We start from the raw sequence: 57,671 nt of genomic DNA, 5'->3' as shown, positions 1-57,671 counted from the left end.
GATCAAGGCATATTGCGAGAAATTTCAGTATGAATGTACTGATAATGAAATTGAACGTTTACGTAAGATAGCCACAACACAAAATGCCAATGTTGTTGTTGGTATTGGTGGTGGTAAAACCATGGATGTGGCGAAAGCCGTTGCGCATTATAGCAATGCATCAGTGGTGATCTTCCCAACAATAGCCTCAAGTGATGCACCTTGTACCGCGGTGTCTGTTATTTATAAAGATAGTGGTGAATTTGATCGTTATTTGTTATTGCCGCAAAACCCTGATGTGGTATTAGCAGATACTCGTATTATTGCTCAAGCGCCGGAAAAATATTTTGCCGCGGGTATTGGTGATGCGATAGCAACCTTTTTTGAAACGCGTGCTTGTTGTTACGCTGCTGGACTTAATCTAGTACAAAAACGTGTGTCACGTACCGGACTCGGTATGGCTCTTATGTGTTATGAGTTGATTGTCGATAACGTTGAAATGGCGATGGAAGCTGTACGCCGTCAGGAAGTTACACCGGCCTTAGAAGAAATGGTAGAAGCCATTGTGTATTTAAGCGGTGTGGCGGCAGAATCAGGCGGCATTGCGTGTGCACATGCGATTTGTAATGGCATGTCATCACTTGAGAAGTTTAATTATATTCAACATGGTGAAAAAGTAGCATTTGGTCTATTAGTACAATTAGTACTAGAGGAAGCCGATATTGAAGAAATAGAGAATGTAATTTACGTGATAAAAATGGCAGGGTTACCACTGACATTGGCTGATTTTGGTATTAATGAATGGGTTGAAGATGATTGGCGTCAGATTGTTGATCTTGCCTGTTCACCAAGCGGCTCAATGAGTAATATGCCTGTTGCTGTGAGTGCGGAGCAAGTGTACCAAGCGGTGATTGCAGCCAATGAATTAGCACAACGTTATCACGACTAAGTTGATTTTATGTGAGAGAAATACCGGCCTAGAGCCGGTATTTTTTATCTCTGTTTTGAGTAAGCTTTATGAGTACAACCGATACGTAATTTGGTAGGATCTGCGCTCATTGCTCCTCATAGCGTGCTCAAGACATGCTGTGATTGATAGAAAAGATAGCAGGTGTGGAATGAAACAACGTGATATTCAGGTTCTACAAGAAATGGGACTCACTTATTGGCAGGTTAGAAAGCCTGAAATATTTCCCAATCAAGAGATCCCTGTTATCGATCTACCTGAACATTGCAAGTTACTACTGATAACCAATGATGAGCTTAATGAGCATGATGCTTGGCTCTTCGGACGGATCCTGAGCAGTATGAAACTAACGCCAGAACAAGCATTATGTTTACCTCTTGAAGCCGTTGAACAAGTCGGTGAGCATTATTTAACATGGTGTTGGTTTGCTGGTTGCCAAGGGGCTCACCCGACAGGCTGTCAGGTATTAAATTCCGTATCTTTACACTTAATGCATAATGATCCTTCATCGAAGAAAGCATTATGGCAACAGATCTGTAGTTATGACGTATAAAATTATTCCATTAGACACCCAGCATGTTGATGATGTTTGGCGTATTGAACAAGCGGCTCATGCTTTTCCATGGGCAGAGTCGATGATCCGTAAAGAGCCAAATCGTATTGCAGCAAACTATGTGTTAGTCGTTGATGATCAGGTAGTAGGTTACTGCTTTGGTCAATTAGTCGCGGGTGAAGGAACACTGTTAAATATTGCTATTGATCCTGCTCATCAACGAAAGGGATATGGCAAAGTGTTACTCAATGGTTTTATTGATGCGTTAGAAGCCAAGCAAGCGGAAGAGATTTGGTTAGAAGTCCGTGAGAGCAATACTGGTGCGTATAAACTTTATGAAGCAACTGGCTTTAATGAAACTAACCGCCGTATTGATTACTACCCAACGGAAAATGGGCGTGAAGATGCCTTGATCATGGCGTATATGTTTATGCCTTTTGGTTAGGCCAATAATCAGTGAGTAAGTGATATAAAAAAGCCGAGCGTGATGCTCGGCTTTGTTCTATCTAGCTGAGGTGATTAGTGCTCACGAGTTGCACGGAAATCAACTTCAGGGAAACGCTCTTTTGCAAGGTTTAAGTTAACCATTGTTGGGGCGATATAAGAGAGATTATCGCCACCATCTAGAGCAAGGTTAGATTGGTTCTTACGCTTAAACTCTTCGAGTTTTTTCACGTCATTACACTCAACCCAACGCGCAGTTGCTACATTAACGCCTTCATAGATTGCTTCAACGTTATATTCCGCTTTAAGACGGGCAACAACCACATCAAACTGAAGTACACCAACCGCACCAACGATCAAATCGTTGTTTTGCAGTGGGCGGAATACCTGTACCGCACCTTCTTCTGAAAGCTGTACCAGACCTTTTAATAGCTGCTTTTGCTTAAGTGGATCTTTAAGACGAATACGACGGAATAATTCTGGTGCGAAGTTAGGAATACCTGCGAACTTCAGGCTTTCACCTTGAGTAAAGGTATCACCAATTTGAATCGTACCGTGGTTATGTAGGCCGATAATATCACCAGCATAAGCCGTTTCTGCGCGAGAACGATCACCTGCCATAAATGTTACCGCATCAGAAATACTTACATTTTTGCCAGTACGAACATGGTTCATCTTCATACCTTGGGTGTAAGTACCCGATACAATACGCATAAAGGCAATACGGTCACGGTGTTTAGGATCCATGTTTGCTTGGATCTTAAATACGAAGCCAGAAAACTTCTCTTCTGTTGCTTCAACTTCACGCTCATTCGCTTGGCGAGAAAGTGGTGCAGGTGCCCATGCCGTTAAGCCATCAAGCATGTGATCAACACCAAAGTTACCCAGTGCGGTACCGAAAAATACTGGTGTTAGTTCACCAGCTAAAAATAGCTCTTCATCAAATTCATTTGATGCGCCCATTACAAGTTCTAGCTCTTCACGAAGTTGTTCCGCAAGCTCTGTACCAACAGCTTCATCAAGATCAGAATTTTCTAATCCTTTAATGATGCGTTGCTCTTGAATTGTGTGGCCTTGACCTGTGCTGTATAAGATCGTTTCATCACGGTGGATATGGTAAACACCTTTGAATTCTTTACCACAACCGATAGGCCATGAAATAGGGGCACAAGCCATACCTAATTCATTTTCTACTTCATCAAGAAGCTCCATTGGATCACGAATATCACGGTCCAATTTGTTCATGAAAGTAACAATCGGTGTATCACGTAGACGCGTCACTTCCATTAGCTTACGAGTACGATCCTCGACACCTTTTGCCGCATCGATAACCATTAAACATGAGTCAACAGCGGTTAGGGTACGGTAAGTATCTTCAGAGAAGTCTTCGTGTCCTGGAGTATCAAGAAGGTTTACTAGGCACTCGTTATATGGGAACTGCATTACAGATGTAGTTACCGAGATACCACGTTCTTTTTCCATCTCCATCCAGTCTGATTTGGCGTGTTGGTTTGAACCACGGCCTTTTACTGTACCGGCTTTTTGGATAGCGTTTCCGAATAACAGTACTTTTTCAGTAATGGTGGTCTTACCCGCATCGGGGTGAGAGATGATAGCGAAAGTACGACGTTTTGATACTTCGCCCTGAAACTGAGTTTGCGACATTAGCGTGTTCTTTTTTAATAAAAGTACTCCGTTGCTGCCGTATTACATCAAGCAAAGCAACAGAACAGAATGAATGGAGTGAGTTACTGCTTATTGTCGCTGATTTTAGCGCGAGACTCAATCTAGGTGTATAAGAATCATTAAGGGTAGTTAGAAATAATATTAAGATTATATTGAATCATCACTATTTACGTATTAGTTACTACAGGAATATTTATGATAGATACCCACTGCCATTTTGATTTCCCCCCCTTTAATGATGACCCAAAGCGAGCATTGGCATTGGCGCAAGAGGGAGGGGTGAACCAGATAGTGATCCCAACGGTAGGGCAATCGAATTGGGCTAAAGTACAGCTGTTATGTCAGCGCTATCCCGCACTTTATTACGGTTTAGGTATTCATCCTTTCTTTAGTGCTGAGCATACGAGTGATGTTTGTCAGCGTTTACATTTTGAGTTGAAGGAAGCACTTCAACAACCATATTCAAAATGTGTTGCCGTAGGTGAATGTGGACTAGATTTTGCCATTGAAACCCTTGATAGAGAATTACAACAAACATGGTTACAAGCACAATTACAGTTAGCGAATATCTATCGACTGCCAATTATTTTGCATTGCCGCAAAGCCTTTCCTGAATTAGTGCGAGCCATAAGAGCAGATACGCCATCTCAAGGTGGGGTCTATCATGGGTTTAGTGGCAGTTATCAGCAAGCGGTTCAATTAATAGATCTAGGCTTAAAAATTGGTGTTGGCGGCACTATCACCTATGAGCGTGCGAAAAAAACGCGAGAGACTATCGCGAAATTACCTCTCTCTGAGATTGTGTTAGAAACCGATGCGCCAGATATGCCCGTCTGTGGTTTCCAAAGTCAGCCGAACAGACCGGAAAAAATCGCTTATGTAATGAATACTGTTGCGTCTCTTAAAGGGATAAGTATCGAGTCTGTCACTGAAGCGACAACCTTAACGGCACATGAACTTTTCAAAATCCCATCGTGATCTTGGTGCAAAAGGTAAACGATTGCGTAAAACGTTTGCGTTTCATGGGTGAATTTTTTGTGATGGTGTTCACGTATCGATTAACTCTTTCATGATTGTGGCATCAAAATTGTGAACTTAGCATTACTTTGTCCGCGCATCGATGGGTATAATGCGCCCGACTCTTAATAGAGCCGAATTGTCGAGACGCCAAACTTAACTTAATAGGATATACATAAACCATGAGCATGTTTATGAGCCTGGTTGGGATGGTTGTACTGCTACTTATAGCGGTACTACTATCAGACAACCGTAAAGCAATTAATCTACGTACTGTTGGAGGCGCGTTCGCTATCCAATTTTTATTAGGTGCATTCGTTCTTTATGTACCAGTTGGTCGTGATGTGCTATATGGCATGTCTCAGGCAGTTGCTAATGTTATTGCTTATGGTAATGACGGTATCAATTTCCTATTTGGCGGTCTAACATCGGACAAAATGTTTGAAGTGTTCGGTGGTGGCGGCTTCGTATTCGCACTACGCGTTCTTCCTGTTATTGTTTTCTTTTCCGCGTTGATCAGTGTTCTTTACTACCTAGGTGTGATGCAAATTGTTATCAACATCCTTGGTGGTGGTCTACGTAAAGTATTGGGTACTTCTCACGCTGAATCTATGTCAGCGACAGCAAACATTTTTGTTGGTCAAACAGAAGCGCCACTAGTTGTTCGTCCATTCATTCCTAAAATGACTCAGTCTGAGCTATTTGCAGTAATGTGTGGTGGTTTGGCGTCAGTTGCTGGTGGTGTACTTGCAGGTTACGCATCAATGGGTGTTCCTCTAGAGTACCTAATTGCAGCATCATTCATGGCAGCCCCTGGTGGTTTATTGTTTGCTAAAATCATCAAGCCAGAAACAGAGCAGCCTGTAGAGCAGATTGCCGGTGTCGACGAAGAAGGCGTTGAAAAACCAGCTAACGTTATTGACGCAGCAGCGGCAGGTGCATCATCAGGTATGCAGCTTGCGCTAAACGTAGGTGCGATGCTACTAGCATTCATCGGTCTAATCGCACTAATCAACGGTATGCTAGGTGGCATTGGTGGTTGGTTTGGTATGCCTCAGCTGACACTAGAACTTATCCTAGGTTACATTTTCGCACCACTTGCGTACCTAATTGGTGTGCCATGGGGTGAAGCACAAGTGGCGGGTTCATTCATTGGTCAGAAGATTGTTGTTAACGAATTCGTGGCTTACTTAAACTTTGCACCGTACTTAAAAGACGTGGCAGATGGCGGTATGGTTGTAGCACAAACAGGTGTTGCAATGACTGAGAAGACGAAAGCTATCATCTCATTCGCACTATGTGGTTTCGCAAACCTATCATCGGTTGCAATCCTACTTGGTGGTCTAGGTGGCCTTGCTCCAAGTCGCCGTGCAGAGATTGCTCGCTTTGGTATGAAGGCAGTAGCAGCAGGTACATTATCTAACCTAATGTCTGCAACGATTGCTGGTCTGTTTATCTCTTTAGCAATGTAATTGCAGAGATAACTGAATAAAGAAGAACGCCTCAATGAAAATTGGGGCGTTTTTTTATGCCTGATACTTTTGGTTATCAACAGAAAAAGTAAACATTATGGCTATTGTTCTAAATTAACTTCATAAAATCGATTGCGTTCCCTTTTCTTATATTCCACTCTGCTATTCTTATGCTAAAGATTATAAGTGTGTTGAGACAGGTAGTATCAGGCTCAGCAGTAAATAGTGACGTCAGAAGTGCTCATTAACTGTTTCTGATTCTCTATTTTAGTAAACACATTATCCACTGGTGGAAACATAAGTTTGATAGGCTTAAGACGGCGGTCTTGCTATTATTGAGCCTAACAAATACAGCGATTTGTAAGAGCGGGCGAGTTGTTCGGCTCTTGCGCGGGAATAGGGATAAGTCATTTGGTAAGTATTCACTTACTAAAACTTCAAGGAATCAAGTCCGCTCATTTGTTGCAGTAGTTCTTACTGCATTCGGTAGCCTAATGAATAATCATTAGCGCTTTACCTTCGTTTATACTGATATTTAGAGCCTTATAGCTAAGCGCTTTAAATGTAATATTACGACTGGAGATAGTCATGAGCGATTTAAAAACTGCTGCACTACGTGCACTTAAATTAATGGATTTAACAACACTGAATGACGACGACACTGACGCAAAAGTGATCGAGCTTTGTAAGAATGCAAAAACAGTGGTTGGTAATACTGCAGCAGTGTGTATTTACCCTCGCTTTATCCCAGTAGCGAAAAAGCAACTACGTGAGCAAGGTACGCCAGATGTACGTATTGCAACGGTAACGAACTTCCCACATGGTAATGATGATATCGAGATTGCTGTTGCAGAAACCAAAGCGGCAGTGGCTTACGGTGCTGACGAAGTAGACGTAGTATTCCCATACCGCGCACTTATGGCGGGTAATGCAGAGGTTGGCTTTGAACTTGTGAAGCAATGTAAAGCGGCATGTGGTGATAACGTACTGCTTAAAGTCATTATCGAAACGGGTGAGCTAAAAACTGAAGCGCTAATTAAGCAAGCATCTGAAATCTCAATTAAAGCTGGTGCTGATTTTATTAAAACCTCAACCGGTAAAGTGCCTGTTAATGCAACACCAGAATACGCACAAATCATGCTTAACGTGATCAAAGATATGGGCGTTGCTAAAACTGTTGGCTTTAAGCCTGCTGGTGGTGTTCGTACTGCTGAAGATGCACAGCAATACTTAGCAATGGCTGATGATATTCTTGGTGCAGAGTGGGCTGATAGCCGTCACTACCGTTTTGGTGCATCGAGCTTACTTGCTAATTTGTTACACACACTAGGTGAAGGTGAAGAAGCGGCGCAAGGCGGCTACTAATCCTTTGTAAACAAGGTGGTGATGTGCCACCTTGTTTTAACTCTTTGTCGGCATTATAAATGCCGTACTAATTCTTGAATTGGCTTTTTCCAGCACTGCATTTTCGCGGTTGTTGCCTTTTTTGCACCTAAAATTTAGAAATAAAGCAAAATAAAACACAATTTAAGCATTGGTAACCCTACTTCGCTGAATTAAAAGTAAGAGGAACAGCATGTACTTACCTCAAGAAATCATTCGTAAAAAGCGTGACAATATTGAATTAAGCGCCGATGAAATTAACTTTTTCATTCAAGGTGTAGCGAAAGACACCGTCTCTGAAGGCCAAATCGCCGCATTTGCAATGGCGATTTATTTTAATGATATGACGATGGATGAGCGCGTTGCCTTAACTTGTGCGATGCGTGATTCAGGCATGGTGATTGATTGGGGATACATGCACTTTGATGGTCCTATTGTTGATAAGCACTCAACTGGCGGTGTCGGTGATGTTACTTCACTGATGCTAGGTGCAATGGTGGCAGCATGTGGTGGTTATGTACCGATGATCTCTGGTCGTGGCTTAGGTCATACGGGGGGGACATTAGATAAGTTAGAAGCTATCCCTGGTTATAACATCACACCAACCAATGACGTTTTCGGTAAAGTAACCAAAGAAGCCGGTGTGGCAATTATTGGTCAGACCGGTGATTTAGCACCAGCGGATAAACGTGTGTACGCAACTCGTGATGTAACCGCGACGGTTGATAATATCTCACTTATTACCGCTTCTATTTTATCGAAGAAATTGGCGGCGGGCTTAGATTACCTCGTCATGGATGTGAAAGTAGGCTCTGGTGCTTTCATGCCAACTTACCAAGCCTCTGAAGAGCTTGCGAAATCAATTGTAGCAGTGGCAAATGGTGCGGGTACATGTACATCTGCATTGCTAACCGACATGAACCAAGTATTAGCATCAAGCGCGGGTAACGCAGTTGAAGTGCGTGAAGCGGTCCAGTTTCTAACTGGTGAATACCGTAACTCTCGTTTGTTTGAAGTCACCATGGCACTGTGTGCTGAAATGTTAGTGATCAGTAAATTAGCAGCTGATACCCAACAAGCGCGTGTAAAACTACAGGCCGTATTAGACAACGGTCAAGCCGCTGAGCGGTTTGGTAAAATGGTAGCAGGCTTAGGTGGCCCTACTGATTTTATCGAGAATTATGACAACTATTTAGAGAAAACTGAGATTGTAAAACCAGTATTTGCTGAAACAACAGGTTTTGCTCATGCTATGGATACGCGTGGCTTAGGTATGGCGGTTGTTGGTATGGGCGGTGGTCGTCGTGTTGCTAGCGATAATATTGACTATGCGGTTGGTTTTAGCGACATGATCCGTTTAGGTGATGAAGTTTACGCTGATACCCCTCTTGCAATGGTACATGCTCGTACTGAAGCGCAATGGGAAGAAGCAGCGAAAGCGATTCGCAGTAATATTACGGTGAATGAGAACAAACCTGAAGCGACACCTGAAGTTTACCGACGTATCACCAAACAAGATGTGTAATGGAGTAACGATGAAACGTTCAATTATTTTAGTGCTAGATTCTTTTGGTATTGGTGCCTCTGCAGACGCTGATAAATTTGGTGATGTAGGTGCAAATACCTTAGGCCATATAGCACAGGCGTGTGCGCGTGGCGAAGCCAATAATGGCGATCGTAACGGTCCATTACACTTACCTAATTTAACTAAACTTGGTTTAGCGAAAGCGTGTGAAGAATCATGCGGTAGCTTCCCTGAAGGCATGGATCCAAATTCCGAGATCACTGGTGCTTATGGCCATGCGCAAGAACTTTCTTCTGGTAAGGACACACCGTCTGGTCACTGGGAAATTGCCGGTGTACCCGTATTGTTTGAATGGGGTTACTTTAGCGATAAAGAAAACAGTTTTCCTAAAGAACTGACCGATCGTATTCTTGCTCGTGCAGGTTTAGATAGTTTCTTAGGTAACTGCCATGCATCAGGTACACAAGTGCTTGATGATTTGGGTGAAGAGCACATGAAGACAGGGATGCCTATCTTCTATACGTCTGCTGACTCAGTATTCCAAATTGCGTGTCATGAAGAAACATTCGGTTTAGAGCGTTTATTAGAGCTTTGCCAAATTGCGCGTGAAGAGCTAGAAGATTACAACATTGGTCGTGTTATCGCGCGTCCATTTATCGGTGCGGGTAAAGGTCAATTTGAGCGTACAGGGAATCGCCGTGACTTGTCGCTTGAGCCGCCAGCAGCAACGATCTTGCAAAAGCTTGTTGATGAAAAACAAGGTGAAGTGGTATCGATTGGTAAAATTTCTGATATCTATGCCGGCTGTGGTATTTCAAGCAAAGTAAAAGCGACAGGTATTCCTGCTTTATTTGATGCAACACTTGAACAAATGAAACAAGCGGGTGACAACACTATTATATTTACCAACTTTGTTGATTTTGATTCAGCCTACGGTCACCGTCGTAATGTTGCGGGTTATGCGGCTGCGCTTGAGTATTTCGATCGCCGTCTTCCTGAGATTTTAGCGTTACTTCAAGGTGACGATGTACTGATCATTACCGCCGATCATGGTTGTGATCCAACATGGCCGGGCACAGATCATACTCGTGAACACATTCCTGTACTTGTTTCAGGACCTAAGATTAAGCCGGGCTCATTAGGTTTACGTGAAAGCTTTGCTGATATTGGTCAGAGCCTAGCTGAGTACTTCGGTACAACAGATATGGAATACGGTAAGTCGTTTCTATAACTAAAATTTAAAATAAGGGTAAATCTTATTTGCCCTTATTTATTCTTTAAAAGACATGATTGTTTAGCATTTTCCACTTTATAATGTCGGACAATCACAGCATGTTTAGCTAAACGTTAGTGATTAATTTTCAACACTGACAGCTAACTAAAATTAGGAAAAGGATACAACTATGGCTACTCCACATATTAATGCTGAAATGGGTGATTTTGCAGATGTCGTTTTAATGCCGGGCGATCCGCTACGTGCTAAATACATCGCTGAAACTTTCCTAGATGATGCAAAAGAAGTATGTAACGTACGTAGTATGTTAGGCTTCACGGGCACATACAAAGGTCGCACGATCTCAGTTATGGGCCATGGTATGGGTATTCCATCATGTTCTATCTACGCAACAGAATTAATTAAAGATTTTGGTGTGAAGAAAATCATTCGTGTGGGTAGTTGTGGTGCTGTACGTGATGACGTTAAGTTACGTGATGTTGTTATCGGTATGGGCGCATCAACAGATTCTAAAGTAAACCGTATTCGTTTTGGCGGTCATGACTTTGCAGCGATTGCTGATTTCGGCATGGTACAAAATGCGGTAGATGCAGCAAAAGCGAAAGGTATCCCAGTTAAAGTGGGTAATATCTTCTCTGCTGATCTGTTCTACAATCCTGATTTTGAATTCTTCAAAACAATGGATAAGTACGGCATCGTTGGTGTTGAGATGGAAGCGGCTGGTATCTATGGTGTTGCAGCTGAGTTTGGTGCTAAAGCATTAACTATCTGTACTGTTTCTGATCACATCCTACGTGGCGAAGCAACAACATCGGAAGAGCGTCAATTGACATTCAACGAGATGATTGAAATCGCGTTAGATTCTGTGATCCTAGGTGATGCAGAAGCATAATCTTTACTGATTACGTACAAAAAAACGGAAACAGCTCGGCTGTTTCCGTTTTTTTTATCTTGTTAATTTGTCTGCGATTAACAAACCGTATTTAGTCTTTCGCGTTTGCCGTAAGAAAAAACGGAAAGTGCCAAATATCCTTTCTGCGACCGAAGGTAAAAGCAAGCAACAATCCAATCATTAATGAAGCCAATGTTAAGCCTCGAATAATACGGGTCATATAATGAATTTGGTCTTTGGCATGAGCTAACAACTTATTGTGCTCAAGCGTAATACGAACAAAACCAATCACATGCTTATTAGCAAAAATAGGCTCAACAATTTGCTGGCGACCAATGCTGGCCATCGCAAGCGGTGTTGATAGCCCCGTTAGTTGTGTCAATGGCATTGAGTTATCGGTTTTCGCCAAGGTCACACCTTCAATATTGTAGATAGTAGCGTCTAGAATTAAAGGCTCATTGGATAAGTTATTCACCAATTTTTGCAGTTTATCTTGGTTATTATCCGTAATATCACTGGCTGCATTTTCTGCCGCTTGTCGTACTAACATGCGTGATAATGTTTGAGTTTGCTCACTTAGCATTTGGTAATTACGCTGGGTTAAGAGCGCGCCGTATTCCAGCATTCCAATTAATGCCAAACTACATAATAGGAGAACAGAAAGCCGTCCTAGATGTTGCCAGCGTTTCTTTTTCCACTTTATCATCGAGTTAACCTTTGCTGTGTTCTGGTGGTATTTTACACGATAATGGAGTGGTTAAGAATATCCCCGTTTATTTGATTTATTCTTAATAAAAACAATTGGTTAAATATGTCCACTGATTTTTAGTCATAAATAATTACTCTTTTTATTGTATTTATTTAAGATAAGTAAGTGAAAATTAACTATGTTTTATTACAGTTTAGTAACATTTTTGGGTTGCTCTTCACTATCAGTATCGGTAGTTTGTAAAGAAGTAGCGACAAGTTGCACCATTATTATGATATTGCCATTTAAATCATCGTAATATAGCAATAAGTTACTTTTAGGATAAATAATATGGATATTGAGTACGTGCTGAAAATAAAAAAACACCCCACGCTGTATAAACGTTTCCCACAACTATTAACAGTAACCAATGGTGATAAACGCCAAGCGCAATGGTTATTTTATGGGAAAAATATTAGCCATTATGATGTTGAATTATTAAATAGTGCGGTACACGGTGATCTTCAATTGCTGGCTGGCTGGAAAGTGGGATCTTATGATGTTTTCACGATCGCGAATGATCTTACTGAGCAAGCAGAGCAAACACTGGCTGAATTACAATTAGATTACTTCCAACTTTCCGATCTTCCTGAGTTAGCGGAGCCTGGCTTAGTTGTTTTCGATATGGACTCTACCGCGATTCAAATTGAATGTATTGATGAAATCGCTAAGTTAGCCGGCGTCGGAGAGCAAGTCGCTGAAGTAACAGAGCGCGCGATGCAAGGTGAACTCGATTTTGAGCAGAGTTTACGTCAACGTGTTGGTACACTCGAAGGTGCCGATGAAGCGATATTGGCTCAAGTAAAAGAAAACTTACCCTTTATGCCTGAGATGCGTGAAGTAGTGGCAACATTGCATGCCTATGGGTGGAAAGTCGCGATTGCATCTGGTGGCTTTACTTATTTCTCTGATTATTTACAGCAAGAGTTAGACTTAGTTGGGGCGTTCTCAAATCAATTAGAAATCGTTGATGGTAAATTAACGGGGAATGTTCTTGGTGATGTGGTGGATGCGCAAGCAAAAGCGAATATCTTGCAAAGTCTTGCTGAGCAATATGATATCGAACCACACAATACGGTCGCTGTAGGTGATGGAGCAAATGATCTGGTGATGATGAAAGCGGCAGGTTTAGGGATTGCTTATCACGCGAAACCGAAAGTTGAACAACAAGCACCAGCCGTGATCCGCCACGCTGATCTCGGTGGTATTTTATGTATCTTATCAGCATCGCTCGTACCGCAACGACTAAGCTGGTAAGCCATTTAGAAATAGATAAAAAGCCGTTGATTGTCTCTATTTATTATAGAAACGATCAACGGCTTTTTTAATGGCTAAAGAAAAGCGTTATTAGCTGATCTCTAATCGAACTAACACTTCATCTGTTATATCAAAGATTTCGCCGCAACCGATCAAAGAAATAAATTCGGCTTCTAAAGCTCGTGCTCGATGGAGAGTTAAACGCGCTAATTCACTCAGTTTTTCACCAATTAATGCTGTTAAAGGATTAAAAATAGGTAAGGCGGTGACACGAATAGCGATAAAGCTACCGCTTTTTCGTGCAAATGAGATAAAGCGAATACGCTCTTCGACGCTTTCAAACTCATAGCTAGCTTTAACTGCTATCTTTTTTACCTTGCCATCAATTTGCTCAAAAGCGATATAGAGTTCATGAACATAAGGTTCACGTATATTCTCGATAGGGCGCATAGGATAAGCTAACATTTCATTTACTCGACGCTTAAACAGTAAGCCAAGTTCAAAATGTTTTTGCTCGCCCAGCTGATAAAAAATATCAGCGAGTGGCGACAGTGGAAAGTTTGATCCAACAGCTTTGACTTTTATTTTGTGATCTATCTTTTCGGCAAAATAAGGAATGCTATTTAAGCGGGTTAATAGCATTTGGTGCATAGCAAGTAACATAGCAGGCGAGGGAAGTTGCTCCTCACAAAGTGCGAATCTTTCTTCATTATTTTGAATAAGTTTACGTAAAAACTTTTCACCGACGCGTGATTCTTGACTATCTCGTATCGTAAGTTGGATATTTTTTCCGTTAGGGCTAGTCCGAATCACTTGATAGGGCATACGGGTTAAGATGTCGAGTTTAGCCAAGCGCTGTAGTTGCTCAAATTTAATCGTAACGTGATCATCTTTTTTACAGCGAAATGGCGTATCAAGATTAATATTGAGTCCACGGCTCGAAAAGTCGATAGAGTGGCCATGGCTAATTAATTGCCCTTGTTGATATAACGAGATCGTTGTTTTATAGCTAAAACGAGATTCACTGCGTTGAGGTTTTGGATCAAAATGGATCGCTTCAGCCAAACAAACCGGATTTTTAGGATGTCTAAATGGGTTGATCGCTTGGCTGGATAACGTTGATTTCTGCGTTAAATGATAATCTGATTGGGTATTTTTATGGGTGATATCTTGCAGAACCCCAACATGGGTGAGATCTTGGAATTTCTCAATCATTTCAGGGGCAACATCATTGAGCTTCTCAAGCTCTTGTTGACGTAAAGGGGAAACCGTCAACCGCATCACTCGCCAACTATCACGGTGCGAGCCTAATTGCCAAAAAATACGGCGTTGTTCTTGGTCCATTTCAGGTAAAGCGGCAGAATAAAAATAACGGTGGCCTTGATGATCGTGATGGAAGCAATAAATTAAGGTGCTAGATTGCTTTAGCCCTTTATGTCCAAGTGAAGCAATACGCTGCTCTGATAATAATTGATTGATCACGGGCTGATTACGTTCATCGTGCCAGTATTGCCATAAATAACGGTTGTGATCGGTCAGTAAAGCGTATTTAAGCTCAGTATCAGAGAAAAAGAGAGGCAGCCCGACGGTATGTTTAAGAAAGCAATGTTCATAGCCTTGGGTACGCGCCTGAATAATTTTATCTTCATGATTATTTCGATGGCGGAGTATGCCTTTATTTTGACTAGCGATGATCAGTTTTTTTAACGCTTCATTTTCACTTAGCGCAATGAGACGTAGCCATTTAAAGCTAGCGTCTTCAGGGTTATCATCAATGCCTAATACCCGATAGCGATGAGGTTGCTCCAAAAGAGGCTCATTGTGTATTTCTGCCAATTGTGGGAAGTAAGCATCAATAGTCTGTCCTAACCGATAGCTAAAGGCCGAAGGGACTTTAAATTTCGCTCCTGATGACGAAAGATCCGTTGTCATTCCCCAGATCTGTTGATTAAAAGGAATGCTGATAGTTACGGGGGTGCTAATTTGCAGTCGGTTTTCTTCTCGATGGAGATAATGACCAAAACGGATCAAATTAGCGGTAAATAACTCTGTGGTTACTTTTTTCTCCGTCGATGTTGCACGCTCACCTTGTTGATGTAATTCTCTAAAATTATTATGCGTATTCACCAAGGCCTCATAGAGACCAACGCAATATTGATTATTGAAGACCTTACTACGGCGGTGAAGAATATTAATAGCAACATCATCAAGCCAATGGGTTTGACCATTAAAAGTATAAGAGCGGCATTGACCTTTTACACGACCACGTAAATCAATGATTTTTTTGCACGGGGCCATTAACCGATTAATTTCCATTTTGATACGGAGTTTGATCGGCCCTGATTCATTACTGGTTAAACTATCAAAAACTTGGTGGAAATCTTCACTTCCATAAGCAGGTAGTAGTTGCTCTATGAGTGCTTTGTAATCGTCCAACTGCATTTTATTTTCTGTTAAAAGATTCACTGATAGTATTATCTGCTAATGGTGATAAAAGTTTAATGTAAAGTAACAAAAATTCACATTTAAGTTGAGGTTTACATTGAATAATATTGGTTTATTCGATGGATTAGACATTTAGGGTAAAGAATGGCAAAAGCAGCAAAACGAGCATATGTTTGTAGTGATTGTGGGATGGACTTTGCTCGTTGGCAAGGTCAGTGCTCTGGATGTAAATCGTGGAATACGATCACTGAATTTACGATCCCTAACACCAAGTCTGGCTTAACCAGTAGCTCGGCACGTTCAAGTATTGGCGGCTATGCGGGTGTTGTGGGGGGCGGTTCTAAAAAACTCAATGAAGTTGAAACCGTTGAAGCTGAAAAAATGCTAACGGGCATTGGCGAGCTTGATCGTGTGTTATGCGGTGGTTTAACGACGGGATCTGTGAATATTATTTCTGGTGATCCAGGGGCGGGTAAAACAACGCTATTGTCAGATCTGGTTTCTCGGATGTCACAGCTGATGCCATCACTTTACTGTACAGCAGAAGAATCTCTGTCGCAGTTTAAGAACCGTGTAAACCGACTTAAGTTAAATTGCAATGAAGATAATTTATATCTGATGGCGGAAACCAGTGTTGAAGCGATCATCGCAGAGCTTGAAGTGAAGCAAATCAAGTTTGCGGTGATTGACTCCATTCAGGCGGTATCAACAGAGCTTGCCAATGGTAGCCCGGGTTCGCCATCGCAAGTAAAGGCGGCAGCGCAAGCATTAACGCAGTACTGTAAACAAAATAATGTGACGATGTTTTTGATCGCACATGTGAATAAAAACAATGAAATTGCCGGTCCTCAGACCCTTGTTCACATTGTCGATTCTCTGCTGCACATTGATACCAATGATGGGCAGGTACGTACATTGCGTGCCAATAAAAACCGTTTTGGTGATGTTGATACGGTTGGTATTTTCCGTATGACAGAGCGCGGTATGCTCAGTGTTGATAATCCAAGTGAGATCTTTTTATCTGGCTCAACAACAGAATCTTCAGGCTCTGCCATTACCTGTATTCGAAAAGGTAACCGTAACCTATTGTTAGAGATCCAGTGTTTAACCACTGAAACTGAAGGTGAGTTTCCACAGCGTGTTTGTGTGGGGTTGAATATGAACCGGATAAAGATGCTAACGGGGATCTTACGTAAACATGCGAAGACCAAGATTTATCACGATACTTTTTTCAATATTGTTGGCGGCTTGAAAATTGACGAGTCGGAAACCTGTATTGATTTAGCGCTGGTGGCGGCGTTGTTAAGTAGTCTGAATGAATTTGTGGTGCCGCGTACTACGTGCATTATGGGAGAGCTCAGTCTTAACGGTGATGTGCGCCCAATTGATAGCGGTGTACCTCGGGTAAAAGAAGCAGCGCAGCATGGTTTTACCGAAATTTTTATCCCTTACCGTAATTACCATAAATCGATGGAAGGCTTAGGGGCGAAGATCACGCCTGTCAAAACCATTCATGAGCTGTTAGATCTGATCAATTAATGAAATGCGAGAGGTGTTTCTTTTGAATAAAGAACCGTGCCTCTCGTTTTTCGTTATCGCTCACCGTTAAGGTGTGTTGGTTTGTTTGGGATTTGATTTCGGCTGATTAACGGTTTGAAATGTTGCTTCATGATTTTTAGAAGCAAGCTGTATCTGCATCTCAACCATACTACCCACCGTGTCGAGTAAGGATGCCCATTGTACATTGGGTTCTTTTTTAAAGATCGTGTCGAAGTTTTTAATATCCCAATTGACGAAGGGACGTGGATTTAACGGTTTTCCTAAAAAGTGGATCTCATAATGGAGATGAGGGCCTGTGGAAAGACCTGAATTTCCTGTCCAGCCAATCAATTCCCCTTTATTCACAAATTGTCCTGCTTTGACATTAAATTTGCTCATATGGGAGTAAGTCGATACAAATCCCATGGCGTGATTTAAGATCAGTTGATTACCATAACCATGTTTGCTGCTCTTCGCTTTTTCTATTACCGCATCGGCTGGGGCATAAATAGGCGTCCCGCTTTTTGCCGCAAAGTCTAAACCATCATGCCTTTTTCGTTGTTTAGTTATAGGGTGCACACGGGTACCAAACCCTGATGTTAATTGTACATTTGGAGTGGGTTCACCATTAGGAATAAGCTGAAACAGGGTAGCTTTTACTGCCGAATTGATCGCAGCGGTATTAACGCGTTTTTGAAGATCAAGATCTTTATTTTTTTCACCTAATCCCAGCACACTCTCCATATCATCAATACGTTGATTAAGTATTGTTAAGGCTTGTTTTTTTTGCTCTATTGTCGCGTTCAACGTTTTATTTAATGCGGTTTCTTCAGATAATGATGCACTGAGCTCTAAGGCTTGTTTTTGTAGTTTAGAGACTTGCTGGTGGGAGCTTTGGGCTGAGGTATAAAGCTCAAATATGGCATGTGTACTGTAGGTAAGCGCGCCACAAAGCAGAAATAGGGCCCCATAACGAAAACTATTAATCAGTAATGCTTTTTTATTACTTTTATGTAGTTGGGTAGCAAGCGATTTTATATTAAACATCATGAAAGAAGACACATTGAGCAATTTCTGAAGCTAGAGTCTATGTGCTTAGATTAATTATTGCTAGTTACCAGTCTCTCATTTGTGTAATAGCCTTGCAGTTTAATGGTCTTATCTCCCTTGTTTTATTAATAAACAAAAAGAGCGACCGAAGCCGCTCTTTTTCATTTATCACGAGTGAATTGCTTATTTAGCAATACGCTTGTACTTGATACGGTGTGGTTCTGTCGCATCTGAGCCTAGCGTTTTCTTCAGCCAATCAGCGTATTCAGTGAAGTTACCTTCAAAGAAGTTCACCTGACCTTCGTCACGGTAGTCTAGGATGTGTGTTGCGATACGGTCTAGGAACCAACGGTCGTGCGAGATCACCATTGCACAGCCTGGGAACTCTAGTAGCGCTTCTTCTAGTGCACGTAGCGTTTCAACGTCAAGGTCGTTGGTTGGCTCATCGAGGAGTAATACGTTACCCCCTGCTTTAAGTAGTTTCGCAAGGTGAACACGGTTACGCTCACCACCAGATAGATCACCAATGCGTTTTTGTTGGTCACTACCTTTGAAGTTAAAGCGAGACACGTATGCACGCGCAGGGATTTCAAAGCTGTTGATCTTGATGATATCAGCGCCTTCAGAAATCTCTTGGTAAACCGTGTTGTTGTCGTTCATGCTATCGCGGAACTGCTCAACCGATGCCAGTTTCACAGTATCACCTAGCTCAATAGTACCTGAATCAGGTTGCTCTGTACCACTTAGCATCTTAAATAGGGTCGATTTACCCGCACCGTTGGCACCGATGATACCAACGATAGCACCCTTAGGCATGCTGAATGATAAGTCATCGATAAGTACGCGATCACCGAACGATTTGGTTAGGTTGTTCACTTCGATAACTTTGTCACCTAGACGCTCACCTGGTGGAATGAATAGCTCGTTAGTTTCATTACGCTTTTGGTGATCGTTGCTTTGTAGCTCTTCAAAGCGTGCCATACGTGCTTTCGATTTCGCTTGGCGACCTTTAGGGTTCTGACGTACCCACTCAAGTTCTTTCTCGATAGTCTTCTGTAACGCGCGCTCTTGAGATGCTTCTTGTTTTAGACGTGCATCTTTTTGCTCTAGCCATGAAGAGTAGTTACCTTGCCATGGAATACCTTCACCACGGTCAAGCTCTAAGATCCAGCCAGCAGCATTATCTAGGAAGTAACGGTCGTGCGTGATAGCCACAACAGTACCGCTGTAATCGACGAGGAAGTGCTCAAGCCATGCCACAGATTCAGCATCTAAGTGGTTGGTTGGTTCGTCAAGTAGGAGCATGTCAGGCTTATCAAGCAGTAGACGGCAGATAGCAACACGGCGACGCTCACCACCGGATAGGTTCTTAATCACAGCATCCCATTCTGGAAGACGAAGTGCATCTGCTGCACGCTCAAGTTGCATACCTAGGTTGTGACCATCTTTGGTCTCGATTAGTGCTTCAAGCTCGCCTTGCTCTTTAGCAAGTACATCAAAATCTGCATCAGGTTCTGCGTAAGCTGCGTATACTTGGTCAAGACGGATCAGTGCTTCTTTTACATCAGACACTGATTCTTCAACGATCTCACGTACCGTTTTACTTTCGTCTAGGATTGGTTCCTGTGGTAGGTAACCAATTTTTAGGCCTGCTTGTGGACGTGCTTCACCTTCGATATCAGTATCGATACCCGCCATGATACGTAGTAATGTTGATTTACCTGCACCGTTTAGACCGAGGACACCGATCTTAGCGCCAGGGAAAAAGCTCAGTGAAATATCTTTTAGAATTTGACGCTTAGGTGGGACGATTTTTCCCACTCGCGACATGGTATAGACGTAATCAGCCATATCCGTGTGTGATCTCTACTTAAAAAATGAAAGGGAATATTTTACCTGTTCTGGACTGAAGTTTAACAGAATTGTTTATATTTGGTGGCGAGAGCAATAAAAAAACTGACTCAAAAAAGCAGGTTGATTTCGCATAAATGTAACAAAAGGCTATTCCATTATCTGAATAGGCTTATGAATTATTTGCTAATATGATTGTCTCAGATGTAGTTGCTGGTACCGTTTAGCCCAAGCAACTGGGATTCTACTTTCATCTATTTGATATGGAGCTTCTAGTGCCACGCATTCCAACTTCCCCCAATATTTTTTCGATTGCACTGTTATCACTGGGCATGATTAGCACGTTTACCGTGCAGGCAGCCTCGTTAGAGCAACAGCGTACTTGGTATGATCAGGCGCAAACAGCGTTTGATAACAATAATATGGCGGTATTTAATGCCAACAAAAGTAAATTAGGTGGGTATCCGCTATACCCTTACTTGGAATACCGTCTCTTTAATAAAGACTTAGATAATAAAACACCTAGCCAAGTAAAAACCTTTGTTAACCAATATAAGGCATTGCCTTTTAGCCAAACCATTCAGCGTAACTACCTGTCTGATCTTGCAGGGGCTGAGAAATGGCGTGACTTCCTATCGATGCAGCCAACAGAGCCAAGTAGTACTTCTCTAAAATGTTCTTACTTTTATGCTAAGAGCCAAACCGGTCATGCAAGCCAAGCATGGGCGGGAGTAGAGAAACTGTGGGAGACGGGGGGAACATTACCTGCGGTTTGTGACCCATTATTAGAAGCATGGACGGCTGCGGGTAAACGTACTAATACCTTGATTCTTGATCGTATGTTGCTAGCGTTTAAGAAAGGGAATAAGAGTTTAGCTACCTATCTTGATAAGCAACTAACAGGCAGTTCACAAGCCACGGGCGACAAAATTCTTGCGCTATTAGATAAGCCTCAAGGCGTGGCTGATTTTGCTAAACAGAGCAAAGTGACCAAGTTCAACCAAGCGTTAACTGAAGCGGCCTATTATCGCTTAGCGCGTGCTGATGTTAAGCAAGCTGTTGCTTCATATAATCAAGTGGTTGCGGGCCAGCATTTTGATAAAGCCACCAAGCAAGCATTGGCTGATGCGGTGGCATCACGACTCATGTCAACCAGTGATCCTGCGTTAGCGAAATGGCGTGATAGCAAACTGAAAACGAGCCAAAACGTGAGTATTTTAGAACGTCGTATTCGTAATTCGATCCGGGAAGCGGATTGGAGCGGCGTACAAACGTGGATCAATCGCTTGCCAAAAGAGGCGAAAGACAGCTCTCGTTGGACATTCTGGCAAGCGCAGCTACTTGCGAAAAAAGGGCAAAAGAAGCAAGCCGATAAAATTTATCAATCACTGTTAGGTGAGCGTGATTTTTATAGTGCTGCTGCTGCAACAATCTTACATAAGCCGATTGTATACCCTAATCAAAAAGGGCCAACATCGACTAAGTTAATTCAACCTTATACTAAGACCTTAAAACGTATTGGTGAGTTAATAGATACTGATAGGCTAATAACAGCAAACCGTGAATGGGGCTACTTATTATCGAGAGTACAAGGGGTACAAACTAAACGTGAGTTAGCGGTATATGCGGAAAAACATAAGTGGCATCACTTAGCGGTTCAGGCGACGATTTCAGGTAAATTATGGGATCATATGGCACTTCGTTTCCCACTCGCGCATAAATGGTGGTTTGACTTCTTTAGTAAAAAACGTGGTATACCGACATCTACCATGATGGCATTAGCTCGACAAGAAAGTGCCTTAAATATTCATGCGCAATCACACGTTGGTGCGCGTGGTTTAATGCAATTAATGCCAGCAACAGCAGCGCATACAGCGAAGAAATTAGGCCGAGATTATGCTGGTAAAGAAAGCTTATTTGATCCTGGCGTTAATATTCGCTTAGGCAGTGGCTACCTAAAAATGATGCTAGATAACAATGACGATAATCGTATTTATTCTTTTGCTTCGTATAACGCAGGGCCTGGTCGCGTAAAACAGTGGAGAAAACAGACCGACGGTAAGTTAGATGTGTATAGCTTTATTGAGCAAATTCCATTTAATGAAACCCGAGGTTATGTGCAAAATGTGCTTATGTTCGATGTGTACTACAATGAACTAATGGGTAAAAAGGCACCGTTATTAACGCAGAAAGAGTTAAAAGCCCGTTATTAATAACAGTGACTTACTATCGTGATTAACCATAAAAGCCGAGTGTTGTGACACTCGGCTTTTTCTTATTTGTAATATCGAGAATTACTGGCTGATATCTTGGTGTCGATAGATTATCAAGGTACACTGCAGCAAGATGACATACCTGATGAGGTAACTATGACAACAACTTCTGATAGCCCTGACTTCACCGAGTGGCAGAATGTACTTGATTTGATCCGCCATGCTTCTGCAGAGGAGCGAGATGCGTTGTTATTCCAAGTATTATTAACTCATGATGAGCGAGAAGCATTAATTTCACGTGTGAATATCGTCCATGAATTACTCAATGGTGAACGTAGTCAGCGTAAGATCAGTGAATTATTAGGGGTCGGTGTTGCTACAATCACCCGAGGTTCTAATGAGTTAAAACATCAGGATGATGAAACAAAAGCATGGTTAGCGAATTTTCTTGCGCAGAATAAACCAGAGCAATAATCATGTTGAAAATAGGATATTGTTATTTCAACAATATCCTATTTTTTATTAGAACAATTGCGGATTAAGGAAAGGGATCAAAGCCAAGATTAACGCTTGCTGATAAACCGAGCTTCGCGTTAATAAATCATTGGTGAGCATCGCAATCGCTCCGCCTTTTTGTTTCACATTTTGTTGGTTAAACATTTCATCCATAATGTCACCTAATTCCATGCCTTGTTGTATTTTCTCAAGGGCTAATGGCGGTAACGGTAATGATGCTGAGCGTGATTCACTATATTGCCCGCCATGCTCTATCACCATCCATGCAAAGGTAAATTTGTCGTCAATCCCCGCTTCTAATCCCACAATGTAGTTAGCATCAGGACATTGTTCACGACAGTGTTTTACCCTATTTCGAGCGCCCAACAAGGTTTCGTCATTGGTAAGGGGCTGATCTCGAACACCACTTTGGGCCGCAATACCTTCAACATTAAAACAAAGCAGAGGAAAGGCGAGAGAGAAAGCATCGCGTACAGCAGCAACTTTTGCTGGGTTGGTTGAAGCGACCATAACTGTTTGCATGAGTGAATACCTAAATCAAATCGAATGCGTCTCAGTGTACTGGAAAGATATTGAGTCGGTAAACTATTGAAATGATATCGGGAAAAGGAAAATAAAAAAGCCCGCGATTTCTCGCAGGCTTTCGTATATTCGATGTTTTCTGATAATTACAGGCGATCGTAAGCCCAATCAGATTGGATGATGTAACCGTGAATTTGAAACTCATCGTTATTAACGAATAAGTTAGGAAAATCAGGTTGTGATGTAGAGAATACAACACCATCAGCGAGTTGCGTCATATGGTAAAAATCAGGCTCACTACCACGAACAGAAGCAAAAACAGGTTGCTTTGGACGGTAATCGGCTTTTTTTGTCGCTAGCGCATAGCTACCAACAGGCGCACATTGTGAAATATTTTCGTTATCGATTAACAGGCCTAAACACTCTTCACGCTCTAGGTGCTGGGGGATCGCGCGCTTGCTGATCACCTCGACAGAGCTACCGTCGTTATATGCTGAAAAGTCTTTACGGTGAATAACAGGGATGTAAGTGCATGTCGCGGCACTATCTAACTCAGTACTGATTGTTGTTGTTGCTTGAGTACCTGTATCGACCTGACCTGTTAAAATATAACCAATAGAGGTATTTAATGTATCTGCAATTTTTTCTAGTTCACGAACTTCAATGCCGTACTTGCCGGATAGTTTACGGCTCATCGTGCCTTGTTGAAGATCTAGAGCTTCGCCAAGTTGTTTTTGGCTAATACCTTGAACCTTAGCTAAACGCTTAATTCTCTCTAAATATTCCATAACATTAGCTTCCTGCTTTAAAATAAGGTGAATGCAAAAGGGCATTCTTAAAAGTCATAATTGAGTTTACTTATTATTGTAATAAAGGAATCCCTTAAGCAACAAAAGTGAGATTTATCTAGGTAAAGAAATATACCCTGAGGGAAATATGGGTAAAAAAAGGGACAAAATGCGCGATTAAAAAAAAGTAACTAGAAGAGAATATCGCTAATACTGCATGAAATGTCACTGTAATAGTGGTTAGTGATTATAAGGTATTGATTAAAATAATTATATTAATAAATTTGATTGGTTTTCATGATGTCTCATTAAGGATTGATATGTATTCTGGTGCATATTTTATTTGAAATGGATATTAATAACCGCATTGGTTAGTGTTTGTAGGTATTTAATCGGTATTGTGTTTATTAATAGATATTTAATATTAAAGAACTTGACTATTCTCTCTTGGAATAAGTGTAAGTGCGATTATCATCATAGAAGGAATTTTGAATATCAACAAAGACTGCCATGATAATTTAAATAAAATCAATATTTAAGTTGTAGATGAGAGGTTGAGCTAAGGAATCATCGAGTACACTATCACTTCATTATGCGCCTAGGTGCGTAGCGTGTATGCTATTGGTTGAATTGTATTGATTAAGGGAATAGTTGATGAGATATATAGTGGTTTCAATTATGCTTTTGGCTATGTTTGGTTGTAAGGAAGATAATGAAAAAAGTAATATTGGACCTTTATCTGATGTAGAGTCTTTTGCACGCCCTAATGAGCAAGACGTTGTTGACAGTAATGATGCATTACCCCCAGAAAACCCTCCCGTTATAAATGATAATGTTTCTCCTCAGCCTGAAGGTTCAACGGTTGTTGATGAAGACATGAAAGATAATGTTTTTCCTCAGCCTGAAGATTCAACAGTTGTTGATGAGAATATTGAAGGAGATGAGACGCTTCCGATACCGGATCAAAATGAAAAAAAACAAGATATTAACCTACTTGTTTCAGTTGATGGTGTAAACGTTCCTCATTCAGATTTATTAGTATTTGATAAAGAAAACCGATTTATTATAAAAGATAATACTCAATATATATTACATAAAATTTCCGGCTGTAACGGTTACCTTGATAATGAACATTATATTATTAATGATATAAGTAGCTGTAACATTAATGCTGAATTTAAGAAGAAAAAATATCACGTAACGTCTAAAATTGAGGGTGATGGTGAGTTGTTACCATCAGATTTTCATATAGAAAAAGATAAAAAAACTAATGTAACTATTTCCCCAAGTAAATTTAATAAGCTTATCTCTATAAAAGGATGTAATGGCGAGTTAAAAGGTGAATTATATGCCATTGATAGCGTAAATAATGATTGTGAAATAGAAGCTTTATTTGAAAAGGAACCGTTGACATCGATAAAATATGAAAATGTAAAATATACTGAGACAAACTTGCTGGTATCACCAAAAAAAACACCGATAGTTGATGCTGTTATCACTAATATAGAAAACAATGAACCGAGCAATAAATTTAACTTCACAGATATATATTTCAATTATATTGATGGCTACTGGCACATAGATAATAAAACATCATTACCTTTAAAAATGGTTTCTGTTAAGTTTGACGGTAATATAGTGCTAATACAATTATCACAACAATTACCACCATATAGTTCTGGTGTACTCGATTTTTATTCTGTATCTCCAGCAGATATTAAACTTGAAAGTCAAACTAAAATGTTTAATCCTCAAATGATTATGGGGCCTTATCAAGATTTATGTTCTGAAAAAGAAGGTGACGGTACAACGTGTTATTCTTTACCTGATGAAGTAGAAAGAAAAATTATTGAGGTCTATTTAGCTAATATGCACTTATTGGCGAATACATTTAATTATACAAAAGAAAAAGATGCTTTTTTTGAACGACGGTGCAGTTTAAATAATGAAAACTGTGATAATTATAGTGACGATTTACTTCCTATTTCACAAAGAAATTTAATGCGATTTGGTGCAGAAGGTCACCGATTAACATTAAAAGTGATGAGAAATGAATATAAAGCAGAAGGCGTTGGAGGGGGAAGTACGCCAAACTTATCGTTATTTGAAACAACGACAGGTGGGTGGGCTTCGATTTACTACAAGTACACTAAACCTGAGTATAGTAAGTACAGACATTTTACTAATTCAGCTTACACGACTTGGTATCATGAAATTGCTCATGGCTTTGGTTATGGGCACTCGAGTGGTATGACATATGGTTTTGCTGATTATTTTTCAGCAAGCCTCGTTTCAAATGATCTAACTGATATTGAGAGAACGCAATTACCTTTAAATCCTATTCCTGAATTATTATTAGAAACTGAATTTATAGATGATAATACAATTAACATCGAATTTTTATCTAATACAGGCGCTGAATTAAAAAATGTAAAATTTGATGTTTTAACGTCTTGTCAATGGAACTACTCTCTTGAATATTATGACTCTTATGAAAATGACTCTGTTGTTATCCATTATGATGATGCCCCTAAGTGTCCTCTATTTTTAAGAGCTATATCGAGTGATTTAAAATTCATTGCCACTAAGAAAATAAGTAAGTTTGAACTAACAACATCGAAGCAATATAAGATAAAAAATAAAACGTTTACTATTCTCAGTGATAGGCTTTTAGATAGAGAAGCAAATGGATGGGGAATTAGAAGCCTTTGCCCTTTAAATAACCATTTAGCAACGAAAGATGAGTATAGTGAATTATGGCAATACTTATATGATGCTGATAAGTTAGCATCTTTATCAAAAAAACTATATTTGGCATCAGATGGTCCCAGAGATTATGTTATTTGGCAACTTAACCTCACTATGGATGAAATGGTAGCTAAACATTATGGAATGACGAAATTGTTAAACTATCAAGGTCTGGCTTGTGTTACGGATGAACCATTAAAAGCTAATGATGAATATCAGGAACTTAATCTTGATAAAGAGTTTAATGATCCAAAGTATTGGCATACAACTGAATTAAATGATGTACTTTTTGGGAAAGTTAAAAACAAAAACTTCTGGCATGTAAGTAAAATAGAAAAAGCATTGTTTAATAAACACTATTCCCTTAAGTTAAATAATTAATTTTTTATAATAAAAAGGCCGACTCTTTCGAGTCGGCCTTAAAAATTAATAGTTATACTATTTATTATTGGGTGCAGGGGTGCGAATTAAGTAATCAAATGCCCCTAGACTTGCTTTAGCACCTTCACCCATTGCAATAATAATTTGTTTGTAAGGAACTGTTGTAACATCACCGGCTGCAAAAATACCGTTAACGTTAGTATTACCGTGAGCACCAATTTCAATCTCACCACGTGGTGTTAATGCAACGGCGGATTCTTTTAGCCACTCAGTGTTTGGCACTAAACCAATCTGAACAAAAATACCGGCAAGTTCGATGTGTTTGATTTCATCCGTGTTACGATCTTTGTAGCTGATACCTGTAACGCGAGTACCATCGCCAACCACTTCTGTCGTTTGTGCCATTTTAATAATGTCGATGTTAGGCATACTTTCTGCTTTATTGATCAACACTTGGTCAGCACGTAATGTGTCAGCAAATTCAAGCACAGTCACATGTTCAACAATACCCGCAAGATCAATCGCCGCTTCAATACCTGAGTTACCACCACCGATAACGGCTGTGCGCTTGCCTTTGAATAATGGACCGTCACAGTGAGGACAGTAAGCCACACCTTTATTGCGATACTCTTGTTCACCAGGAACATTCATTTCACGCCAGCGAGCGCCAGTACTGATGATCACGCTACGTGCTTTTAGCATTGCGCCGCTTTCTAGATAAACGTGCGTATAACCATCTTCAGTATCAGCAGCTTCAACAATGTGATTAACACGCTGCTCGCTCATAATATCAACGTTGTATTGTTTTACGTGCTCTTCAAGGCTTGCCGCTAAACGAGGGCCTTGGGTTTCTTTAACAGAAATAAAGTTCTCGATAGACATGGTATCCATTACCTGACCGCCGAAGCGCTCAGCAACAACACCAGTACGGATGCCTTTACGTGCCGCGTAGATTGCAGCAGATGCACCCGCTGGGCCACCACCGACAACTAATACATCAAATGGGGCTTTTTCGGTTAGGCTTGCCGCTACTTTTTTAGCAGCGCCCGTGTCTAACTTATTTAAAATTTCAGTAAGCGACATACGGCCTTGACCAAAGACTTCACCGTTCACATAAACAGTCGGTACTGCCATGATATTACGTTCAGTGACTTCGTCTTGGAAAGCTGCGCCATCAATCATGGTTGCTTTAATACGTGGGTTAATCGCTGCCATCATGTTGAACGCTTGCACAACATCAGGACAGTTCTGGCAAGATAATGAAATAAAGGTTTCAACAACAATATCTTGATCTAAAGCTGCGATTTGGTCGATAACCGCTTGCTCTAGTTTCATTGGGTGACCACCGCTGTGTAGTAGCGCCAATACCAATGAAGTAAATTCGTGTCCCATTGGAAGACCGGCAAAGCTCATTGAGGTCTGTTTGGTTGGGTTAACCACTTGCATTACAGGCTTACGTACACTGGCATTATTATCTTCAATAACACTCACTTTATCGTTTAGTTCTGCGATCTCGTGAGCAAGCTCATGCAGTTTTTGTGCAGTGTCACTATCATCTAAACTTAATACCAGTTGGATATCTGTTTTTAAATTTTCTAAATACGCTTTTAATTGCTGCTTCATGCTTTGTTCTAACATAATCTCGCCTTTTTAATTTATTTACGGCTTAACAGCAGATAAAGAATGCGGATCTACTGTTATACGACATATCGCCTATATAAAAAGGCTTAAATATGTTTGAAGGTATTTGAATGAATAAGGCACCAAACATGACGTTTATGCTTGATGCCTTATTACTTTTAAATAAGTGAATTATTTAAAAGTAGGATAAGTAATAAGTGAATCTATATAGAGAATAAAATCACTCATTATTATCAAAGGTAAAGAAGATTAGATCTTACCTACTAGGTCTAGAGAAGGAGTAAGTGTTGCTTCGCCTTCTTTCCATTTTGCAGGGCAAACTTCACCTGGGTGTGCTGCAACATATTGTGCTGCTTTCACTTTACGCATTAGATCATCAGCTTCACGACCGATACCTTCAGCAGTGATTTCCATTGCTTGGATAACACCTTGTGGATCGATTAGGAAAGTAGCGCGGTCTGCAAGACCTTGACCTTCACGCATAACATTGAAGTTATTTGTGATATTACCCGTTTGGTCGCCTACCATGTAGTAGTTGATTTTACCGATAGTGTCAGAGCTGTCGTGCCATGCTTTGTGAGTGAAGTGAGTATCTGTAGAGACAGAGAATACTTCAACGCCGCGCTCTTGAAGCTCTGCGTAATGGTCAGCTAGATCGCCAAGCTCAGTTGGACATACAAAAGTAAAGTCAGCAGGGTAGAAGAAGAATACCGCCCACTTACCTAAAACGTCTTTCTCAGTGATTTCTACGAATTTGCCTTCTTTGTAAGCTGTTGCGCTAAATGGCTTGATTTCTGTGTTGATCATGATGGAATCCTTTTAACTATAATTTTAAGTTTTTATACTGTAGTGCAAATCAAATCTCTGAAGCCATTATTGTTAAAACAGCAAAATTTAGGAAATCGTTATAGCCGATACATTCAATAGCTTAAACCTATTAGGTTGAACGATTATTTTTAAACAGATGTTTAGATCGAGGTTAACGGGAGAAGATAAAGAATAGCTTTAGTTTAGGGGGGGACGAGATCTGGCTCTGTTATTGAAATAAAAGGGTAATGGCAGTCAGGATCTTTAACACTCAGGCGTTCAATATTTCGATGCTCTTTGCGTTAAGAAAATAAGAAAAGAAATGACAAAATCAGATACAAAAAAGGCCACTTCCTAAGAAGTCGCCTTTTAAATGTTTGTAATTAGTTCACGTTGATCTTATGAAATAATTATCTGTTTTATTGTTTATTCTACAGAGCTATTCATGCATTTACTTATAACATCTGTTGGTGTCCACGTAGTACCATCGTCAGAACAATAGTTTTCGTAAACACCTGATTTAAATTGAATTATCTTACTCCATAGCCCTTGAGTGAGATCGCGGTCAATCCAGATGTAACGATCTTCTAGATTGGTTGCTTGGTTACGTAGTGCCGATGTTGAGTTGTGTGTAAATGAATCGGTAAAGTCTTGAGAAATGTAGTTGTATTGATCTAAGTCCTCAGGGGACATTGTTTCAAAAGCTAACGCCAAATCGCGATTGGTATATATATCTTTCTCATCGAACCTAAATTGCCCACCTTCGTCTATTTTTCCGATGTGCTCTAGGCCATTCGTACGGAAAGTTAAAATAGTTTGAGCGGTTAACGACGTCGAGTTCGTTACATCTTGGCAGTCCTGCAAAGAGGTAATGTCAGCAGCATGATGTTGGTTACGTAAACCGTAGCCATCAGTCGATGCTTGTACCACTTCAATCACAGAGTTACAGCCGTCAGGTTCAATCGCAAAGTTTTCAAGCAATGTAAGGCCGCGTTCAGTCCGTTCGCGCTTCATTGAATCTTCCATTGTTTTAACTACAGTGGTTAAGTCATCTGACATGCGTTCGATACGTGCGGTGGTTGATTTGTCTTTGTATTGGACTCTTGTTACACGATGCCAATGAGTAGAGTTAGTTTCGTCTTCCATCATGTGGTTCCAATGCCCTTGCATATACTCAACGTCTGCATATACCACATTTGGATCTTGTAACATTACACGTGTTTCTTCATAAGATAACTGCATTCCCTTTACAAGGTTAGCAGCGCTAGAAGCTAACTCTGTATTACCGGATGCAATGAAATCACTGTATAGCTCTTTTACAGGTACGTTGAAGCGAAGCTGTAAACGGTACTCCTGCTCTTTCAACATCCCACTGATACGCTCGCGAGTTTCAGATTGATCTTGAATAGTTGAGCAGCTAAGCATTCCTAGATTACTGGTTTCGAGATCTCGTTGAATATTATCCCAAAGTATCGTTGTTAGCGGCGTGATATCACGAATATCCTTGTCACTAGGTATGAATATCGCGGGCGCGATTGTCATGGTATATGCCGTTTCGACAACACCAAGGTCTTCATCGATAGCACCAACAGGAACATCAACAATCGTGGGTACATAGTCAGCACAAGAAGCATCGCTATTTGATTTGATATCTAAAATATACGCACCATTGTCGCCTGTGATTGTTGTTGGTTCTCCTGCATCCAATTTACCGTTAAAGTTTAAATCCAAACCGACAGTGGCACCTTTGACATAACCATCAATGGCTTTACCTTGAATACTTCGAGTTGGGCTAGTGGTTATGTTATCTGAATCAGAGCCACCACCACCTCCACAAGCAGATAGCAGTAGCGTTGATAATATCGCAAGAGCAAGAGTTGATACTTTCAATATTTATCCCTTAATGAAAATATGTTTTAGATAAGTTTTATGTGTGAGGTAATCAGCGAGGCCGCATTTTATGTTGCGTGAGGAGGGAAATATAATGCTATGAATTGGAATTGTATTACGGGTAACTTTTTTGTATTGGTTATGTGTTCGTCTTCAAATTAAAAGCTATATCGTCGGTGGGAATGGGCATAGGTAGGGCATATATTTTATTCGCTTAGTTACTGTTAGGTTTGTTGCGCTTAATTATCTGTAGTTGGCTTATTAGGTTGTGGTGAGGAATTACGGATAAGTGTATTGTTTATGTCTCATTTTAATGCTGGTGGAAAAAAGAAAGGTTATGAGCAAAGATCACCGCAGCAGCATTGCAGTTAAATGCCTCTTTTACTACCTCTCTCGGATAAACACTTGCCACATCAATGGTGCCAAAGAACAACTCTTTGTACTCAATAAGCCGATGTTGGTTATCTAGCAGTAATACAGCAAACACTTCACGTTCATAGCTAGCCATTTTGTATTGTAGGAACTCTTTCGTTGCCTGTGGATTGGTAAACACATCACCACGTAAATATCGAGTAGCGACAATCTCTGCGGCTTTTTCTAATACTTGGTTTGCTGTCATTGGAGTATGAACAACATAGTCGTTTTGTTTGTGCATAGCTTTGATTCCATATAGTAAATGGGCTTCTACACAAGATGAAATATATCTGAGATTTTTTTGATTCTTTAAAGGACAATTGATTGCATAATCAGGCTTAGATCATTGCCGCTTCCCCAATTTTCCCATATTCTCTCACCATCAATTCTAAAGAATAAAACCAACATGAGATAACACTCTGAATGGTAGACCAAATTTTGACCTTGAAAGAGGTGGCTGCTTATCTGAAGTTGGCCGAAAAAACAGCATATAGGTTAGCAAGCGAAAGAAAGCTTCCTGGTTTCAAAGTCGGCGGTTCTTGGCGTTTCAAACGTGAAGATCTTGAAACGTGGATAGAAGAGAATAAGAGCAAGCAATGACATTAATAAATCTCAAAGACTTAGAAGCGCACCTTTGGCATGCGGCCCACATCATTACGGGACCAATTGACGCTTCAGACTACAAAACCTACATCTTCCCAATCTTGTTCTTTAAGCGCATCTGTGATGTTTACGATGAAGAATTCGAAGAAGCGATGGAGCAAGTGGATGATGAAGAGCTTGCGAAAGGCGATATGTTTCACCGCATTCAAATTCCAGCTAACTGTCATTGGAAAGATGTGTTTGCAGAAACCAAGGATATCGGCCAAGCCCTAAAAGATTCATTCCGTGGTATTGAGCTAGAAAACCCACAGCTACATGGAATTTTTGGTGACGCGAGTTGGACCAACAAAGAGCGTCTATCAGACGAACTGCTATCGACACTACTCAACCATTTCAACAAGGTTAACCTTGGTGTATCGAGTGTGCGTAATGATGATATGGGCCGTGCTTACGAATATCTCATCAAGCGCTTTGCTGATAAAGCAAACAAGAAAGCAGGTGAGTTCTATACGCCACGTACCATTGTTCGTCTTATGGTTAATATTCTAGACCCACAGGCGAACGAGAGTGTATATGACCCGGCTTGTGGTACAGGCGGTATGCTGCTTGAAACCATTCACCATGTTAAAGAGAACGGTGGTGACCCACGTCTTCTAAAAATCAAAGGTCAAGAGAAGAACCTGACTACCGAAGCGATTGCTCGAATGAACTTGTTCCTACACGGACAAGAAGACTTTGAAATCGTACGTGGTGATACACTTCGTGATCCTAAGTTTTTGCAAAATGACCAACTAGAAAACTTTGACTGCGTAATCGCAAACCCACCATTTAGCTTAAAAGAGTGGGGTTACGACTATTGGACAAGTGATCCTTATGGCCGAGCAAGCTTTGGCTTAGCACCAAAAACCAACGGGGATTTCGCCTGGGTGCAACATATGTTTGCTTCATTGAATGATGAAGGGCGAATGGCGGTAGTGCTGCCACATGGTGTGCTTTTCCGTGGTGGTGCCGAAGGTAAAATTAGAACCAAACTATTAAAAGAGAACCGCATCGTGGCGGTAATCGGCGTGGCTTCAAACCTGTTCTACGGTACAGGTATCCCTGCTTGTATTCTCGTATTGCGTAAAGCAAGACCAGAAGAGCATAAAGACCATGTTCTGATTGTGAATGCGGAAGAGATCTTTACTAAAGGTCGAGCGCAAAACACCTTGTCAGAGCCTCAAGCTGATGAGATTTACGACATCTATCAGAACATGCGCACCAAAGGGCCGAAGGCAGACGACATTGAAGGTGTTGCACGTTGGGTGCCACATAGCGAGATTGAAGAGAACGATTTCAACTTGAACATCGCTCGTTATGTACAAAAGCCGCTAGAAGAAGAAACCATTACCGTTGAAGAAGCATTGAAAGATTTCCAGCAAAAATTAGCAGCCTTAGAGGCCGCTGAGCAAGAGTTAGAAATCTTGTTAATCAAAGAGGGGTTTGATATATGAAATTAGAGAAAGCCTATTCCTTAGAACTAAAACAGGAAGTTTCACCTGTAGATGCGGACCGTAAATATCGTGATGGGAAGATAACTTCTAAGTTTAAATTCGAATGTCCAGATGATAACTGCAATGCGGCGGTTACATGCGCCAATTTAGATAGACCAAAAGCGAAACGGAAAGTAGAGCCTTACTACAAAGTTGTTGAAGACCATTCAGAGCAATGTTTAATAGGTAAAGACATTTCAGAAACTAAAAGAAAGAAAACTAAATATACCGATATTTATTCTGAAAAAGATGAATACATATCTAATGCCGTGAGGTTAAACCTCCGTCCGCACAGTACAAAAAGGCCTATTGAACAAGATAGTTTAGCGGAAGAGGAATTCGTGACTAGAGGGCGACCTAGGCCTGAAAATGAGGATGGAGAAGAAGGTAAGAGAAAGAAGCAAACTTCTAAAGTTCTATCGTCGATGGTTGATTCATTTCTAAATAATGAAAACATTATTGTTCAATTGCCTGAAATTGGCACTATGCCAATTCAAGATTTGTTTGTGGAAATTGACGGACAGAACCTAAATGATTTTGTTGATGAATTTAGAATCTATTATGGTAAAGCTTGGTTTAATGAATGCTCTACAGGGTTTAGAGTTGTTTTTGCAAATAAGCTTCACTTCGAAGATGTTAATACTCGCCCATGCTTCTTCATTTCAAGAAACCAAATTGCAGAAACATTTTATCGTTTGTTTCAAGAAAAAAAACTAAATGAGCAAGTGGATAAAAAGCCAAGATTGGTTTTTATTGCTAGTGAAGTCAGTCCGCACTGTAAAGGTCAGTATATCAACTTTAAGCTCGAGGAATTAGAATATTTGGATTACCGCTCGCTATGAATAAAAACAAATTAGAAGACCTACTGTGGGGTGCTGCCGAGTTCCTGCGTGGCCAAATTGATGCGTCTGATTACAAGCAGTATGTATTCCCACTGCTGTTCTTTAAGCGTCTGTCGGATGTATATCTAGAAGAGTATAACGAAGCACTTGAGCTGCACGAAGGTGATGCCGAATATGCAGCGATGTCGATGTACCACCGTTTCGATATTCCAGAGGAAGCAAGCTGGGAGAAAGTTCGTAATACCAGCAAAGACATTGGTGAAGCGATTCAAAATGCACTGCGTTTGATTGAAGCAAAGAACGAGCGTTTGCACGGTGTATTTGGTGATGCGCAATGGACCAACAAGGAACGCCTACCGGATCACTTGCTGTCAGACCTTATTCAGCATTTCAGCAAAATCCCACTAGGCATTAAGTCTGTTGCTCAAGATGACTTGGGTGAGGCTTACGAATACCTGATCAAGAAGTTTGCGGATGATTCAGGGCACACTGCAGCCGAGTTCTATACCAACCGTACCGTTGTGCATTTGATGACCCGTATCATGAAGCTTAAGCCGGGTGAGAGTGCGTACGACCCAACTTGTGGTACAGGCGGTATGCTGCTTAATGCCGTGATGGATTTACGTGCGCAAGGGGAGGAGTCTTCAACCAATGGACAACAGTGGCGCGGTGTTCATTTGTATGGCCAAGAAGTAAACTTGCTAACATCTGCCATTGCACGTATGAACATGTTCCTACACGACATTGAAGAGTTCGATGTCATGCGCGGCGATACCTTAGGCGACCCAAAGTTTATCGAGAACGATCAACTAAAACAGTTCGATGTCATCTTTGCTAACCCGCCGTACTCCATCAAAAAGTGGAACCGTGAAAAGTTCGCGGCTGACCCGTATGGGCGCAATATGTACGGGGTGCCACCACAAGGTTGTGCTGATTACGGTTTTTATACCCATATCATCAAAAGCTTAAAATCGGATACTGGTCGTGCGGCTATGCTGTGGCCTCACGGTGTTCTGTTCCGTGATTCTGAGCAAGCAATTCGTAAGCAGGTGATTGAATCTGACATCATTGAAGCGGTGATAGGGCTTGGGCCAAATCTGTTCTACAACTCGCCAATGGAGTCGTGCGTAGTGGTGCTTAACTGCAATAAGCCAGTTGAGCGTAAAAACAAGATTCTCTTTATCAATGGTGTAGAGCATGTAACTCGCGAGCGTGCCCATAGTCGTTTATCTGGTGATGATTTGGATGTGCTTTGTGAAGCTTATTTCCAACCAGACAACCAAAGTAGTATTACTGCGCTGGCTGATTTAAACACTATCAGTGAAAACCAATACAACTTATCTATTCCACTTTACGTGAAAGCGAAGGTTAGTGAGGAAGTACATGATATCGAACATGCTATTGAGTCATGGAAAATGAGCCGAGTACAACTGAAGAAGCAAACCAACAAACTATTAAATAGCCTCGAGCAGTTAGGTTACGAGGTAAAGAAAGATGACTGATAAGCAAACTGTAAAATTCGGTGATATCTGTAAAGAAGTAAAGCTAACGACCAAAGATCCTATTGGTGATGGTTATGAGCGTTACATAGGGTTAGAGCACTTAGATTCGGGCTCGCTTAAGATAAAGCGTTGGGGGATGATTGCTGAAGATAACCCAAGCTTTACTCGAGTGTTTAAGAAAGGCCAGATTTTGTTTGGTAAACGCCGTCCATATTTAAAAAAGGCCGCGATTGCTGAATTTGATGGGATCTGTTCTGGTGACATAATAGTTATGGAGGCTAAGTCCAACTTAACCGATAAAGAATTATTGCCGCATATTATTCAATCTAAAGTAATGTGGAACTGGGCTATACAGAACTCTTCTGGATCATTATCACCCAGAACAAAATTTTCTGTGCTAAAAGAGCTTGAAATTATCTTGCCTGACAAACAGCAAATGTCTCGCTGCCTTGAGGTTATTGATAAAGCTCAAGAATGCTTTGATCGAATAGACTTATTACATGCTGATATTTACAAGATTAAGACGAAGCTTGCTTACGATAGGATGCTAAAAGGCAACTGGTATCGCCAGATATTCATGAAGCCGGATGAGGCAAATATTCCCAAAAGGTGGAGGCTAACTACTATTGGTGATGTTTTGATTGATACTCAATACGGTCTTTCAGAAGCTTTGGAAAAGGAAGGTGAGTATCCTGTTTTGAGAATGATGAATATAACCAATGGGTATGTAGATCCAAATGATATGAAGTACTTATCTTCAGGTTACGGAGATGCGGAAAAATATACTCTGAACAAAGGTGATTTGGTCTTCAATCGAACTAATAGTATGGAGTGGGTGGGGAGAACTGGTATTTTTGAGCTTGACGATAAGTATCTCTTTGCATCGTACCTCATTCGATTAGTTGTGGATGAATCGCAAGTTTCGCCTTTTTATCTAAATCAGTATTTGAATCTGCCTCTGGTTCAGTATCGATTAAAGGCATTTGCTACACCTGGTGTTAGTCAAGCAAACATAAATCCAGGGAGCTTAAAAAGCTTGCCGATTTTACTACCGCCGATAGATGAGATAGCCGAAACCGATACTCTACTGAGACTCTTTGATGAAAACATTAAGTCAGTTGTATCGCAGAAGCATGATTCAATGTCAGTTCTTGAAAACCTAAAGTCAGAGTATTTTAGTTAGAGGGTAATATGTTTAACGAACAAACCGTCACAGAAAATGGAATTATTGACCGCCTAAAAGGCTTAAGCGGAGTAAAGTGGAATTACTGTCATGGTGAGAGCTTGCCTAAGCAAACTCACGATATCTTCGTTGATACCTGGCTTAAAGACGCACTTTGTTCGTTAAACCCTGATATTGGCAACAATCCCGATTACGCCGATGAAGTGATCTACAAACTTCGTGGCTTAATGTTGGAAGCTAAGCACACGGGCTTAGTGAAAGCTAACGAGAATTTCCATGAATGGTTGATGGCAGATAAAAGCCTACCGTTTGGTGAAAATGGTGATCATATCACTATCAAGCTGATTGACTTTGATACCCCTGAAAACAATCACTTTGTTGTTTCTCAACAGGTTCACTTCATTGCCGCGACAGAGGTGTTCTTCGATATCGTTCTTTATGTGAACGGTATCCCGCTGGTGGTGGGGGAAGTAAAATCAGCGACTCGTCCAAGTGTCACCTGGCAAGATGGCGCAGCCGATTTTATGGGTGGTCAAAAGCATTATTGGAAAAATGTTGAGCCGTTCTTCGTGCCAAACCTTCTGTGCTTTGCTTCTGAAGGACGCACCTTTGCTTATGGTGCAATCAATGCGCGAGTGAAAGACTGGGGACCATGGCATAAAACCGATCAGCGAGATGAGATTCCAGCTAGCTTAGCTACCGTACTTGATAGCTGTGAAGGTTTGTTAAACCCAGAAACCTTGCTGCAAATGCTAGAATCATTCGCGTTGTTCTCAACGGTGAAGACAGGTAAAGACACGTCACCTAAACGCATTAAAATCTTACCGCGTTATCCGCAATTTGAAGCCGCAAAGCAAATTGTTGAACGTGTAAAAAAAGGCTATCCGAAGAAAGGGCTTATCTGGCACTTCCAAGGTTCGGGTAAGTCCTTACTTATGCTCTATGCCGCTCGTATGCTCCGTGCGGATAACAAGTTGAAAAATCCAACCGTGTTAATTGTGGTAGACCGTCGAGATCTCGATAGCCAAATCAATGAAACCTTTGGTGGAGCGGATGTTAAAAACCTCATCAAAGTACAAAGCTGTAAAAAGCTTGGTGAGCATATTGAACAAGATAGTCGCGGCATTTTGATCACCACCGTGTTCAAGTTTAAAGATGTCGAAGTCGATGAGAGCAATGAAAACGGTTTAAACAGTCGTGACAACATTATCGTGCTGGTGGATGAAGCGCACCGCACTCAAGAAGGCTCCCTCGGCGATAAAATGCGCTGGGCGCTGCCTCATGCTCACTTCTATGGTTTAACTGGTACACCGATTTCTGGTATTGACCGCAATACCTTCAAACTCTTTGGTGCTGAAGAGGATGAAGGGCGCTACATGAACCGCTACAGCTATAAGCAATCCATTCGAGATAAAGCGACCAATGCGGTCAAGTTCGAGCCACGTTTGGCTGAGCTTCGTGTGGACCGTGCTGCGATTGATGAAGCCTTTGAGCAAATGGTCAAAGACAATGATCTAGACGATGATGAGAAAATGGCATTGTCTAAACGTGCTGGCCGCTTAGCGATTATGTTGAAGGCGCCTAAACGCATGAAGGCAGTAAGTGAAGATATTGCCAATCACTTTGTAGGCCATGTAAAGCCGAAGCAGATGAAAGGCATGGTTGTGGTCTATGACCGAGATGCCTGTGTTCAGATGTATTATTTACTCGGTAAGAAACTAGGCTTTGATGCGGTAGAAGTAGTCATGAACGTCGACCAAGCACCAATCAAAGATGAAGACGCAAGTAAAAAGGGCAAGGTTAACAAGGACTGGCGTAAATGGAAGCAAGACCTTGAGCTGCCTATCATCGAATCAGACTTTGAACGTTGGCAAGAGATTGATGGTAATGATCAAAAGCAGAAGAGCTTGATTGAAGATTACAAAGATCCAAAACAACCACTTCAATTGCTAATTGTCACCGCAAAACTCTTGACCGGATTCGATGCGCCTATCTGCTACTGCATGTACTTAGATAAGCCATTACGTGACCATACCTTGTTGCAGGCAATGTGTCGTACTAACCGTTTGTACGAGACGGACAATGTTAGCAAGCAAATGGGCCTCATCATTGATTACCTTGGCGTATTTGAGAACCTGCGCACCGCACTTGCTTATGATCCTGAAGAGATCGATGGCGTGGTAGAAGGTATTGAGGCTTTTAAAGAGCTTTTGCCAGCTCAGTTAGACAAGTGTTTAAGCTTCTTTCCTAACGTCGACAGAACCTTGGAAGGCTTTGAAGGTATTATGGCAGCGCAAGCTTGCTTACCGACGAACGAAAAGCGAGACGAGTTTGCAGCCTCTTTTGGTGTATTAGCTAAGTTATGGTCTGCGATTAACCCAGATGCGTTCTTAACCCCTTATCGAGCTGACTATAAATGGTTGGTTCAAATCTATGAATCTGTCCGCCCTGTAGGGCAAACAGGCTCTCTCGTGTGGGCTGCGTTAGGTCCAGAAACCATTAAGATGATTCACGAACATACTGATATTAATCGTATTCGTGATGATATTGATGAACTGGTGATGGATGAGCACGCTATTTTCACCTTGACGGAAAAAGAGCAAGAGAAGCGCGCAAGCCAGTTAGAAATCGATCTAATGGGGCGCCTGCGTGGTAGCGGTAATCCGAAGTTCATTGCTCTCGGTGAGCGTTTAGAAAAGCTTCGTCAGGACTATGAAGCTGGTGTCATTAAAGCTATCGATTGGTTAAAAGGGCTGCTTGATACCGCAAAAGATACTGTGCAAGCCGAGCGTGAAACTGGCGATTCACCAGTAACTCAAGAAGATAACAAACAAGCACTAACAAAACTGTTCTTAGAAACTCGACCAGAAAGCACGCCTAAGCTAATCGGCGATGTAGTAGAGCAGATAGACAAAATTGTAAAAGCCAAACGCTTTAAAGGTTGGCAGAGCTCGAACAGTGGCCCACGAGAGATTCAAAAGGCATTGTTACTGACGCTTGCTCAGTTTGGTTTAGGAAAAGACAAAGAGTTGTTCGCCAAAGCGTACGGTTATATAGAAGAGTACTATTGATTCACAAACTTTAGCTTATCCCCAAGCACTCAAGTGATAGCTTGGGGATAATGTAAAGTCTAAAGTTATGGATCGATTTTAATTCTTTTAGAAATAGTCTTTATTTGAAAGTTAATTTCTTTTTGGTGTCTGCTTAATTGCTTTCTAATCGCTGGAGACTTCATTGTTTTTGCTGAGCGATAAGCATAAGTAGGGAAATTACTTTCTCCGACATGGCTGTATAGTTCACGTAATTTTTGGCGTTTAAGTGAGCCTGTTGGGTCATACTTTCTTTTTAGTTGGAGATGATATTTTATCCCACGTTTCAGTTTTTTCTGATATCTAGACATAGAAGAAGATCGAATGGTTACGTTTTCCCCGTCAAACTTAAAACCGAGATATTGTAATCGAGAATAGATAAGTTCTGTTCCTGCTATCCTTGCACATGCGATTCTTTTTGTTAAATTCTCCCTATTTTTTTCTGTTTTGTTGGGATACTTTGCTTGAAGGATGTTATCAGGCATGAAAGCATATTTTTCTGTCTTCTTTTTATTAACATCAAGTTTGAATTCATTGGCTAGATCATATACAAAATTTTCAAGGTTTGACGCCGTTTGTATGATTTCTATGTGCTCATTAATTGGTAAAATACAAAGTAAATCATCACAGTAACGATAGTATTTCCCGTTTAAAGATTTAGTATAATTTTTTAGTTTGATATCAAAATCAATCATGTAAATATTTGAAAGTAGTCCACTCATCGGTGATCCTTGTGGGATCCCTTTACTTTCACGGTTTTTCTTTATTAGAAGCTCTTTGGTCTTGACGAGTGTTCTAAAGCTCTTAGCCGAACAGAGTCTAATTCGACGATTATTTTTTGTTATAGGACGTTTCGTTTCAGGCAGTGAGTTATACGCCATCTCTTTTGTAATGCTTCGAGAGACGTTTTTAGGGTTGTTTTTAGATATCTTAAAGCAATCATAAACTGCATCTCTGTCGACATATGAATATGAGGTTATTGATTGATAAACGTTAAAGTGATCAGCCGGAAGTCTGTCGATATTTGACGATTGTTGTACTACTTGTAGCCATTTGTTTTTTAATATTTCATGATCGAGAATATCGAAAAAACTACTAACGTCAAATGCTAATACGACACACTTTTCACTATTTTTAATGTCTTCAAATGCTTTATAACTGTGATCAATGTTACACACTTTAGATCTAGATTGAGATTTTCTAAAGGCAAGGACATTTTCATCAAGATTTTTTGAAGCAAGTAGTTTTTCGTAGTCATAGCTAAGTAACTCTGAATAATAAGAGTATATCAAACTATCAAAATGGCTAGCGTAACATATTGGTCTTAATTTCCAAGTTGCATATTTATGCGGATTACCTTTTGTTGATATTAAAGCTTTAGATACATCAGGATCTGAATCAATAATGTCTTTTATTTCTTTTGGTAGGTTATTTTTATCATTCAGGCTGGGTGGTAAGGCAATAGAATGTTCTGATAAAAGATCAGAGAGTAGCTTAATTTTCTCAGCTTTAGCTTTATAGAATATAAAAGGCCAAAAGGAATGCTTCTTGATATAAGAAGGTTGGAAAACTTTCTGGCAAGCCAGTGCAAGATCAGGTTTTACGTCAAAGTGTAGGTAGTTAGACCTATTTTTACCTCTCGGATTACCGCTGCATTCTGAAAATTTATTTATCCAGGATAATTGAATATCTGATTTTTTCATGGGAATGACGAAACTGGAGAGCGAGGTTTCGGAAATCTCATATCAAATGTGACAATACTAAGTATCGACTAAAGTCAGTTTCACCCAGTCGCCTTTCGCATGCTCTCCAGTCCAGTGACGGTCTGAATCTCTATGACAAAAAATAGAGGAATGTATCACAAGCTTTCATGTAGATTACCTGAGCACAAACTACCGCATCCATCCAGGGGTTAAGTTCATTCCTGGAGCCGAATATTAAGTCATTGTTTCAGTATAATTATAAATACATAGAAGTATTTAAACTGGTAACAGTTAAGATTCTTCTGAACATAACATTAACAATAGGAGTCACATTAGATATGAGCATCACTATCAACACATTATCAACAGTAATAGAAATCAGCCTGTCCCTTCAAGTCAGCGTAGTGATTACACTTAGCCTCAAAGTATTGGTCAGCCTTCTTCTGGTTGAATCTCTTAATGGCAAGTCACACGAAGTGGGACTTGACATTAACTGTTTCCTTAAGCGTCGATGCGAGCAAGCTCGCCCACCTTAAGTCCGTTATCCTAGGATAACGCAATAAGCAATGCTATGCATTTATTGTTTGTAAGTCAATAATAAATAAGAATAATCAGTAGTAATTTTCTCATTCTTTGATGAGATATAACGCCAGAAAAGTGTCAGCTCTCTCAACGAAATAAATATTTTTGCGTACATTTATTATCAATTTTTATTAGTAATATCATGAGGATATAACTTGGGCTCTTATTGACTAACAACCTTCAATTGTTTTGCTCCTGTCACAGAGAGGCTGCCTTGTGCAGCCTCTTCTATATGCCCGCTCCACCAAATCATCATTGGTATACGTCTTTCTAAGTAATCAGTGCGGTTATATGCACTGCGTACTTGGTTATCGTCCACGTGAGCTAGTGCCGCTTCAATTAAGTCAGACTCAAAACCTTGCTCATTGAGCGTAGTACTCGCAAGTGAACGTAATCCATGACTGACTAACCTTCCTGAAAATCCCATACGTTTAAGAGCCATATTTGCTGTTTGGCTATTACATGGCTTTTTAGGATCTCTATCTGAAGGAAAGACAAATTCTCTATGTCCACTAATTGGTTGCATCGTTTCAAGTAGTAAGAGTGCTTGTTCTGTCAAAGGAATACGGTGTTCTCTGCGTTTCTTCATGCGTTCGGGCGGGATTGTCCAGATCTTAGACTCTAAATCTATCTCCTCCCAACGGGTACTAGAAGCTTCTGCTGGGCGTGTCATAGTGTGAAGTTGCCATTCTATTAAACAACGTGTCGTTCGCTTAATAGAAGCGTTAGCAATTGCATTGATGAGCTCTGGAAGCTCATCAGGTTTGAGTGATGCCATGTTTTCTTTTTTCGGTTTCTTAAAAGCGGCTTTAATACCACTTAAAGGATTAGAAATTACTAATCCGCAGTTAACCGAATAGTTCATGATTTCGTTAAGACGTTGAGTTAAACGCTTTACGGTCTCTAAACTGCCTTTCGCTTCAATAGGACGCAAAATAGCAATGATCATTGGGGCTGTGATTTGAGATATAGGGTAGTTAGCAATTTGTGGAAATATGTGTCGTTCTAGCGAGCGCCAAATATCTTCTGCGTAGTCTGGAGTAATAGTCTCTTTCTTTAATTCAAACCATTGAGTTGATACATTGATAAGTGTGTGCTTACTTACTTTTTGTTCTTCAATTTTTTGTTGCTCACGATAGTCTTTAGGGTCAATACCTTGAGTAACAAGAGATCGAGCATCCATTGTGAGTTTTCGAGCTTGAGCTAAAGAGAGTTCAGGAAAGGCACCTAACCCCATATTGACTCGTTTTTTAGTAACAGGGTGGCGGTAGTTGAAGTTCCACAGGCGAGAGCCGTTAGTACGGATTCTGAGTTGTAAGCCGTCACCATCAGAGAATACATAATCTTTCTCTTTTGGTTTGGCGTGTTCAATTTGCTTTTGGTTGAGTCGTACTGCCTTAGTACCCATGATTACTAGCCTCCGTTGCTAATGGTATTCCAAAATTGTACTCCAAAAAGCTTGGAATACCACGTGGAATACCAAAAGGTGTGGATGCTGGTGGACAGTAATGGACACTACAGGTACAAAAAAGCCTCCTAAACCAGTGATTTAGGAGGCTTTTAGGACATCCTAGGATGTCTTCGTATACGAATTTGGTGGAGCTGGCGGGATTTGAACCCGCGTCCAAAATCAGTCTAACAGATGGCGCTACATGTTTAGTCAATCTTTATTCTCGTATCCACACTGCGAATTGACACGCTATGCTAATACATACCAGAATTCTATTTCGCGGTTCATCTCTCTAGTCAAAGAATCCCTCGCTATCTCGTTTGGGTTTGAACCCCTGTTATTCCCCGTCTTACAAGCGGAAGCTAGGGCAGGAGCGCTCTTAGCAGGGTATTAAGCTGCTAGTGCGTAGTTTTCGTCGTTTGCGACTATTTTTTTGCGGCTGTTTAACGAGGCAAACCGCACCTCGACATGCTCCACAAGCCTTCGTGATCCTGTCGAATCCTGAATCAGCCCCAGATGCGTTTGATGTTAGCAGAATAATTAACTAGGTCAACAGGTATATTATAATTCAATGACCAAGTGATTGATTACTATTCAAATGCTAACATCATGTTGTACTAAGTAACTTAACGGTTATTACCCTTCAAGATTCTTGCTTTGTCGCGCTGCCAATCTTTCGCTTTACTATCAGCGCGTTTGTCATGCAATTTCTTACCACGAGCAGTACCAATTTTGATTTTTACAAAAGAGGTGCTCCAGTACATGTTTAGGGCAACGATAGTATCACCTTCACGGTTTACTGAATCCGCTAACTTTCGAAGTTCGCGGCGGTTAAGCAATAGCTTACGTACGCGTGTTGGATCGGCAACCACGTGGGTCGATGCTGCATTTAATGGAGAAATGGTTAAGCCAGAAATAAAGGCTTCACCGTTACGTAAGAAAACATAACTTTCTGTCATGTTTACTTTACCGTCACGGATAGCTTTTACTTCCCATCCTTGTAGAACCATACCGGCTTCGTATTCATCACCGATGGCAAATTCGAATCGAGCGCTTTTATTTTTGGCAATCGTATTGCTACTTTTTTTTGGTTTTTTAGCCATGTTGACCTCATCGAGTCATTGTTGCTGTCCCAGAACAAAATCTAATATAGGTGATTTTTCTGGTCGAATAAGCTATTGAAGTTACCATATTTAAAGCTTGTAACAATAGCTATTTTGGCAGATCGCTGAGTAATGGTATTATAGTGCCGTCTCTTTAAGCGCAATGGCTTTGAGCCTAAAGAGCTGTCTGTTCGATGAAGGAGAAACTATGCCGCAGATTAGTCGCTCTGCACTAGTTCCGTTTAGTGCCCAGCAAATGTTTGAACTTGTAAATGATGTAGAATCTTATCCAGCTTTCTTACCCGGGTGTGCTGGCAGTAAAGTTATTGAAAGTTCGACAAGTCATATGATGGCATCGGTTGATGTTGCGAAGGCGGGTATTCGAAAAACATTTGTTACGCATAATAAATTGGTCGATTTTAATCAAATTAATATGCAGTTAGTCGATGGCCCTTTCCGTAAGTTAGTGGGTGGGTGGACGTTTACAGAATTAGATTCAACGGCATGTAAAATTGAGCTTAACCTTGAATTTGAATTTACTAGCAGTTTGATAGATGCGGCTTTTGGTAAAATCTTCCGCGATCTAACCGGTAGTATGGTACAGGCCTTTACTCAGCGAGCAAAAGAAGTTTATGCATTCTGATCAACCATTAATCCATGTTGAGGTTGTTTACGCATTACCCAATATGCAGCGCGTGTTAAAACTAGCAGTTGTTGCTGATACGCCCATTCAAGAAATAATCGAACAATCTGGCATTTTAGCCATGTATCCTGATATTGACTTAAAGAAGAATAAAATTGGGATTTATAGCCGAAATGTGAAGCTAGATAGTACAGCAAGGGAAGGGGATAGAATTGAAATTTATCGCCCATTAGTTGCAGATCCCCGTGAGATCCGCCGTAAGCGCGCAGAGCAGGCTAAATTAGAAGCGGATAAAAACAAATAAACCTTAATATAGCCATTTTTTAGATATAAAAAAGCTCGCATCAGCGAGCTTTTTTGTTATGCGTATAACAAGGCTATTGATTCATAGGATCCATGAAGTTAGCACCTTGTTTGAAATCTCCTTTCATACTAACAAGCTGGGCTTGTGGGTTGAAAGTTAAAATCAGATTCTTCTGGATCGGCTTATCATGGCCGTTCTTTTCATAGAAGATATAGTTCCATCTGTCTGGGTAACTTGGGTCTACCAACATAGGTGTGCCCAGAACATATTGAACTTGTGCTTTTGTCATACCGACACGAAGCATATCAACGCTTTTTTGTTCTACGTAGTTGCCTTGGTCTATATCAATACGATAGACCAAACGTTCAGCGATTGAACAGCCACTAAGTAAGCCCAACGCTAGGGTTAGGGCTGCAATATTTTTCCAAGTCATAGCATCCTGGCTTTTTAGCTTTAACTGCTGCGATGATAAACAAGGTCTATGCAGAAGTAAAAAGCGGTAAAGAAAAAAAGTAAATAATTTTGATATTCGACTATTACTTCTCGTAATAGTTGCATCTGTGTCTTAGTTTATTTCATAACCGCAAAATAAGCGAAACTTAATCAAGCTGCAATGAGTAACTCTTTTGCATTGGCTAATGTTCGTTCTGTAATTTCGCTGCCACCAAGCAGGCGCGCTAATTCAGCAATACGATCTTCTTCTGTTAGTGGGCGCATATTCGTTTCTGTCTGTCCTTCCGCTGTTTTTTTCGCCACAAACATGTGTTGATGCCCACAACCTGCAACTTGCGGTAAGTGTGTGACACACATGACTTGGGTTGATTCACCTAAGGTTCTTAGCATTTTTCCGACAATCGCAGCGGTTGGTCCACTGATACCCACATCGACTTCATCGAAAATTAGACTTGGTGTTTCTACTTTTTGCGCTGTGATCACTTGAATTGCAAGTGATATACGTGAAAGCTCACCCCCTGATGCGACTTTACCTAGCGGCTGTAAAGGCTGACCTGGGTTGGTTGAAACTAAAAAGCTAATACTGTCATAACCAATAGGGCTTAGCATACGTTCAGGATCGCTGGTGATATTAATCGAGAACTCACCGTGTTCCATGCTAAGCGTATGCATACTTTCAGAGATCTTTTGATCTAGCTCTTTCGCATAACGTTGGCGACTTTTGCTTAGCTTTTCGGCAGCCAGAAGGCACTTTTGGCGTAATGCTTCTACGTTTTCTGCCATTTCTTCTAAACGTTCATCACTACAATCAAGGTTATCTAACTCTTTAAGTAGATCTTGATGCTTTTGGTATAATTCGTTTGGCATCACGTAGTGTTTACGCGCCATCGACATGATTTTAGCTAAGCGCTCTTCTAAATAGATCAAGCGATGTGGATCCATATCCAAATTATCAAGATAGCTGCGGAGTTCTTGGCTTGCTTCTTGTACTTGAATAATGGCCTCTTCAAGCATTTGTGGGATCACATTTAGGTTATTGTCATATTCACCTAAATTGCACACTTGTTGAGATGCCATTTGAAGCAGTTGCAGCGCGTTACCATCGTCATTGTCATAAAGCATTGATAATGCCGTTTGGCTTGCAACCGCTAATTCACCACTATTTGATAAGCGTTTGTGCTCTTCTTCTATCTCGTTGAATTCTTCTTCACCGAGTGCGAGCTCATCTAATTCTTTTACTTGATACTGTAATAGTTGTTTTTGTGCTTCGTTTTCTTCGCGGCTTTGGGTTAAGCGTTTTAATTCATTATGCGCTTGACGCCAGCGTTGATACGTTTTACGGGTTTTATCAAGTAACGAATGGTGGCCTGCATATTGATCTAGCATGTGCTGCTGATATTCAGGACGCATTAATTGCTGGTGGGCATGTTGTCCGTGAATGTTGATCAGCAATTGCCCTAATGCTTTTTGCTGTGAAGCAGGAACTGGGCTGCCATTAATAAAGCCACGAGAGCGACCTTCTTTGGTGATCACACGACGTAAGATACATTCTTCGCCATCCATTAAATCGTTATCTTCTAGCCAACGTCGAGCGGCTTGGTTATTGGCCAGTAAAAAAGCGGCAGATATTTCTGCTTTATCTTCATTAGGACGAACCATAGTTGCTTCTGCACGATCACCAAGGCATAAGCCAAGTGCATCGATCGCGATGGATTTACCTGCCCCCGTTTCACCTGTAATGGTGGTCATACCGGGTTTAAGTTCAAATTGAAGCGTTTTAACAATGGCAAAGTTAGAGATAGTCATGTGTGCCAGCATGTGTTCACCTGTTTAAATCAACACCTGTTTTTACATACAGTATATACTGTATCTATAACCAGTAAAGTGTTGGGTGAAAAAATATGCTGAAAAATTTGATTTAGGTTAAGTTTATGAAATGCAGATAGAAATAAAGCCAGTGCGAGGCTGGCTTTATGAAAGTTTTTATTCTACTGAAGGATAATTTAGGATCAGAAAAGACGGCTTGACCAACCTAGCTTTCCTCTTAGCACGTTGTAGTAGCTGTAATCTTTGGGGTGGATCAGCTGCAACCTGTCTTTACTTTGGTAAATGTGGATTTCATCACCAGGGCTAACAGGTAAAGAGACTTGCCCATCACAGCTGACTTCAAGCGTACTACCATTGTTAGGTGAAACCAGCAGCTTAATACAGCGATCGCCATCAACCACTAAGGGGCGGCAAGAAAGCGTATGTGGGAACATTGGCACTAGGGCTATCGCATTTAAACTCGGTGACAAGATTGGACCACCGCCTGATAATGAATAAGCCGTCGAGCCTGTTGGTGTCGCAATAATCAACCCATCAGAACGCTGTGAGAAAGCAAAGCAATCATCAATGTAGACTTCAAATTCGATCATATGAGCGATTTTATCTGGGTGAAGTACGGCTTCATTTAATGCGGCATTTCGACTTTTAACTTGTCCATGACGATGCACTTCTGCTTCAAGCAAGAAGCGATCTTCTTTTATAAATTCGCCTTTGAGTACTCGACTAAGCGGTTCTTCAAAATCATCTGGGTCAAGATCGGTAAGAAAACCAAGGTTACCGCGGTTCACACCAATGACGGAAATATCAAAACGAGAGAGAACACGTGCTGCGCCCAGCATATTACCGTCACCACCTACAACAATGGCAAGATCGGCTTTTTCACCTAAGGTGAGCAAATCACAAAAACACTGTTCAGGGATCTCAAGATCATCTGATAGACGATGATCGAGTAACACGGTGTAGTTTTGTGCCACTAACCATTGATATAGGCTCATGTGAGTCTGTAATGCATCAGGGTTACGTGGTTTACCTATTAACGCAATGGTGTCAAAAATTCGCGTCATCTCTTTGTTCCAACATCTAATAGTGAGGGCAGTATAGCCTTAGAAAAAATAACTTGTCGCTGTTTGTTATCAATATTGGGTTGAATCATTGAACTTCATCCCCATAATATGCCCAAGACTGTTGAAAAGTAGTGGCGTAGAATGGCCTACTGCTGATTATACATACCCAATTATCTTGGCGGAGAACCAACGCATGACTAACAAAAACCACAATGTACAGGATGAGCAGCTAAATGATGCAGTTGACGCTGTTGAAGTAGAAGCTGTAGAGGGTGAGTTTGTTGAATCAGAACAAGAACTATACGAATCTCGCATTGCTGAGCTAGAAGCGGCGTTACTGTCAAGTGAAGCACAAGCTAATGAAGCGAAAGATGCAGCATTACGTGCACGCGCAGAAGGCGAAAATATTCGTCGTCGTTCAGAGCAAGAAATTGATAAAGCACGTAAGTACGCATTAAACAAATTTGCAGAAGAATTATTACCTGTTATTGATAACCTTGAGCGTGCACTTGAGATGGCAGACAAGACTGATGAATCATCAAAAGCGATGATGGAAGGTGTTGAGCTAACGCTTAAAACAATGACAGATACCGTTGCTAAATTTGGTTTAACGCAAATTAACCCACAAGGTGAAGCGTTTAACCCTGAATTCCACCAAGCGATGGCTATTCAAGAAAGCACTGATTTTGCACCAAATACTGTAATGATGGTGATGCAAAAAGGTTATGAGCTAAATGGCCGTGTGATCCGTCCTGCAATGGTGATGGTATCTAAAGCTGCGGCAGGTAACGTAAATACTCAAGCGTAATAACTGTTATCTTTTAGCGTATAAAAGCCCACTTCGGTGGGTTTTTTTATTTTTTTTGAAAATATTTTTGTTTTACCCTTGAAAAGCATTCTGGCGGCCTTATTTAGTAGTCATAAGACATTAAACATATTTGTCACGGGTAAAGCCCGAACCGCTAACCTTAGAATCCGTTCTAGGTGTAGCAAATAAATATAACGAATTTCGGAGATAGTCTGATGGGTAAAATCATTGGTATTGACTTAGGTACTACAAACTCTTGTGTAGCAGTACTTGACGGCGACAAACCACGTGTAATCGAAAACGCAGAAGGCGAGCGTACAACAGCATCAGTTGTTGCCTACACTCAAGATGGTGAAACGCTAGTTGGTCAACCAGCAAAACGTCAGGCAGTAACAAACCCTGAAAACACACTATTCGCAATCAAGCGTCTAATCGGTCGTCGTTTTGAAGACGAAGAAGTTCAGCGCGATATCGAAATCATGCCTTACAAAATTGTTAAGGCTGACAACGGTGATGCATGGGTAGAAGCAAAAGGCCAAAAAATGGCTGCTCCTCAAGTATCTGCTGAAATTCTTAAGAAAATGAAGAAAACAGCTGAAGATTACCTTGGCGAACCAGTTACTGGCGCAGTAATCACAGTTCCTGCTTACTTCAACGATGCACAGCGTCAAGCAACAAAAGATGCTGGCCGTATTGCAGGTTTAGATGTTAAACGTATCATTAACGAACCAACAGCTGCTGCACTAGCTTACGGCTTAGACAAGCAAGGTGGTGATCGCACTATCGCTGTTTACGACCTTGGTGGTGGTACATTTGATATTTCAATCATCGAGATCGATGAAGTTGAAGGTGAGAAAACATTTGAAGTTCTAGCAACTAACGGTGATACACACCTAGGTGGTGAAGACTTCGATACTCGTCTAATCAACTACTTAGTAGAAGAATTCAAGAAAGATCAAGGCATCGACCTTAAGAACGATCCTCTTGCGATGCAGCGTCTAAAAGAAGCAGCAGAAAAAGCGAAAATCGAACTATCATCTGCACAACAAACTGATGTAAACCTACCTTACATTACAGCAGATGCAACTGGTCCTAAGCACATGAACATCAAAGTGACTCGTGCAAAACTAGAATCTCTAGTTGAAGACCTAGTTCAACGTTCTCTAGACCCACTAAAAGTTGCGCTAGCTGATGCTGACCTAACTGTTGGTGACATCACTGATGTTATCCTAGTTGGTGGTCAAACTCGTATGCCTATGGTTCAAGCTAAAGTAACTGAGTTCTTTGGTAAAGAGCCACGTAAAGACGTTAACCCTGATGAAGCGGTTGCTGTAGGTGCTGCTGTTCAAGGTGGTGTACTTGCTGGTGATGTTAAAGACGTTCTACTTCTAGACGTTACTCCACTATCTCTTGGTATTGAAACCATGGGTGGCGTGATGACTAAGCTTATCGAGAAGAACACAACTATCCCAACAAAAGCGAACCAAGTGTTCTCTACTGCTGAAGATAACCAAAGCGCGGTAACTATCCACGTAATTCAAGGTGAGCGTAAGCAAGCAAGCTTCAACAAGTCTCTAGGTCAATTCAACCTAGAAGGCATTCAGCCTGCACCTCGTGGTATGCCACAAATCGAAGTAACATTCGACCTTGATGCTGATGGTATCCTAAACGTATCTGCAAAAGATAAGACTACAGGTAAAGAGCAGAAGATCACTATCCAAGCGTCTGGTGGTCTAAGCGATGCTGATATCGAGAAAATGGTTCAAGAAGCTGAAGCTAACAAAGAAAACGACAAAAAGTTTGAAGAGTTAGTAACTGCTCGTAACCAAGCTGACCAGCTAATTCACGGTACTCGTAAGCAAATCGAAGAAGCGGGTGACGCACTTCCTGCTGATGAGAAAGCAAAAATCGAAGCTGCTGTTGCTGAACTAGAAGAAGCACGTAAAGGCGAAGATAAAGAAGCAATTGATGCGAAAGTTCAAGCTGTAGTTGCTGCTTCTCAAAAGCTAATGGAAATCGCTCAACAGAAAGCACAAGCTCAACAAGCTGATGGCGCTGGTGAGCAACAAGCTAAGCAAGACGACGATGTTGTTGATGCTGAGTTTGAAGAAGTTAAAGACAACAAATAAGAACGTTATTAATATCTATTAATTAACATCTTATTTAAATTACGGGCGTTTGAGGTTACTCTAACGCCCGTAACTATATCTAGCCAGGTGACAATCAAGTTATGTCTAAACGTGATTTATATGAAGTGCTAGGCGTAGCCCGTGACGCAGGTGAGCGTGACATTAAAAAGGCTTATAAGCGCTTAGCAATGAAGTTCCACCCCGACCGTAACCAGGGTGACGACGAGTCAGCAGAGAAATTCAAAGAAGTTAAATATGCTTATGAAATTCTAACTGATGGCCAAAAACGCGCAGCTTACGATCAGTACGGCCATGCAGCCTTTGAACAAGGTGGAATGGGCGGCGGTGGCGGCGGCTTCGGCGGCGGTGCAGACTTTAGCGACATTTTTGGTGATGTGTTCGGCGATATCTTTGGTGGTGGCGGTGGTCGTCGTCAACAACGCGCACAGCGTGGCTCAGATCTTCGTTACAACATGGAACTGACGTTAGAAGAAGCTGTTCGCGGTTGTTCAAAAGAAATCCGTGTACCTACCTTGGTAGGTTGTGACTCTTGTGATGGTTCTGGTGCAAAAAAAGGTTCATCAGCAACAACATGTGGTACTTGTCACGGTGCTGGCCAAGTACAAATGCGTCAAGGTTTCTTTGCGGTTCAACAAACTTGTCCACACTGTCATGGTCGTGGTCAAATTATCAAAGATCCATGTAATAAGTGTCATGGCGAAGGCCGTGTAGAAGAAACCAAAACGTTATCCGTTAAAATTCCTGCAGGTGTTGATACTGGCGACCGTATTCGTCTTACTGGCGAAGGGGAAGCGGGTGAATTTGGCGCTCCAGCAGGTGACTTGTACGTACAAGTACATGTAAAAGAACACAACATTTTCCAACGTGATGGCAATAACCTACATTGTGAAGTACCTGTAAGCTTTACAATGGCGGCATTAGGTGGGGAAGTTGAAGTTCCAACCCTTGATGGCCGTGTCAGCTTGAAAGTACCCGCTGAAATGCAAACCGGTCGTATGTTCCGTATGCGTGGTAAAGGTGTTGATTCTGTTCGTGGCGGTATGACGGGCGATCTTATTTGTAAGTTAGTGGTGGAAACGCCTGTTAACTTAAGCTCACGTCAAAAAGAATTGCTTCAAGAACTTGAAGAAACGTTTGGTGGTAAAGCTGCAAGTAAGCACAAACCAAAATCAGAAGGTTTCTTCAAAGGTGTGAAGAAGTTTTTTGATGATTTAACTCACTAAAAGTAGTTAAACAGTGAATTTTAAAAGCCGACGTGATGTCGGCTTTTTTGTGCCTATTAATCTTTTCGACTTACCAACAAGAAGCAGGGGTACCTGTACCATTTTGATTCAGGGTTAAATTGCCACACTCATCTTGATTCTGCCCTTTATCAGACTTTGCTGTAGCCGTGATTGTATAAGAACCTGTGGCACTCGATATACTAAATGCGTAACGATTACTGTCTGTATCGCAAATGGTGCAATTACTACCACTAATAACTGGTGAATTGTAGTTACTATTTTGGGTGAAGTGCTCTTCGAGATTTAGCTGAACTTTAATCATATCTCCCATTGCTTGCGTTCTATGTCCTTTCAAAACATAAGATTGGTAAGAAGGGTAGGCTATCGCTGTTAGCACTCCAATAATCGCAACGGCGATTAACATCTCGATCAGAGTCACGCCTTTTTGTTTAGTCATCATCCTTAATCTCTTTATTTTACGAGTTCCATCGATATCTGATTTTTATCTTATCCTTGCTATTTTGCGTTGATGTTAATCTATGAATCAAGGTGCTCTTAAGGATCGAGAGCCGTATTAAAAGGGATTTGAGGAATGGCTCGCGAAAAGACTTCCTATTTTCATTACATACATCAGCATCATAAACGACAGCAAGGGTTTACCTTGTTGGAGTTGGTGATCGCAGTCTCTGTAATGAGTGTCCTTTTGGCAATGGCTGCGCCCAGTTTTAGCCAATTAATTGAAACCAATAAGATCAAGCGATTAGCAACAGAAGTTGAGTGGTTTTTAGTGCAAGCAAAATCGGAAGCAGTGATGAGAGGTAGTAATGTATATATCCATAAAGTGACTTCTCCTGCTCCCCAATGGTGTTTATTTTCATCACTTAGTGCTGCTATTGGTAGTAGTGATTGTTCTAATCCCCCTAATAATTTATTAGGTTTAGTCGCAAGTTCTAATTTTGAATTAGCAACATTGGATGCTTCATCAACATTAAACAATTTTTACTTTGAACCAATATATGGGAAGCCAACAGATACTGCGATCGGTGGAAATTATACATATTCTTTAGGAGATTATACTTTTAAAACCGTTTTATATAGTCCAACAGGGAGAATATATAGTTGCATCATAGCACCTACGACGTCAGGTAAGGTGGGTAGTTATGAACAATGCTAAAGGTTTTAGTTTAATTGAATTATTAATATCATCAGCTGTTGGGTTATTAGCTATAGGAATTGTAGGCTCTGTCTTTTTATCTGGACATAATGCTGCGAATAAACGTTCTTTAGAACTGATGTTACAGCAAGATGTGAATGATGCTTTACGTTCTATCAAAGAAGATGTGTTAAGGGCGGGTTATGTATCAGGTGGTTCATCGAGCTTAAAAATCTCAGGTGCAAGTGAAACAGTATATATAAATTCATCAAATAATTGTCTTGCTTATACATATCAAGATAAAACAGGCACACAGAAATACTATTCAATTTATTATAAAGATGAAAATAAAATTGTTTATAAAGAATTAAGCTCCGCTATTGATACAACAACAGCATGTTCTGTTAGTTATGCTAACTCACTTATTTATGAAAAGAGTATAAAAGTCATAGATTTTAATATTAGCAGTGAAGTTGTAAGTTCGTCCTCTGCAACTAGTCAATATATTACAATGACACTTAAGGCTGAAGTGAAAAATAATACGTTAATAAATACTGAAAAATTCACAAACGTTAAAGTTAGGAATTGGCAATGAGCAATAAATATCAGCAGTCAGGAATGACTACATTATTAATTACAAGCTTATTGTTAATTGTCGCCTTATTGTTTTCATTAGCATCATATAAGAATTTATTTTATCAAATAAAGCGTACACAAAATGAAGTTCTAGCAAGGCAGGCTCATTGGGCTGCAGAAGGAGGCCTAGATTGTGGATTTTCTTATATTAAAGAACTTGGTAATATTTCAGCAGCAAAAGCTTCGTTTAGTAACTGTGAGTCATTATTAAATTTGTCTGAGATAGATATATCAACAAATAATGTAATGAGAAGTAGTTTCTCTGAGTTAGCATATAAAAAAGTAATAAAGAAAGTAAAAGCTAAAAGAAAAACTTCCTCGGGTGCTTTAAAATCATCTGCTGATATGTATATAAACGGAAGTACATTATTTGAAACAGTAGACCCTGGTGAAATAACATCCGATGGATGGGAATGTGTAGCTATTAGATATAAGAATATTTTCAACGCTCGAGCTGGCGGAACAAATTATGGGGTAAATATTACAAAGCCCTATGATGATTTTGATAACCAAGGAAGTGATTGTAAAACAAATAATAAAACTAATATAGCAACGAATGGACCTTTCCTTAATGACTTCATTCATGATGACAAGTTAGAACCATTTTATGATTTATTTAATGAGCATAGAGATAATTGGGAAAAGGTTAAAACTGACTTGAATTTTTTTGTTATCAGTAATACAGATATTATTGATGGAAGAAAGGTGGTTTCTAGCTGTGGGACAATAATTGCTAATGAGATAGAAAATAATTCAAACAGGCGTTTATGGATTGATGGTTCTTGTGAGATAAAAAGTTCTGAAATAAGTAACCTTAATGAAGCGATATCTAATAACTCAACTCCTGTATTGTTACTTGTTCATAATGGCATTTTTGCTATTAATACAGGAAGCGATGGTGTTTATATTAATGGCATGCTTTATCATTTGAATACAAACTTCATACCATCTGAATCTTTTTGGAGTAATTTTGAGGCAAATTCACATTTTGGTAATTACTTATTGTTTTCAGGCATAGAGAAAGGAAAAACTGTTTATCATCAAAGAGGGTCACTAATTTTCTCTGGAGGCCAGGTTATTGATAGTCCAGGAGATATAGCATACTTTGATCAATCTCTACGTTTTAAATACAACAGAGATAAAATTGATTCAGTTATAGATCCTCATTATAAATTTGTATGGCAAAAAGGATCATGGAATGATCTATAAAAATCAAAAGGGTTTTAGCCTACTAGAAGTCGTTATTTCACTAGCTGTACTTTCAGTTGGAGTATTAGGTCTTGTTAAAATGCAGGCTTATATGGAAGTGAAGTCTGAAAATGCATTAAAAACGTTAGATGCGCTTTATATAGCTGAATCACAAATGGAGTATTACCAAAGGCGAGCAAGTAACGTTAGCGGTGCTACTGGTTTGATCCCATTTGCGAGTATGGCTGATTCTACTTATTGTTTGTCCAGTACATTAACTAGCGGTTCTATTTATACGTTAACGTGTGATGCTTCTAACTTATCTCTATCTGGCGCATTAAGAACAATTGATGTCACAGTAAGTTGGGCTGATCGCCGTGGTATATCTCAAGCGGTTTCCCTTAAAACAGCAGTTTCTAAATACAGTGAGTTTGATTAACCTGCCTAAATTTTTGTCAATAAATACTTTTAAAAGTCGTTTTGAATAAAAAATATTCAAACGATTTTTTTTTATCAAAAAAATATTGTCAGCAAAGAAAATACTCCTATAATGCGACCTCACTGACACGGAGCAAGCCATTGGCTAGCAACCAAATCAGTATTGTTCTTTAACAATTTGACCATGCAATCTGTGTGGGCACTCGTTGAAAAGTTAAGTCGAAAGATTTATC

General features: G+C 40.6%; 46 protein-coding genes, 1 other RNA gene and 1 pseudogene (1 of these 48 running past the window's edge). 29 read left to right on the top strand and 19 right to left on the bottom strand.

The window, feature by feature from the left end; translation table 11 throughout:
* The 3 genes from C9J40_RS09950 to rimI all read left to right on the top strand — a co-directional run.
* Window positions 1-928, top strand: partial view of a glycerol dehydrogenase gene (locus tag C9J40_RS09950; RefSeq protein ID WP_107207292.1) — the 3' portion only. It extends 170 nt beyond the left edge of the window; only the last 928 of its 1,098 coding nucleotides appear in the window; the start codon falls outside the window, past its left edge; the stop codon is at window positions 926-928.
* A gap of 169 nt (window positions 929-1,097) precedes the next feature.
* Window positions 1,098-1,499: a DNA polymerase III subunit psi gene (locus C9J40_RS09945; protein WP_107207293.1), complete on the top strand. Its 402-nt coding sequence runs from the start codon at window positions 1,098-1,100 to the stop codon at window positions 1,497-1,499.
* Complete coding sequence (gene rimI / locus C9J40_RS09940; RefSeq protein ID WP_107207294.1) at window positions 1,489-1,944, top strand: ribosomal protein S18-alanine N-acetyltransferase; 456 nt, start codon at window positions 1,489-1,491, stop codon at window positions 1,942-1,944. Before C9J40_RS09945 ends, rimI begins: the two co-directional genes overlap by 11 nt.
* Before the next feature lie 74 nt (window positions 1,945-2,018).
* Here rimI and prfC read toward each other — a convergent pair whose 3' ends face one another.
* Window positions 2,019-3,608 carry a peptide chain release factor 3 gene (prfC, locus tag C9J40_RS09935; protein ID WP_107207295.1) on the bottom strand — a complete coding sequence of 530 codons (1,590 nt, stop codon included), beginning with the start codon at window positions 3,606-3,608 and terminating at the stop codon, window positions 2,019-2,021.
* A 216-nt stretch (window positions 3,609-3,824) separates the two neighbouring features.
* Between prfC and C9J40_RS09930 the strand changes: the two genes are divergently transcribed.
* The 6 genes from C9J40_RS09930 to deoD all read left to right on the top strand — a co-directional run bounded on the left by C9J40_RS09930 (window position 3,825) and on the right by deoD (window position 11,152).
* Window positions 3,825-4,607: a TatD family hydrolase gene (locus C9J40_RS09930; protein WP_107246725.1), complete on the top strand. Its 783-nt coding sequence runs from the start codon at window positions 3,825-3,827 to the stop codon at window positions 4,605-4,607.
* Window positions 4,608-4,828: 221 nt separating this feature from the next.
* A complete protein-coding gene (locus tag C9J40_RS09925; protein WP_107207297.1) occupies window positions 4,829-6,118 on the top strand; it encodes a NupC/NupG family nucleoside CNT transporter in 1,290 nt (429 codons plus the stop codon).
* A 588-nt stretch (window positions 6,119-6,706) separates the two neighbouring features.
* The gene (deoC, locus tag C9J40_RS09920; RefSeq protein WP_107207298.1) at window positions 6,707-7,483 is read left to right on the top strand and encodes a deoxyribose-phosphate aldolase; all 777 of its coding nucleotides are present in this window, start codon (window positions 6,707-6,709) and stop codon (window positions 7,481-7,483) included.
* A gap of 211 nt (window positions 7,484-7,694) precedes the next feature.
* Window positions 7,695-9,026, top strand: coding sequence for a thymidine phosphorylase (gene deoA / locus C9J40_RS09915; RefSeq protein WP_107246723.1), 1,332 nt, complete (start codon window positions 7,695-7,697; stop codon window positions 9,024-9,026).
* Between the two features lie 10 nt (window positions 9,027-9,036).
* Complete coding sequence (locus C9J40_RS09910; protein WP_107246722.1) at window positions 9,037-10,257, top strand: phosphopentomutase; 1,221 nt, start codon at window positions 9,037-9,039, stop codon at window positions 10,255-10,257.
* Window positions 10,258-10,429: 172 nt separating this feature from the next.
* Entirely contained in the window at window positions 10,430-11,152 is a 723-nt protein-coding gene (gene deoD / locus C9J40_RS09905) for a purine-nucleoside phosphorylase (protein WP_107207301.1), read from the top strand.
* 91 nt (window positions 11,153-11,243) lie between these two features.
* On the opposite strand, the gene C9J40_RS09900 is transcribed toward deoD, so the two are convergent.
* The gene (locus tag C9J40_RS09900; RefSeq protein ID WP_105059554.1) at window positions 11,244-11,858 is read right to left on the bottom strand and encodes a YtjB family periplasmic protein; all 615 of its coding nucleotides are present in this window, start codon (window positions 11,856-11,858) and stop codon (window positions 11,244-11,246) included.
* A gap of 333 nt (window positions 11,859-12,191) precedes the next feature.
* Here C9J40_RS09900 and serB point away from each other — a divergent pair, with 333 nt between their 5' ends.
* On the top strand, window positions 12,192-13,157 hold the full coding sequence (gene serB, locus C9J40_RS09895; protein WP_107207303.1) for a phosphoserine phosphatase: 966 nt from the start codon (window positions 12,192-12,194) through the stop codon (window positions 13,155-13,157).
* 90 nt (window positions 13,158-13,247) lie between these two features.
* Here the strand turns inward: serB and C9J40_RS09890 are convergent, their stop codons facing one another.
* Window positions 13,248-15,599: a PilZ domain-containing protein gene (locus C9J40_RS09890; protein ID WP_107246720.1), complete on the bottom strand. Its 2,352-nt coding sequence runs from the start codon at window positions 15,597-15,599 to the stop codon at window positions 13,248-13,250.
* Window positions 15,600-15,746: 147 nt separating this feature from the next.
* On the opposite strand from C9J40_RS09890, the gene radA reads away from it, so the two are divergent.
* Complete coding sequence (gene radA / locus C9J40_RS09885) at window positions 15,747-17,141, top strand: DNA repair protein RadA (RefSeq protein ID WP_005369493.1); 1,395 nt, start codon at window positions 15,747-15,749, stop codon at window positions 17,139-17,141.
* A 66-nt stretch (window positions 17,142-17,207) separates the two neighbouring features.
* Here radA and C9J40_RS09880 read toward each other — a convergent pair whose 3' ends face one another.
* Window positions 17,208-18,191, bottom strand: coding sequence for a M23 family metallopeptidase (locus C9J40_RS09880; RefSeq protein ID WP_107246719.1), 984 nt, complete (start codon window positions 18,189-18,191; stop codon window positions 17,208-17,210).
* Between the two features lie 183 nt (window positions 18,192-18,374).
* The gene (gene ettA, locus C9J40_RS09875; RefSeq protein WP_107246717.1) at window positions 18,375-20,042 is read right to left on the bottom strand and encodes an energy-dependent translational throttle protein EttA; all 1,668 of its coding nucleotides are present in this window, start codon (window positions 20,040-20,042) and stop codon (window positions 18,375-18,377) included.
* 263 nt (window positions 20,043-20,305) lie between these two features.
* On the opposite strand from ettA, the gene sltY reads away from it, so the two are divergent.
* Together sltY and trpR are read left to right on the top strand one after the other, a co-directional pair.
* Window positions 20,306-22,255, top strand: a complete 1,950-nt coding sequence (gene sltY, locus C9J40_RS09870; RefSeq protein ID WP_107207307.1) for a murein transglycosylase — start codon at window positions 20,306-20,308, stop codon at window positions 22,253-22,255.
* A gap of 156 nt (window positions 22,256-22,411) precedes the next feature.
* On the top strand, window positions 22,412-22,729 hold the full coding sequence (gene trpR, locus C9J40_RS09865) for a trp operon repressor (RefSeq protein WP_107207326.1): 318 nt from the start codon (window positions 22,412-22,414) through the stop codon (window positions 22,727-22,729).
* Window positions 22,730-22,777: 48 nt separating this feature from the next.
* Here trpR and yjjX read toward each other — a convergent pair whose 3' ends face one another.
* Both yjjX and C9J40_RS09855 read right to left on the bottom strand, forming a co-directional pair.
* Window positions 22,778-23,293, bottom strand: coding sequence for an inosine/xanthosine triphosphatase (gene yjjX, locus C9J40_RS09860; protein ID WP_107246715.1), 516 nt, complete (start codon window positions 23,291-23,293; stop codon window positions 22,778-22,780).
* 146 nt (window positions 23,294-23,439) lie between these two features.
* Window positions 23,440-24,081 carry a helix-turn-helix transcriptional regulator gene (locus C9J40_RS09855; RefSeq protein WP_045128392.1) on the bottom strand — a complete coding sequence of 214 codons (642 nt, stop codon included), beginning with the start codon at window positions 24,079-24,081 and terminating at the stop codon, window positions 23,440-23,442.
* A gap of 654 nt (window positions 24,082-24,735) precedes the next feature.
* Between C9J40_RS09855 and C9J40_RS09850 the strand changes: the two genes are divergently transcribed.
* Window positions 24,736-27,210, top strand: a complete 2,475-nt coding sequence (locus tag C9J40_RS09850; protein WP_107246713.1) for a hypothetical protein — start codon at window positions 24,736-24,738, stop codon at window positions 27,208-27,210.
* Window positions 27,211-27,267: 57 nt separating this feature from the next.
* Here the strand turns inward: C9J40_RS09850 and ahpF are convergent, their stop codons facing one another.
* From ahpF to C9J40_RS09830, 4 genes and pseudogenes are all read right to left on the bottom strand, one after another.
* The gene (gene ahpF / locus C9J40_RS09845) at window positions 27,268-28,848 is read right to left on the bottom strand and encodes an alkyl hydroperoxide reductase subunit F (protein ID WP_107246712.1); all 1,581 of its coding nucleotides are present in this window, start codon (window positions 28,846-28,848) and stop codon (window positions 27,268-27,270) included.
* Between the two features lie 252 nt (window positions 28,849-29,100).
* Complete coding sequence (gene ahpC / locus C9J40_RS09840; RefSeq protein WP_107207311.1) at window positions 29,101-29,658, bottom strand: alkyl hydroperoxide reductase subunit C; 558 nt, start codon at window positions 29,656-29,658, stop codon at window positions 29,101-29,103.
* Between the two features lie 426 nt (window positions 29,659-30,084).
* The gene (locus C9J40_RS09835) at window positions 30,085-31,548 is read right to left on the bottom strand and encodes a hypothetical protein (RefSeq protein WP_107246710.1); all 1,464 of its coding nucleotides are present in this window, start codon (window positions 31,546-31,548) and stop codon (window positions 30,085-30,087) included.
* Between the two features lie 334 nt (window positions 31,549-31,882).
* Window positions 31,883-32,203: pseudogene (locus C9J40_RS09830) on the bottom strand (JAB domain-containing protein); the annotation flags it as partial.
* A 182-nt stretch (window positions 32,204-32,385) separates the two neighbouring features.
* Here C9J40_RS09830 and C9J40_RS09825 point away from each other — a divergent pair.
* Genes C9J40_RS09825 through C9J40_RS09800 form a run of 6 tightly spaced genes read left to right on the top strand, consistent with a single transcriptional unit; the run spans window position 32,386 to window position 40,695 of the window.
* On the top strand, window positions 32,386-32,562 hold the full coding sequence (locus tag C9J40_RS09825; RefSeq protein WP_107246707.1) for a helix-turn-helix domain-containing protein: 177 nt from the start codon (window positions 32,386-32,388) through the stop codon (window positions 32,560-32,562).
* Entirely contained in the window at window positions 32,559-34,058 is a 1,500-nt protein-coding gene (locus C9J40_RS09820) for a class I SAM-dependent DNA methyltransferase (protein WP_107246706.1), read from the top strand. Before C9J40_RS09825 ends, C9J40_RS09820 begins: the two co-directional genes overlap by 4 nt.
* Window positions 34,055-34,939, top strand: a complete 885-nt coding sequence (locus tag C9J40_RS09815) for a hypothetical protein (protein ID WP_107246704.1) — start codon at window positions 34,055-34,057, stop codon at window positions 34,937-34,939. The genes C9J40_RS09820 and C9J40_RS09815 overlap by 4 nt, the downstream gene beginning before the upstream one ends.
* Complete coding sequence (locus tag C9J40_RS09810) at window positions 34,936-36,441, top strand: class I SAM-dependent DNA methyltransferase (RefSeq protein ID WP_107246702.1); 1,506 nt, start codon at window positions 34,936-34,938, stop codon at window positions 36,439-36,441. The genes C9J40_RS09815 and C9J40_RS09810 overlap by 4 nt, the downstream gene beginning before the upstream one ends.
* Window positions 36,434-37,624 (top strand): restriction endonuclease subunit S, encoded by a 1,191-nt coding sequence (locus tag C9J40_RS09805; protein ID WP_107246701.1) that lies wholly within the window; start codon window positions 36,434-36,436, stop codon window positions 37,622-37,624. The genes C9J40_RS09810 and C9J40_RS09805 overlap by 8 nt, the downstream gene beginning before the upstream one ends.
* Before the next feature lie 8 nt (window positions 37,625-37,632).
* Entirely contained in the window at window positions 37,633-40,695 is a 3,063-nt protein-coding gene (locus C9J40_RS09800) for a type I restriction endonuclease subunit R (protein ID WP_107246699.1), read from the top strand.
* 65 nt (window positions 40,696-40,760) lie between these two features.
* Here the strand turns inward: C9J40_RS09800 and drt2 are convergent, their stop codons facing one another.
* The 4 genes from drt2 to smpB form a co-directional block, all read right to left on the bottom strand.
* Window positions 40,761-42,416, bottom strand: a complete 1,656-nt coding sequence (gene drt2, locus C9J40_RS09795) for an antiviral reverse transcriptase Drt2 (RefSeq protein ID WP_107246697.1) — start codon at window positions 42,414-42,416, stop codon at window positions 40,761-40,763.
* 745 nt (window positions 42,417-43,161) lie between these two features.
* Complete coding sequence (locus tag C9J40_RS09790; protein ID WP_107246696.1) at window positions 43,162-44,406, bottom strand: integrase domain-containing protein; 1,245 nt, start codon at window positions 44,404-44,406, stop codon at window positions 43,162-43,164.
* A 186-nt stretch (window positions 44,407-44,592) separates the two neighbouring features.
* Window positions 44,593-44,962, bottom strand: a transfer-messenger RNA (tmRNA) gene (gene ssrA / locus C9J40_RS09785).
* Between the two features lie 112 nt (window positions 44,963-45,074).
* Window positions 45,075-45,551: an SsrA-binding protein SmpB gene (gene smpB / locus C9J40_RS09780; protein WP_105059562.1), complete on the bottom strand. Its 477-nt coding sequence runs from the start codon at window positions 45,549-45,551 to the stop codon at window positions 45,075-45,077.
* A 208-nt stretch (window positions 45,552-45,759) separates the two neighbouring features.
* Between smpB and C9J40_RS09775 the strand changes: the two genes are divergently transcribed.
* Both C9J40_RS09775 and C9J40_RS09770 read left to right on the top strand, forming a co-directional pair.
* Entirely contained in the window at window positions 45,760-46,194 is a 435-nt protein-coding gene (locus C9J40_RS09775; protein WP_107207315.1) for an SRPBCC family protein, read from the top strand.
* On the top strand, window positions 46,184-46,498 hold the full coding sequence (locus C9J40_RS09770; RefSeq protein ID WP_107207316.1) for an RnfH family protein: 315 nt from the start codon (window positions 46,184-46,186) through the stop codon (window positions 46,496-46,498). Before C9J40_RS09775 ends, C9J40_RS09770 begins: the two co-directional genes overlap by 11 nt.
* Window positions 46,499-46,571: 73 nt before the next feature.
* On the opposite strand, the gene bamE is transcribed toward C9J40_RS09770, so the two are convergent.
* From bamE to nadK, 3 genes are all read right to left on the bottom strand, one after another.
* A complete protein-coding gene (gene bamE / locus C9J40_RS09765) occupies window positions 46,572-46,931 on the bottom strand; it encodes an outer membrane protein assembly factor BamE (RefSeq protein ID WP_105059564.1) in 360 nt (119 codons plus the stop codon).
* 170 nt (window positions 46,932-47,101) lie between these two features.
* Window positions 47,102-48,769 (bottom strand): DNA repair protein RecN, encoded by a 1,668-nt coding sequence (gene recN / locus C9J40_RS09760; RefSeq protein WP_107207317.1) that lies wholly within the window; start codon window positions 48,767-48,769, stop codon window positions 47,102-47,104.
* Window positions 48,770-48,960: 191 nt separating this feature from the next.
* Entirely contained in the window at window positions 48,961-49,842 is an 882-nt protein-coding gene (gene nadK / locus C9J40_RS09755; protein WP_107207318.1) for an NAD(+) kinase, read from the bottom strand.
* 193 nt (window positions 49,843-50,035) lie between these two features.
* On the opposite strand from nadK, the gene grpE reads away from it, so the two are divergent.
* From grpE to dnaJ, 3 genes are all read left to right on the top strand, one after another.
* The gene (gene grpE, locus C9J40_RS09750; protein WP_107207319.1) at window positions 50,036-50,650 is read left to right on the top strand and encodes a nucleotide exchange factor GrpE; all 615 of its coding nucleotides are present in this window, start codon (window positions 50,036-50,038) and stop codon (window positions 50,648-50,650) included.
* A gap of 215 nt (window positions 50,651-50,865) precedes the next feature.
* Window positions 50,866-52,779, top strand: coding sequence for a molecular chaperone DnaK (gene dnaK, locus C9J40_RS09745; RefSeq protein ID WP_105059567.1), 1,914 nt, complete (start codon window positions 50,866-50,868; stop codon window positions 52,777-52,779).
* A gap of 101 nt (window positions 52,780-52,880) precedes the next feature.
* Window positions 52,881-54,023, top strand: a complete 1,143-nt coding sequence (gene dnaJ / locus C9J40_RS09740) for a molecular chaperone DnaJ (RefSeq protein ID WP_107207320.1) — start codon at window positions 52,881-52,883, stop codon at window positions 54,021-54,023.
* A gap of 70 nt (window positions 54,024-54,093) precedes the next feature.
* Here dnaJ and C9J40_RS09735 read toward each other — a convergent pair whose 3' ends face one another.
* Window positions 54,094-54,483 (bottom strand): type IV pilin protein, encoded by a 390-nt coding sequence (locus C9J40_RS09735; protein WP_107246694.1) that lies wholly within the window; start codon window positions 54,481-54,483, stop codon window positions 54,094-54,096.
* A 132-nt stretch (window positions 54,484-54,615) separates the two neighbouring features.
* On the opposite strand from C9J40_RS09735, the gene C9J40_RS09730 reads away from it, so the two are divergent.
* From C9J40_RS09730 to C9J40_RS09715, 4 genes are read left to right on the top strand one after another with little or no spacing between them, the layout of a single operon-like run.
* Window positions 54,616-55,197, top strand: coding sequence for a GspH/FimT family pseudopilin (locus tag C9J40_RS09730; RefSeq protein WP_107246693.1), 582 nt, complete (start codon window positions 54,616-54,618; stop codon window positions 55,195-55,197).
* A complete protein-coding gene (locus C9J40_RS09725; RefSeq protein ID WP_107246691.1) occupies window positions 55,184-55,771 on the top strand; it encodes a PilW family protein in 588 nt (195 codons plus the stop codon). Before C9J40_RS09730 ends, C9J40_RS09725 begins: the two co-directional genes overlap by 14 nt.
* Window positions 55,768-57,021, top strand: a complete 1,254-nt coding sequence (locus C9J40_RS09720; protein WP_107246689.1) for a hypothetical protein — start codon at window positions 55,768-55,770, stop codon at window positions 57,019-57,021. The genes C9J40_RS09725 and C9J40_RS09720 overlap by 4 nt, the downstream gene beginning before the upstream one ends.
* On the top strand, window positions 57,011-57,439 hold the full coding sequence (locus tag C9J40_RS09715) for a prepilin-type N-terminal cleavage/methylation domain-containing protein (RefSeq protein ID WP_107246688.1): 429 nt from the start codon (window positions 57,011-57,013) through the stop codon (window positions 57,437-57,439). Before C9J40_RS09720 ends, C9J40_RS09715 begins: the two co-directional genes overlap by 11 nt.
* The last annotated feature ends 232 nt before the right edge of the window (window positions 57,440-57,671 follow it).

This window comes from Photobacterium sp. GB-72 (assembly GCF_003026095.1).
In the GTDB taxonomy this organism is placed as follows: Bacteria; Pseudomonadota; Gammaproteobacteria; order Enterobacterales; family Vibrionaceae; genus Photobacterium.
The sequence above is the reverse complement of the archived record's forward strand: the minus strand, read 5'-3'. Positions and strand labels throughout refer to the sequence as shown.

Excerpts from the sequence above, each read along its gene's own strand:
- C9J40_RS09855 (WP_045128392.1), bottom strand. The coding sequence starts at position 24,081 with ATGGAATATTTAGAGAGAATTAAGCGTTTAGCTAAGGTTCAAGGTATT.
- C9J40_RS09925 (WP_107207297.1), top strand. The coding sequence starts at position 4,829 with ATGAGCATGTTTATGAGCCTGGTTGGGATGGTTGTACTGCTACTTATA.
- drt2 (WP_107246697.1), bottom strand. The coding sequence starts at position 42,416 with ATGAAAAAATCAGATATTCAATTATCCTGGATAAATAAATTTTCAGAA.
- nadK (WP_107207318.1), bottom strand. The coding sequence starts at position 49,842 with ATGACGCGAATTTTTGACACCATTGCGTTAATAGGTAAACCACGTAAC.
- C9J40_RS09900 (WP_105059554.1), bottom strand. The coding sequence starts at position 11,858 with ATGATAAAGTGGAAAAAGAAACGCTGGCAACATCTAGGACGGCTTTCT.
- C9J40_RS09715 (WP_107246688.1), top strand. The coding sequence starts at position 57,011 with ATGATCTATAAAAATCAAAAGGGTTTTAGCCTACTAGAAGTCGTTATT.
- sltY (WP_107207307.1), top strand. The coding sequence starts at position 20,306 with ATGGAGCTTCTAGTGCCACGCATTCCAACTTCCCCCAATATTTTTTCG.
- C9J40_RS09790 (WP_107246696.1), bottom strand. The coding sequence starts at position 44,406 with ATGGGTACTAAGGCAGTACGACTCAACCAAAAGCAAATTGAACACGCC.
- C9J40_RS09890 (WP_107246720.1), bottom strand. The coding sequence starts at position 15,599 with ATGCAGTTGGACGATTACAAAGCACTCATAGAGCAACTACTACCTGCT.
- ahpF (WP_107246712.1), bottom strand. The coding sequence starts at position 28,848 with ATGTTAGAACAAAGCATGAAGCAGCAATTAAAAGCGTATTTAGAAAAT.
- ahpC (WP_107207311.1), bottom strand. The coding sequence starts at position 29,658 with ATGATCAACACAGAAATCAAGCCATTTAGCGCAACAGCTTACAAAGAA.
- dnaK (WP_105059567.1), top strand. The coding sequence starts at position 50,866 with ATGGGTAAAATCATTGGTATTGACTTAGGTACTACAAACTCTTGTGTA.
- C9J40_RS09930 (WP_107246725.1), top strand. The coding sequence starts at position 3,825 with ATGATAGATACCCACTGCCATTTTGATTTCCCCCCCTTTAATGATGAC.
- C9J40_RS09770 (WP_107207316.1), top strand. The coding sequence starts at position 46,184 with ATGCATTCTGATCAACCATTAATCCATGTTGAGGTTGTTTACGCATTA.
- C9J40_RS09945 (WP_107207293.1), top strand. The coding sequence starts at position 1,098 with ATGAAACAACGTGATATTCAGGTTCTACAAGAAATGGGACTCACTTAT.
- prfC (WP_107207295.1), bottom strand. The coding sequence starts at position 3,608 with ATGTCGCAAACTCAGTTTCAGGGCGAAGTATCAAAACGTCGTACTTTC.
- deoA (WP_107246723.1), top strand. The coding sequence starts at position 7,695 with ATGTACTTACCTCAAGAAATCATTCGTAAAAAGCGTGACAATATTGAA.
- deoD (WP_107207301.1), top strand. The coding sequence starts at position 10,430 with ATGGCTACTCCACATATTAATGCTGAAATGGGTGATTTTGCAGATGTC.
- C9J40_RS09910 (WP_107246722.1), top strand. The coding sequence starts at position 9,037 with ATGAAACGTTCAATTATTTTAGTGCTAGATTCTTTTGGTATTGGTGCC.
- radA (WP_005369493.1), top strand. The coding sequence starts at position 15,747 with ATGGCAAAAGCAGCAAAACGAGCATATGTTTGTAGTGATTGTGGGATG.
- grpE (WP_107207319.1), top strand. The coding sequence starts at position 50,036 with ATGACTAACAAAAACCACAATGTACAGGATGAGCAGCTAAATGATGCA.
- rimI (WP_107207294.1), top strand. The coding sequence starts at position 1,489 with ATGACGTATAAAATTATTCCATTAGACACCCAGCATGTTGATGATGTT.
- bamE (WP_105059564.1), bottom strand. The coding sequence starts at position 46,931 with ATGACTTGGAAAAATATTGCAGCCCTAACCCTAGCGTTGGGCTTACTT.
- C9J40_RS09720 (WP_107246689.1), top strand. The coding sequence starts at position 55,768 with ATGAGCAATAAATATCAGCAGTCAGGAATGACTACATTATTAATTACA.
- smpB (WP_105059562.1), bottom strand. The coding sequence starts at position 45,551 with ATGGCTAAAAAACCAAAAAAAAGTAGCAATACGATTGCCAAAAATAAA.
- deoC (WP_107207298.1), top strand. The coding sequence starts at position 6,707 with ATGAGCGATTTAAAAACTGCTGCACTACGTGCACTTAAATTAATGGAT.
- trpR (WP_107207326.1), top strand. The coding sequence starts at position 22,412 with ATGACAACAACTTCTGATAGCCCTGACTTCACCGAGTGGCAGAATGTA.
- C9J40_RS09850 (WP_107246713.1), top strand. The coding sequence starts at position 24,736 with ATGAGATATATAGTGGTTTCAATTATGCTTTTGGCTATGTTTGGTTGT.
- C9J40_RS09775 (WP_107207315.1), top strand. The coding sequence starts at position 45,760 with ATGCCGCAGATTAGTCGCTCTGCACTAGTTCCGTTTAGTGCCCAGCAA.
- C9J40_RS09805 (WP_107246701.1), top strand. The coding sequence starts at position 36,434 with ATGACTGATAAGCAAACTGTAAAATTCGGTGATATCTGTAAAGAAGTA.
- C9J40_RS09800 (WP_107246699.1), top strand. The coding sequence starts at position 37,633 with ATGTTTAACGAACAAACCGTCACAGAAAATGGAATTATTGACCGCCTA.
- serB (WP_107207303.1), top strand. The coding sequence starts at position 12,192 with ATGGATATTGAGTACGTGCTGAAAATAAAAAAACACCCCACGCTGTAT.
- C9J40_RS09825 (WP_107246707.1), top strand. The coding sequence starts at position 32,386 with ATGGTAGACCAAATTTTGACCTTGAAAGAGGTGGCTGCTTATCTGAAG.
- C9J40_RS09810 (WP_107246702.1), top strand. The coding sequence starts at position 34,936 with ATGAATAAAAACAAATTAGAAGACCTACTGTGGGGTGCTGCCGAGTTC.
- C9J40_RS09735 (WP_107246694.1), bottom strand. The coding sequence starts at position 54,483 with ATGATGACTAAACAAAAAGGCGTGACTCTGATCGAGATGTTAATCGCC.
- yjjX (WP_107246715.1), bottom strand. The coding sequence starts at position 23,293 with ATGCAAACAGTTATGGTCGCTTCAACCAACCCAGCAAAAGTTGCTGCT.
- ettA (WP_107246717.1), bottom strand. The coding sequence starts at position 20,042 with ATGGCTGATTACGTCTATACCATGTCGCGAGTGGGAAAAATCGTCCCA.
- C9J40_RS09730 (WP_107246693.1), top strand. The coding sequence starts at position 54,616 with ATGGCTCGCGAAAAGACTTCCTATTTTCATTACATACATCAGCATCAT.
- C9J40_RS09725 (WP_107246691.1), top strand. The coding sequence starts at position 55,184 with ATGAACAATGCTAAAGGTTTTAGTTTAATTGAATTATTAATATCATCA.
- dnaJ (WP_107207320.1), top strand. The coding sequence starts at position 52,881 with ATGTCTAAACGTGATTTATATGAAGTGCTAGGCGTAGCCCGTGACGCA.
- C9J40_RS09880 (WP_107246719.1), bottom strand. The coding sequence starts at position 18,191 with ATGATGTTTAATATAAAATCGCTTGCTACCCAACTACATAAAAGTAAT.
- C9J40_RS09820 (WP_107246706.1), top strand. The coding sequence starts at position 32,559 with ATGACATTAATAAATCTCAAAGACTTAGAAGCGCACCTTTGGCATGCG.
- recN (WP_107207317.1), bottom strand. The coding sequence starts at position 48,769 with ATGCTGGCACACATGACTATCTCTAACTTTGCCATTGTTAAAACGCTT.
- C9J40_RS09815 (WP_107246704.1), top strand. The coding sequence starts at position 34,055 with ATGAAATTAGAGAAAGCCTATTCCTTAGAACTAAAACAGGAAGTTTCA.